Annotated in this window: 59 protein-coding genes and 1 pseudogene (1 of these 60 running past the window's edge); 37 read left to right on the plus strand and 23 right to left on the minus strand. The window is 45.1% G+C overall.

What is annotated here, in order from left to right; genetic code table 11:
* Positions 1-218 precede the first annotated feature (218 nt).
* Entirely contained in the window at positions 219-710 is a 492-nt protein-coding gene (locus QUA58_RS15845; protein WP_333394786.1) for an N-acetyltransferase family protein, read from the minus strand.
* A gap of 102 nt (positions 711-812) precedes the next feature.
* Positions 813-1,886, minus strand: a complete 1,074-nt coding sequence (gene tsaD, locus QUA58_RS15850; protein WP_333394788.1) for a tRNA (adenosine(37)-N6)-threonylcarbamoyltransferase complex transferase subunit TsaD — start codon at positions 1,884-1,886, stop codon at positions 813-815.
* Positions 1,887-2,217: 331 nt separating this feature from the next.
* Here tsaD and QUA58_RS15855 point away from each other — a divergent pair, with 331 nt between their 5' ends.
* The 5 genes from QUA58_RS15855 to QUA58_RS15875 all read left to right on the plus strand — a co-directional run bounded on the left by QUA58_RS15855 (position 2,218) and on the right by QUA58_RS15875 (position 5,479).
* Entirely contained in the window at positions 2,218-2,706 is a 489-nt protein-coding gene (locus tag QUA58_RS15855) for a Photosystem I reaction center subunit III (protein WP_333253170.1), read from the plus strand.
* A 119-nt stretch (positions 2,707-2,825) separates the two neighbouring features.
* Positions 2,826-2,954, plus strand: coding sequence for a photosystem I reaction center subunit IX (gene psaJ, locus QUA58_RS15860; protein WP_333037175.1), 129 nt, complete (start codon positions 2,826-2,828; stop codon positions 2,952-2,954).
* Between the two features lie 293 nt (positions 2,955-3,247).
* Positions 3,248-4,060: a carbon-nitrogen hydrolase family protein gene (locus tag QUA58_RS15865; RefSeq protein WP_333394789.1), complete on the plus strand. Its 813-nt coding sequence runs from the start codon at positions 3,248-3,250 to the stop codon at positions 4,058-4,060.
* 409 nt (positions 4,061-4,469) lie between these two features.
* Entirely contained in the window at positions 4,470-4,988 is a 519-nt protein-coding gene (gene ilvN, locus QUA58_RS15870) for an acetolactate synthase small subunit (RefSeq protein WP_333253232.1), read from the plus strand.
* Positions 4,989-5,113: 125 nt separating this feature from the next.
* Entirely contained in the window at positions 5,114-5,479 is a 366-nt protein-coding gene (locus QUA58_RS15875) for a four helix bundle protein (RefSeq protein WP_333214792.1), read from the plus strand.
* Positions 5,480-5,529: 50 nt separating this feature from the next.
* On the opposite strand, the gene QUA58_RS15880 is transcribed toward QUA58_RS15875, so the two are convergent.
* Positions 5,530-8,931 (minus strand): EAL domain-containing protein, encoded by a 3,402-nt coding sequence (locus QUA58_RS15880; protein WP_333394790.1) that lies wholly within the window; start codon positions 8,929-8,931, stop codon positions 5,530-5,532.
* A 277-nt stretch (positions 8,932-9,208) separates the two neighbouring features.
* On the opposite strand from QUA58_RS15880, the gene QUA58_RS15885 reads away from it, so the two are divergent.
* Complete coding sequence (locus tag QUA58_RS15885) at positions 9,209-10,225, plus strand: zinc-dependent alcohol dehydrogenase family protein (protein WP_333394791.1); 1,017 nt, start codon at positions 9,209-9,211, stop codon at positions 10,223-10,225.
* Between the two features lie 538 nt (positions 10,226-10,763).
* Here the strand turns inward: QUA58_RS15885 and QUA58_RS15890 are convergent.
* From QUA58_RS15890 to QUA58_RS15900, 3 genes are all read right to left on the minus strand, one after another.
* Positions 10,764-12,437 (minus strand): asparagine synthase-related protein, encoded by a 1,674-nt coding sequence (locus QUA58_RS15890; RefSeq protein ID WP_333394792.1) that lies wholly within the window; start codon positions 12,435-12,437, stop codon positions 10,764-10,766.
* Positions 12,438-12,520: 83 nt separating this feature from the next.
* Complete coding sequence (locus QUA58_RS15895; protein ID WP_333394794.1) at positions 12,521-13,981, minus strand: serine/threonine-protein kinase; 1,461 nt, start codon at positions 13,979-13,981, stop codon at positions 12,521-12,523.
* A gap of 153 nt (positions 13,982-14,134) precedes the next feature.
* Positions 14,135-15,139: a LysR family transcriptional regulator gene (locus QUA58_RS15900; RefSeq protein ID WP_333253159.1), complete on the minus strand. Its 1,005-nt coding sequence runs from the start codon at positions 15,137-15,139 to the stop codon at positions 14,135-14,137.
* 236 nt (positions 15,140-15,375) lie between these two features.
* Between QUA58_RS15900 and QUA58_RS15905 the strand changes: the two genes are divergently transcribed.
* Positions 15,376-16,089 carry an NnrU family protein gene (locus tag QUA58_RS15905; RefSeq protein WP_333253157.1) on the plus strand — a complete coding sequence of 238 codons (714 nt, stop codon included), beginning with the start codon at positions 15,376-15,378 and terminating at the stop codon, positions 16,087-16,089.
* Positions 16,090-16,133: 44 nt separating this feature from the next.
* Complete coding sequence (locus QUA58_RS15910) at positions 16,134-16,511, plus strand: thioredoxin family protein (RefSeq protein ID WP_006635621.1); 378 nt, start codon at positions 16,134-16,136, stop codon at positions 16,509-16,511.
* On the opposite strand, the gene QUA58_RS15915 is transcribed toward QUA58_RS15910, so the two are convergent.
* The gene (locus QUA58_RS15915; protein ID WP_333394795.1) at positions 16,490-16,708 is read right to left on the minus strand and encodes a hypothetical protein; all 219 of its coding nucleotides are present in this window, start codon (positions 16,706-16,708) and stop codon (positions 16,490-16,492) included. The two genes, QUA58_RS15910 and QUA58_RS15915, sit on opposite strands and share 22 nt — an antisense overlap.
* A 164-nt stretch (positions 16,709-16,872) precedes the next feature.
* Here QUA58_RS15915 and QUA58_RS15920 point away from each other — a divergent pair, with 164 nt between their 5' ends.
* The 7 genes from QUA58_RS15920 to QUA58_RS15950 all read left to right on the plus strand — a co-directional run bounded on the left by QUA58_RS15920 (position 16,873) and on the right by QUA58_RS15950 (position 23,466).
* Positions 16,873-18,918 (plus strand): NAD(P)H-quinone oxidoreductase subunit 5, encoded by a 2,046-nt coding sequence (locus tag QUA58_RS15920; RefSeq protein WP_333394858.1) that lies wholly within the window; start codon positions 16,873-16,875, stop codon positions 18,916-18,918.
* Positions 18,919-19,437: 519 nt separating this feature from the next.
* On the plus strand, positions 19,438-21,024 hold the full coding sequence (locus tag QUA58_RS15925; protein WP_445301879.1) for an NAD(P)H-quinone oxidoreductase subunit 4: 1,587 nt from the start codon (positions 19,438-19,440) through the stop codon (positions 21,022-21,024).
* Positions 21,025-21,187: 163 nt separating this feature from the next.
* Positions 21,188-21,769 carry a DUF6000 family protein gene (locus QUA58_RS15930; RefSeq protein ID WP_333394797.1) on the plus strand — a complete coding sequence of 194 codons (582 nt, stop codon included), beginning with the start codon at positions 21,188-21,190 and terminating at the stop codon, positions 21,767-21,769.
* 123 nt (positions 21,770-21,892) lie between these two features.
* On the plus strand, positions 21,893-22,156 hold the full coding sequence (locus QUA58_RS15935) for a hypothetical protein (RefSeq protein ID WP_333394799.1): 264 nt from the start codon (positions 21,893-21,895) through the stop codon (positions 22,154-22,156).
* Positions 22,140-22,466 (plus strand): type II toxin-antitoxin system RelE/ParE family toxin, encoded by a 327-nt coding sequence (locus QUA58_RS15940; protein ID WP_333394800.1) that lies wholly within the window; start codon positions 22,140-22,142, stop codon positions 22,464-22,466. Before QUA58_RS15935 ends, QUA58_RS15940 begins: the two co-directional genes overlap by 17 nt.
* Positions 22,467-22,854: 388 nt before the next feature.
* A complete protein-coding gene (locus tag QUA58_RS15945; protein WP_445301880.1) occupies positions 22,855-23,112 on the plus strand; it encodes a hypothetical protein in 258 nt (85 codons plus the stop codon).
* A 39-nt stretch (positions 23,113-23,151) separates the two neighbouring features.
* A complete protein-coding gene (locus QUA58_RS15950) occupies positions 23,152-23,466 on the plus strand; it encodes a clan AA aspartic protease (RefSeq protein ID WP_333394803.1) in 315 nt (104 codons plus the stop codon).
* 268 nt (positions 23,467-23,734) lie between these two features.
* On the opposite strand, the gene QUA58_RS15955 is transcribed toward QUA58_RS15950, so the two are convergent.
* Entirely contained in the window at positions 23,735-24,454 is a 720-nt protein-coding gene (locus QUA58_RS15955; protein WP_333394805.1) for a LuxR C-terminal-related transcriptional regulator, read from the minus strand.
* 105 nt (positions 24,455-24,559) lie between these two features.
* Between QUA58_RS15955 and QUA58_RS15960 the strand changes: the two genes are divergently transcribed.
* The 8 genes and pseudogenes from QUA58_RS15960 to QUA58_RS15995 all read left to right on the plus strand — a co-directional run.
* Positions 24,560-25,393, plus strand: coding sequence for a sulfurtransferase (locus tag QUA58_RS15960; RefSeq protein ID WP_333394807.1), 834 nt, complete (start codon positions 24,560-24,562; stop codon positions 25,391-25,393).
* Positions 25,394-25,428: 35 nt separating this feature from the next.
* Complete coding sequence (locus tag QUA58_RS15965; RefSeq protein ID WP_333394809.1) at positions 25,429-25,863, plus strand: MAPEG family protein; 435 nt, start codon at positions 25,429-25,431, stop codon at positions 25,861-25,863.
* 349 nt (positions 25,864-26,212) lie between these two features.
* Positions 26,213-26,383 carry a hypothetical protein gene (locus tag QUA58_RS15970; protein WP_333394811.1) on the plus strand — a complete coding sequence of 57 codons (171 nt, stop codon included), beginning with the start codon at positions 26,213-26,215 and terminating at the stop codon, positions 26,381-26,383.
* Positions 26,384-26,561: 178 nt separating this feature from the next.
* Positions 26,562-27,740, plus strand: a complete 1,179-nt coding sequence (locus QUA58_RS15975) for a DUF262 domain-containing protein (RefSeq protein WP_333394812.1) — start codon at positions 26,562-26,564, stop codon at positions 27,738-27,740.
* Positions 27,725-28,819: a DUF3696 domain-containing protein gene (locus QUA58_RS15980; protein WP_333394814.1), complete on the plus strand. Its 1,095-nt coding sequence runs from the start codon at positions 27,725-27,727 to the stop codon at positions 28,817-28,819. The genes QUA58_RS15975 and QUA58_RS15980 overlap by 16 nt, the downstream gene beginning before the upstream one ends.
* The gene (locus QUA58_RS15985; RefSeq protein ID WP_333394815.1) at positions 28,820-29,152 is read left to right on the plus strand and encodes a hypothetical protein; all 333 of its coding nucleotides are present in this window, start codon (positions 28,820-28,822) and stop codon (positions 29,150-29,152) included.
* A 116-nt stretch (positions 29,153-29,268) separates the two neighbouring features.
* Positions 29,269-29,637, plus strand: a complete 369-nt coding sequence (locus QUA58_RS15990) for a hypothetical protein (protein WP_333394816.1) — start codon at positions 29,269-29,271, stop codon at positions 29,635-29,637.
* A 10-nt stretch (positions 29,638-29,647) separates the two neighbouring features.
* A pseudogene (locus tag QUA58_RS15995) lies at positions 29,648-29,860 on the plus strand (CHAT domain-containing protein); the annotation flags it as partial.
* Positions 29,861-30,059: 199 nt separating this feature from the next.
* Here the strand turns inward: QUA58_RS15995 and QUA58_RS16000 are convergent.
* From QUA58_RS16000 to QUA58_RS16015, 4 genes are all read right to left on the minus strand, one after another.
* Positions 30,060-30,536, minus strand: a complete 477-nt coding sequence (locus QUA58_RS16000) for a DUF2656 domain-containing protein (RefSeq protein ID WP_333394817.1) — start codon at positions 30,534-30,536, stop codon at positions 30,060-30,062.
* Positions 30,537-30,544: 8 nt separating this feature from the next.
* Positions 30,545-31,426 carry a HEAT repeat domain-containing protein gene (locus QUA58_RS16005; protein ID WP_333255224.1) on the minus strand — a complete coding sequence of 294 codons (882 nt, stop codon included), beginning with the start codon at positions 31,424-31,426 and terminating at the stop codon, positions 30,545-30,547.
* 9 nt (positions 31,427-31,435) lie between these two features.
* A complete protein-coding gene (locus tag QUA58_RS16010; protein WP_333255226.1) occupies positions 31,436-31,699 on the minus strand; it encodes a hypothetical protein in 264 nt (87 codons plus the stop codon).
* Positions 31,700-31,826: 127 nt separating this feature from the next.
* A complete protein-coding gene (locus tag QUA58_RS16015; RefSeq protein WP_333255227.1) occupies positions 31,827-32,411 on the minus strand; it encodes a phycobiliprotein lyase in 585 nt (194 codons plus the stop codon).
* Positions 32,412-32,551: 140 nt separating this feature from the next.
* Here QUA58_RS16015 and QUA58_RS16020 point away from each other — a divergent pair, with 140 nt between their 5' ends.
* Positions 32,552-33,382 carry a pentapeptide repeat-containing protein gene (locus tag QUA58_RS16020; RefSeq protein WP_333255229.1) on the plus strand — a complete coding sequence of 277 codons (831 nt, stop codon included), beginning with the start codon at positions 32,552-32,554 and terminating at the stop codon, positions 33,380-33,382.
* A gap of 2 nt (positions 33,383-33,384) precedes the next feature.
* Here the strand turns inward: QUA58_RS16020 and QUA58_RS16025 are convergent, their stop codons facing one another.
* The gene (locus QUA58_RS16025; protein ID WP_333394819.1) at positions 33,385-34,137 is read right to left on the minus strand and encodes a phycoerythrobilin:ferredoxin oxidoreductase; all 753 of its coding nucleotides are present in this window, start codon (positions 34,135-34,137) and stop codon (positions 33,385-33,387) included.
* Between the two features lie 7 nt (positions 34,138-34,144).
* Entirely contained in the window at positions 34,145-34,879 is a 735-nt protein-coding gene (locus QUA58_RS16030) for a 15,16-dihydrobiliverdin:ferredoxin oxidoreductase (protein ID WP_333394820.1), read from the minus strand.
* Between the two features lie 245 nt (positions 34,880-35,124).
* Between QUA58_RS16030 and QUA58_RS16035 the strand changes: the two genes are divergently transcribed.
* On the plus strand, positions 35,125-35,703 hold the full coding sequence (locus QUA58_RS16035; RefSeq protein ID WP_333394821.1) for a phycobilisome protein: 579 nt from the start codon (positions 35,125-35,127) through the stop codon (positions 35,701-35,703).
* Between the two features lie 31 nt (positions 35,704-35,734).
* Here QUA58_RS16035 and QUA58_RS16040 read toward each other — a convergent pair whose 3' ends face one another.
* The 6 genes from QUA58_RS16040 to QUA58_RS16065 form a co-directional block, all read right to left on the minus strand.
* Complete coding sequence (locus tag QUA58_RS16040; protein WP_333394822.1) at positions 35,735-36,391, minus strand: HEAT repeat domain-containing protein; 657 nt, start codon at positions 36,389-36,391, stop codon at positions 35,735-35,737.
* Between the two features lie 552 nt (positions 36,392-36,943).
* The gene (locus tag QUA58_RS16045) at positions 36,944-37,711 is read right to left on the minus strand and encodes a phycobilisome rod-core linker polypeptide (protein WP_333394824.1); all 768 of its coding nucleotides are present in this window, start codon (positions 37,709-37,711) and stop codon (positions 36,944-36,946) included.
* Between the two features lie 242 nt (positions 37,712-37,953).
* Entirely contained in the window at positions 37,954-38,721 is a 768-nt protein-coding gene (locus tag QUA58_RS16050) for a phycobilisome rod-core linker polypeptide (protein ID WP_333394826.1), read from the minus strand.
* A gap of 111 nt (positions 38,722-38,832) precedes the next feature.
* Positions 38,833-39,717, minus strand: a complete 885-nt coding sequence (locus QUA58_RS16055; protein ID WP_333394827.1) for a phycobilisome linker polypeptide — start codon at positions 39,715-39,717, stop codon at positions 38,833-38,835.
* A gap of 227 nt (positions 39,718-39,944) precedes the next feature.
* Entirely contained in the window at positions 39,945-40,547 is a 603-nt protein-coding gene (locus QUA58_RS16060) for a chromophore lyase CpcT/CpeT (RefSeq protein ID WP_333394829.1), read from the minus strand.
* Between the two features lie 50 nt (positions 40,548-40,597).
* Positions 40,598-41,134 (minus strand): phycobiliprotein lyase, encoded by a 537-nt coding sequence (locus tag QUA58_RS16065; RefSeq protein WP_333255243.1) that lies wholly within the window; start codon positions 41,132-41,134, stop codon positions 40,598-40,600.
* A gap of 236 nt (positions 41,135-41,370) precedes the next feature.
* Here QUA58_RS16065 and cpeB point away from each other — a divergent pair, with 236 nt between their 5' ends.
* The 5 genes from cpeB to QUA58_RS16090 all read left to right on the plus strand — a co-directional run bounded on the left by cpeB (position 41,371) and on the right by QUA58_RS16090 (position 45,636).
* Complete coding sequence (cpeB, locus tag QUA58_RS16070; protein ID WP_333255245.1) at positions 41,371-41,925, plus strand: C-phycoerythrin subunit beta; 555 nt, start codon at positions 41,371-41,373, stop codon at positions 41,923-41,925.
* Positions 41,926-42,001: 76 nt separating this feature from the next.
* Entirely contained in the window at positions 42,002-42,496 is a 495-nt protein-coding gene (locus QUA58_RS16075; RefSeq protein WP_333394831.1) for a bleomycin hydrolase, read from the plus strand.
* 171 nt (positions 42,497-42,667) lie between these two features.
* Positions 42,668-43,957: a HEAT repeat domain-containing protein gene (locus QUA58_RS16080; RefSeq protein WP_333394832.1), complete on the plus strand. Its 1,290-nt coding sequence runs from the start codon at positions 42,668-42,670 to the stop codon at positions 43,955-43,957.
* 271 nt (positions 43,958-44,228) lie between these two features.
* Positions 44,229-44,843, plus strand: coding sequence for a HEAT repeat domain-containing protein (locus QUA58_RS16085; RefSeq protein ID WP_333394834.1), 615 nt, complete (start codon positions 44,229-44,231; stop codon positions 44,841-44,843).
* A gap of 322 nt (positions 44,844-45,165) precedes the next feature.
* Positions 45,166-45,636, plus strand: a complete 471-nt coding sequence (locus QUA58_RS16090; RefSeq protein ID WP_333394836.1) for a hypothetical protein — start codon at positions 45,166-45,168, stop codon at positions 45,634-45,636.
* Between the two features lie 101 nt (positions 45,637-45,737).
* Here QUA58_RS16090 and QUA58_RS16095 read toward each other — a convergent pair whose 3' ends face one another.
* Positions 45,738-46,730: a Rieske 2Fe-2S domain-containing protein gene (locus QUA58_RS16095; protein WP_333394837.1), complete on the minus strand. Its 993-nt coding sequence runs from the start codon at positions 46,728-46,730 to the stop codon at positions 45,738-45,740.
* Between the two features lie 52 nt (positions 46,731-46,782).
* Between QUA58_RS16095 and QUA58_RS16100 the strand changes: the two genes are divergently transcribed.
* From QUA58_RS16100 to QUA58_RS16115, 3 genes are all read left to right on the plus strand, one after another.
* Entirely contained in the window at positions 46,783-47,595 is an 813-nt protein-coding gene (locus QUA58_RS16100) for a TetR family transcriptional regulator (RefSeq protein ID WP_445301881.1), read from the plus strand.
* 137 nt (positions 47,596-47,732) lie between these two features.
* Positions 47,733-48,218 (plus strand): ester cyclase, encoded by a 486-nt coding sequence (locus tag QUA58_RS16110; protein WP_333394839.1) that lies wholly within the window; start codon positions 47,733-47,735, stop codon positions 48,216-48,218.
* A 39-nt stretch (positions 48,219-48,257) separates the two neighbouring features.
* A complete protein-coding gene (locus tag QUA58_RS16115) occupies positions 48,258-48,416 on the plus strand; it encodes a hypothetical protein (protein ID WP_333394840.1) in 159 nt (52 codons plus the stop codon).
* A 232-nt stretch (positions 48,417-48,648) separates the two neighbouring features.
* On the opposite strand, the gene QUA58_RS16120 is transcribed toward QUA58_RS16115, so the two are convergent.
* Positions 48,649-51,159, minus strand: coding sequence for an ATP-binding protein (locus QUA58_RS16120; protein WP_333394842.1), 2,511 nt, complete (start codon positions 51,157-51,159; stop codon positions 48,649-48,651).
* Positions 51,160-51,286: 127 nt separating this feature from the next.
* Between QUA58_RS16120 and QUA58_RS16125 the strand changes: the two genes are divergently transcribed.
* The 4 genes from QUA58_RS16125 (at position 51,287) to QUA58_RS16140 (ending at position 55,766) form a co-directional block, all read left to right on the plus strand.
* Positions 51,287-51,727, plus strand: coding sequence for a hypothetical protein (locus tag QUA58_RS16125; RefSeq protein WP_333394843.1), 441 nt, complete (start codon positions 51,287-51,289; stop codon positions 51,725-51,727).
* Between the two features lie 140 nt (positions 51,728-51,867).
* Complete coding sequence (locus tag QUA58_RS16130; RefSeq protein WP_333394845.1) at positions 51,868-52,248, plus strand: cupin domain-containing protein; 381 nt, start codon at positions 51,868-51,870, stop codon at positions 52,246-52,248.
* A 1,072-nt stretch (positions 52,249-53,320) separates the two neighbouring features.
* Positions 53,321-55,351 (plus strand): bifunctional serine/threonine-protein kinase/formylglycine-generating enzyme family protein, encoded by a 2,031-nt coding sequence (locus QUA58_RS16135; protein ID WP_333394847.1) that lies wholly within the window; start codon positions 53,321-53,323, stop codon positions 55,349-55,351.
* 64 nt (positions 55,352-55,415) lie between these two features.
* Complete coding sequence (locus QUA58_RS16140; RefSeq protein ID WP_333394849.1) at positions 55,416-55,766, plus strand: hypothetical protein; 351 nt, start codon at positions 55,416-55,418, stop codon at positions 55,764-55,766.
* On the opposite strand, the gene QUA58_RS16145 is transcribed toward QUA58_RS16140, so the two are convergent.
* A protein-coding gene (locus QUA58_RS16145; protein WP_333394851.1) for a hypothetical protein crosses the window boundary here: on the minus strand, positions 55,747-56,641 show its 3' portion. 116 nt of this gene lie beyond the right edge of the window; 895 of the gene's 1,011 nt are visible here — the last part of the coding sequence; its start codon lies beyond the right edge, outside the window; its stop codon occupies positions 55,747-55,749. The two genes, QUA58_RS16140 and QUA58_RS16145, sit on opposite strands and share 20 nt — an antisense overlap.

Genomic DNA, 56,641 nt, shown 5'->3' on the forward strand with positions numbered 1-56,641 from the left:
ATAATCTTTTTAGGAACAGGCAAGATGCCTGTTCCACAAGAGGTGAATTTTATTGTGGAACAGGCATCTTGCCTGTTAAGCGAAAATGGTGCAACATCTCATATCGCAGCATTGTCAATAATCTTTTTAGGAACAGGCAAGATGCCTGTTCCACAAGAGGTGAATTTTATTGTGGAACAGGCATCTTGCCTGTTCTTGAGAATGGTGCAACATCTCACCTACAGACAACGCAAACCCAGAATTATCACATCTCTTTCAACGCCGTCAAGTTCGGTGACTTGCGGCAGATATCCCCACTGCTGAAAGCCAAATTTCTCGAACAATCTTAAACTCGGCTGATTGTGTGCAAAAATTATGCCCATGAGTGTTTTAAGCTGCAATTCTGGACTCCGCTTAATTGCCGATTGCAATAATTTTTGTCCGATTCCGCAGCGCTGGCGATCGGGTGCGACGTAGATGCTAACTTCTGCTGTATGCTGATAGGCGGCGCGTCCGTAGAAAAGCTGAAAACTCAGCCAGCCAACGATATTTTCTTCTGATTCCATTACCCAAATCGGCCAGGAATTGGGGGAGTGTTCTCTGTACCACGGGAGGCGGCTTTCGACTGAGACTGGTTTTAAATCTGCGGTGGCCATTCTGCCTGGTATTGCTGCGTTGTATATTTGGACAATTGCGGGTAAATCGCTTTCTACTGCGGATCGGATGTTCATCGTTTGGTTGACTGTTAACTGTTGACTGTTAACTGTTGACTGTTGACTGTTGACTGTTAACTAATGACTAATGACTAATGACTAATGACTAATGACTAATAACTAATGACTATTGTACAGTTCCATAATATCGCTGAGGGCCATTCTTGAATTTGCTCCCAAAGTCAGCGGCGATGTGTGTCCTCGCTGCAAGTGTTCTGCCGCCGCACAGCCGATCATTGCTGCGTTGTCTGTGCAATATTTTAATGGGGGAAACAATACTCGCAAGTTGTGTTTTGCTGCTGCTGCTTGTAAATGTTTTCGGAGTCCACTGTTTGCTGCCACTCCGCCACCGACTACAATAGTGGTAAGCCCGAAATTTACGGCGCAGTCGATCGCTCTTTTTGTTAAACCCTTGGCTACTGTTTCCTGAAAGCTAGCCGCAATATCATTAATTGTAGAGGCAGGCAAGATGCCTTCGGCATCCACATTGTTATTTTGTTTCTTGAGTTTCTGTACTAATTGCAAAACTGCGGTTTTCAAGCCGCTAAAACTACTGTCGTAAGGATGGTAGCCGCCACCAGGCAAGGAAATTCTGCCTTCTGGTAGGGGGTATGCTTGGGGATTGCCAAGGGCGGCCAATTTGTCAATCATCGGCCCGCCGGGATATCCTAGCTGCAACAGTCTCGCGACTTTATCAAAAGCTTCGCCGGCGGCATCGTCGCGTGTGTGTCCTACAGTTTCGTAAACGCCGCAATCTTTGACATAAATAAAGCTAGTGTGTCCCCCGGAAACTAACAAACACAAAAACGGTGGCTGCAAGTCGGGTTCGGTAAGGTAAGAAGCGTAGATGTGCCCTTCGAGGTGGTGGACGCCTAAAAAAGGTTTTTGATGGACTATTGCCAAGCTTTTCGCCGCTGTCAGCCCGACTAACAATGCACCTACTAAACCGGGGGCACAAGTCGCTGCAATGCCGTCAATTTCTGACCAACTCAGGTTTGCTTCACCGAGACACTGGGCAATTACCTGATTGAGCATTTCTAGGTGACTCCGCGAAGCCACTTCCGGTACTACCCCGCCATACTGCTCGTGGATTTTAATTTGTGATGCTACAACATTGCTGCAAACTTGACGATTCTTAACAATTGCTGCTGCTGTTTCGTCACAACTTGTTTCGATTGCGAAAATGGTTGCCATTAACTGGTAATTTTATTTGATAGGTTAGTTATTGCTAGCTTAACTAATTCGGCGCAAGTCCCGCGCTCTACCTGTACTCAGGTTATTGTTAAGGGATTTATTGCCCGATCGACAGGTAAGGTCATCATCTGATGCAAGGAAGGAATATCCTCGCGGTATTGCTAGCTCAGCATTGACCTATGAAAACGGGAATCCCTCATTCTATTGGGCTTTGCCGCATCAATGATGGATACTTTACACTGTCAACAAACACGATCATCTGGATGACCGATCGGCAAGTTGAAATGCTTGTACAAAAACTTATTGTTTTGTAACAAAAGGAAACAATTCCATGCGACGATTGTTTGCTGCAATTTTAGTGTTGAGTGTCTGGATCAGTTTTACTCCAGTTGCTTCGGCTTACAATTTAGTGCCGTGCAAAGACTCTCCCGAATTTAAGGAACTGGCTAAAAATGCACGTTCTACGAATGGCGACCCCGCATCTGCGAAAGCAAGATTCGAGCGCTATTCTCAAGCTATGTGTGGCCCGGAAGGATACCCGCACTTAATCGTAGATGGCAACTTGAGCAAAGCAGGGGACTTTTTGATTCCTAGCATACTGTTCTTGTATATCGCAGGTTGGATTGGCTGGGTCGGCCGCGCTTATCTGCAAATTGCCAAAAAATCAGCAAGTCCAGAGGAACAAGAGATTATTATCAACGTTCCTGTGGCAATCTCGTGTATGCTGACCGGCTTTTTGTGGCCTCTGGCAGCTCTCAAAGAAATCACCAGTGGTGAAATGTTTGCGAAGGACGACGAAATTACTGTTTCCCCCCGCTAAAATTGGGAAATGGAGAAGAGCTAATAGCTAACAGTTAAGTAATTAACTGACAATTAGCAATTAGCGCGCTAGACCGATCGGCAATTACCAACTGTCTCGAATTTTCAGGAGCAGAATTCATGCAATACTTTGTCAAGTTTCTTTCGACAGCACCAGTATTGGCTATCCTTTGGATATCTATTCAAGCTGCGGCTTTAATTGAATTTAACCGCTTTTTCCCCGACCTGCTTTTCCATCCGATGCCTTAAGATTTGAGGGAAATTAGGTTGCAAAATCTATGACGGTTGACGGTTGACGGTTGACGGTTGACTGTTGACGGTGGAGGTAAAAGTTGAGAGTTTTGATTTTTGAATTATGAGTTACAGGTTAATTTAAAGCTCAAATATCAAAACTCTCAAACCCTACCAGTTCGTGCCAGACAGCGCATAAATGGGTAAAATCCAAGGATATCAACTATTTAGTTATCAAATTAGTTACCAATGACTAATGACTAATGACTAATGACTAATGACTAATGACTAATGACTAATATTGTGAATCGATGAAGTCTTATCTCGCCGCAGCAATTCAAATGACTAGCTTGCCTGACCTGCAAAAAAATTTGGTTCAGGCAGAGGAATTAATCGACCTGGCAGTGCGTCGGGGTGCGGAGTTAGTTTCCTTACCAGAAAATTTCTCGTTTATGGGAGAAGAGGAGGAAAAGATGGCTCTTGCAGAGGCGATCGGACTCCAAAGCGAAAAATTCCTCAAAACGATGGCCCAACGGTTCCAGGTAACGATTCTGGGCGGCGGATTTCCAGTGCCGACGACCGGGGGGAAGGTATACAATACTTGTTTGCTGGTAGACCCAAACGGCACTGAAGTGGCAAGGTACAGAAAAGTACATTTGTTCGATGTGGATGTTCCCGACGGCATTACTTACAGGGAATCGAACACTGTGAAAGCTGGTGAAGATTTGCCGTCGGTTTATGTGTCACCGGAGTTGGGGACGCTGGGACTTTCGGTGTGCTATGACGTGCGGTTCCCGGAAGTGTACAGGCATTTGTCGTACAAGGGGGCTGATATTTTGTTCGTGCCGGCGGCGTTTACTGCTTACACTGGCAAGGATCACTGGAAGGTTTTGTTGCAAGCTAGGGCGATCGAGAATACTTGTTATATGATTGCCCCTGCACAAACTGGCCGCCACTACGGCCGCCGTCAAACACACGGTCACGCGATGATTATAGATCCTTGGGGCGCGGTTTTGGCGGATGCTGGAGAGGAACCGGGTGTGGCGATCGCAGAAATTAATCCCGATCGACTAGAACAAGTCCGCCGCCAGATGCCGTCGCTGCAACACCGGGTTTTTCTGTGAAGGAAGTTTGAGACCCAATGGGTCTCAAAATTTCAGTCCCCCTCAGCGACAAGACCTGGAAACTTTTTATTCGGCCGCGTAATTGTGTACGTTCGTACACAAAAAAACTTGGATCGGGTGCGCCCAGAACCTGGTTGGGGCGGGTTTAGGGTTGAGATCAAGCCGATCCCCCCCTAACCCCCCTTAACAAGGTGGAGACAGGAGTGCTATCAAAGTCCCCCTTCTTAAGGGGGATTTAAGGGGATCGAGACTGCGGTAAAAGCGAAATTTATCCAGAGGTTTTTTTCGCGGGAGATGAACGGCCAATAACTCGCGATAAAATGTCTAATGCAGGTTCAATGGGCGTGCACTTCTGCTAAAAGGCGAATTGGCGAAAGTAGAATTGCACGAAATGCGTCTTTTTGGAGAAATGAAACACACTCTTTCGGTTTTAGTTGAAGATGAAGCGGGTGTCCTCACTCGAATTGCTGGTTTGTTTGCCCGTCGGGGTTTTAATATTGAAAGTCTCGCCGTTGGCCCGGCGGAGCAAGTGGGAGTGTCTCGGATTACGATGGTTGTACCCGGAGATGACCAGATTATCGAGCAGTTGACCAAGCAACTGTACAAGTTGATTAACGTGCTTAAAGTTCAGGATATAACGGAAATTCCCTGTGTGGAACGGGAGTTGATGTTGCTGAAAGTTAATGCTGCTACCGGGACGCGATCGGAGATCATTGAGTTAGCTCAAATTTTTAGAGCCCGAGTTGTGGATATTGGTGATGATACGCTGACATTGGAAGTTGTGGGTGATCCGGGTAAAATGGTGGCGATCGTCCAGGTTCTGAATAGATTTGGGATTAAGGAAATTGCTCGTACTGGGAAAATTGCCCTGACGCGGGAGTCGGGGGTAAATACTGAGTTTCTCAAGTCTTTGGAAGCGAAAGTTTAAGGAAGTTGACGGTTGACTGTTGACTGTTGACTGTTCACGGTTCACGGTTGACGGTTGACTGTTCACGGTTAACTTGTATGGGTTATTAATTAATTGTTGGCTATTAATTATTTAAAGAAGCTAATATGGAAAGCTTTCAACAGCTACAAGTTTATCAATTAGCTGAAAAAATATCAAACGAAATATGGTTTATTGTTAAAAAATGGGACGAGTTTACGAAGGATACGATGGGCAAACAAATAGTGCGATCGGCTGATAGTGTTGGTGCTAATATTGCAGAAGGACATGGACGCTATAGCTGCCAAGATAATCAGCGTTTTGTTAAAATTGCCAGAGGCTCATTAAACGAAACAAGACACTGGTTAAGACTTGCCTACGCTCGAAATCTTTTAACTCAAGAACAGAGCGATCGCCTGCATCCCTTATTAAATGAACTTTCCCCAAAACTGAATGCCTATCTTAATTCACTCAAACAAAAAGCCAAAGGTTAACAGTCAACCGTCAACAGTCAACCGTCAACAGTCAACCGTCAACAATCCAATTACCATTCAGGTTGACTTTCTATTAAAAGTGTGGCTGCGATGCTGTCTATCGGCTTTGAGAAAAAGTATCCTTGTCCGTATTCGCATTGCAGCGCCCTGAGTAAATTAAGCTGTTCGATGGTTTCGATTCCTTCAGCAATTACATCCATGCCTAAATGACTGGCTAAAATTAAAATAGTCTGTACAATCGCTTCGTTGCCTTCATCTTCAGTCATGCGGCTAACAAAAGCTCGATCAATTTTTAAAGCATCAGTTGGAAAAGTGTGCAGGCGGCTCAAAGAAGAATAGCCAGTTCCGAAATCGTCAATATATAATTGAATTTCTAAATTTTTCAATTCCGCGAGGATAGCGACTGCTGATTCGGCATTCTCCATGATGACGCCTTCAGTAATTTCTACCTTTAAAGTGCGGGGGTCAAGCTGAGTTTCTTGTAAAATTTCGCGAATGCGATCGATTAAATCCGGTTGTTTAAATTGCTGGTTAGAAAGGTTGACGCTGACAGTCAACGGCGGATTTGCTGGGAATTTTTGGTGCCACTCGTGGATCTGATGACAAGCCGATCGCATCATCCACCAGCCCATAGGTATAATCAATCTAGTTTCTTCAGCTACTAAAATAAACTCGCCCGGAGATACGACACCCCGCTGCGGGTGATACCACCGCAGCAGCGCTTCAAAACCGCTGATTTTACCGGTAATTAGAGAGACAATGGGCTGATAGTAAAGCTGAAATTCCTGGCAGTCTAAAGCGCGTCGCAGGTCGTTTTCCAGTTGCAAAAGGGCGACGGCGCGAGTGTGCATACTTAAGTCAAAAACTTCGTGGCGAGCTTTGCCCAATCCCTTAGCATGATACATGGCAGCATCTGCATCTCGGAGCAGTTCTTCCGGTCGATCGTACAACATGGGGAACGGGACATTGGGAACAGGAGAGTCGGAACATAAACAAGACAAAGAAGTTTCCCGATCGATATTTCCCAGATTTCCCGCGCTCGACAGTTTGCTGGTTTCCCTTGGATACTGAGGTAAACCAGAACAAACAATCCCAATGCTAGCACTGGTAAAAACTTGATACTCGTTAAGGTAAAAAGGCTCTGCCAGTTCCGCCTGCACTCGTTCGGCAATCTGGATCGCATCCTCGGTGCTTTTGATATTTTCCAGCAAAATAGCGAATTCGTCACCGCCGAGACGGGCAACGGTATCTCCAGCGCGCAAACAGATTCCCAGACGCTGCGCGATCGCGATCAGCAACCGATCGCCAACTAAATGCCCCAAACTGTCGTTAACAACCTTAAAGCGATCCAGATCGATAAACAGCACCGCAAACAAAATCTCGGGGCGGCGTTTTGAAAGATCGATCGCGTGCCCCAAGCGATCCATAAATAAAGATCGGTTGGGCAAACCGGTTAGCATATCGTGCAAAGCATCGTGTACTAACTTATCTTCTGCTATTTTGCGGAGGGTAATATCTTCGACAGTGCCTTCGTAGTAAAGTAAATTTCCGTCAGGGTTGCGAACTGCCCGGCCGTTCTCGGAAACCCAGATAGTAGTGCCGTCAGCGCGGTAAACTTGGGACTCGAACTCAGACACAAAACCGTGTTTTTCGATCGCGCGCAAAAACTCGACGCGGCGCTTGGGATCGAGGTAAAGTTGGCGGTCTATGTCTTGGATATTTGCGATCAATTCGGCGGCAGAGTCGTAGCCGTAAATTCTCGCCAAAGCAGGGTTAGCGCTGAGGTAGCGTCCGTCGGGCGTTGCCTGGAAAATGCCTTCGATCGCATTTTCAAAGATACTGCGGTATTTCTCTTCCGCCTGTTGCAGCGCGAATTCTGCCTGCTTGCGATCGGTGATATCGGTCAACGTGCCGAGATAGCCTAGAACTTCCCCGCTTTTGGTCATTTCTGGCACTGCTTGCCAAAATACCCAGGTTGTAAAGTCACCGTTGCAAAAGCGATACTCTAACTTACAGGGCAACTTGTCTGTGACAGCGCGATACCACTGGCTCAAAACACGATCGCGGTCTTCGGAATGCAAACTTTGCGCCCAACCTTCGCCTAGTGCCTTTGGCGCCGTCAGTCCCGCCATCTCCAAAAATCGCTGGTTGACGTACAAGCAATCTCCAGTAGCGTCGGCGCGGAAAATCCCGACCGGCAGTATTTTTGCCAAGGTGTAATAGCGGTATTCGCTTTCTAGCAGCGCGCTGGCAGCTACTTTCGTCTCTGTGATGTCAAACATTGCTCCTTGAAGGATGACAGACTTGCTTGCTTCATCGCGAACTGCAGTCGCTTGATCGCGGAACCAGACGACTCGACCGTTGCGGGCGATCGCACGGTATTCTGAAACCAGCGACCCCTCGCAGAAGATATCTTCTCCATCGCTGAATTTCTGTGTAGCGTTTTCAACTAACACGCGGTCACGGTCTTCTGGGTGAACGAGTTTCAGCCACAGGTCGGGATCTGCTCTCCATTCAGCTACAGAATAACCTAGAAAAGTCTCGATTTGCGGGCTGATGTAAAGTTTGGCAGCCTTGCGGTTGAGGGGAGAAATGTAGGTGACAGCGGGCATTTGTTCTACCAGGGCGCAGTATTTCGCTTCTACAGTGGACAGTGCTGCTTCAAGGCGCTGCCGCTCTAATTCGGCGGCGGCCCGTCCGGCAAAGATGCTGAGAATTAATCGGAATTTGGCAAGATGTGCTTCCACCAGGGGTCGATCGTGAAAAATACAAATAATGCCTAAAGGTTCGCCGTAAGAGTTTTTCAGCAAGACTCCCAGGAAACTGCGCGCACCTGTAACTACGGATCTGCGGTCTTCTGGAAAGGTTTCCCAGAGGTTGTCGGGACAGGAATACATTCCCTCCTCCAGCACCCGCGCTTCGGGAGTATTGGCGATGTCGCACTCAAAGTTTGGCTGCTGCTGTCCGTCGCTCCAAAAACTGATAACTTGCAATCTATCGGCAGCAGCATCAGTGCGTGCCTTCGACTTAATCGATTTGGCCGCGACGGCGGTGCGAACTCCGAGTGCTGAGGCTAAGTGGCAAACTAAGGCATCAAAGAATTCTGCCCCCCCCGGCGAATCAGTACCTGCTAGGATTTCGCCCAGCAAATCTTCCTCTAATTGCGCGAAACCATTAACTTTGGGAGAATTATCGGCATTCGGGCGATCGGGATTGTCTCCCATCGAACCCGAAATGCTCAGATTTAGGGTTTTGCTAGTTCCAGGCCCCAAAAGAGGGGAAGAATTCACACTTAGGCGCTCTTGCTTGGCCAAGAATACAGCCCGGCCCATACCTAAAACTTTACCCAAGAAGCTGTCAGTTGCCAGCCACTGATTTGAGTTGGGAAAAATCAAAAAGTTTTTCCGTTTTTTCAATCCCGCAGATAAATCGTCGGGCTTTAATTCTGCCAACGGCCGTTGCTCTTGGGCTAGCGGTAGACTGGAAGGCCTTCGGTGCCACTTGAGATAAATCGCGGACACCAAGGCTAAAGTCGCCGATAATCCCAGAAGATATACAAGAATCTCAAAGTAAAAAAATAAATCTAGCTCGAACATCGATTAGCACCGCTCGACAATTATTGTAGTTATCTGAAGCCAATCTATTTAAAAATAACTAAGTATCGTCACGGATGGGTAACGAATACAAGGTAGGATCACAGTGAAGGCGACAAGAGAGTTAATAACCCTGATGAAAGCGATCGTTTTTGAAACGCCCGGAAGCCCGTCCGTATTGAAACTGCAAGATATCCCAGCCCCTACTATACAAACAGAAACTGAAGTTTTGGTGCGGTTGCGAGCGGCGGGTATCAATCCGATAGATACTAAGTTGCGATCGCGCGGCACTTTTTACCCCGAAAAAACTCCTCATGTTTTGGGGTGCGACGGTGCTGGAGTCGTAGAGGCTGTCGGTGATGGTGTGCAAAGTTTCAAAGTGGGAGACGAGGTTTTTTTCTGCAATGGCGGTTTGGGTGGGTCGATCGGTACTTATGCTGAGTTTGCGGTTGTAGACCAACGCTTTCTCGCCATCAAGCCTGCTGCTTTAAGTTTTACTGAGGCGGCGGCGGCACCGTTAGTTTTAATTACAGCTTGGGAATCGCTGTACGATCGAGGGCGCTTGCAAGCCGGCCAGGTGTTATCAAAGAAGGTGCTGATTCAAGCTGGTGCCGGCGGTGTCGGCCACGTCGCGGTACAGTTGGCGAAGTTGCAGGGGGCAGAGGTTTGCACGACTGTTAGTTCTGAGGAAAAAGCCAATTTTGTCAAGCACTTAGGTGCAGATTCAGTTATTTTATACAAAAATACCAATGTTGTCGATGAGGTTTTGACTTGGACTCAAGGACAAGGAGTTGATTTGGCTTTCGATACAGTCGGGGGAGAAACTTTTTACCAAACTATTCCGGCTGTGAAGATTTATGGAGATTTGGTAACAATTTTGGAACCCGATCCAGCTTTGGGCAATTTGAAAACAGCGAGAATGCGGAATCTGAGAATTAGTCTGGAATTAATGTTAACACCGATGCTGGAAGGTTTGGTGGATGAACAGGAACAGCAGGCTCATATTTTGCAGAAGTGTGCTCGTTTGTGCGATCGCAACTTACTAAAAATTCACGTCAGCAAAACTTTCCCTCTCGAAGAAGCGCAAGCCGCTCACGAACTGTTAGAAACAGGATCAGTAACCGGTAAAATAGTGATTGAAATTGGGGGTTAAAAATGCGGATGGTTAAAATTGCGGGTTGAAGAATCGCTGGCGATTGGATAATTGCTGGCAATTTCAAGAGACTATGGGCGAATTTAAAAAGGGTGAAACCAAACATCCCATAATCATCGCAGGAGAGTTATAGCAATCCTTGCAGGAGTCGTAAAATTTTTACCCCACCCCAACCCTCCCCTTACCAAGGGGAGGGAGTAAGAAATTGACAAATGATTTAGGATTGCTATATACAGCGTATTCCAGGTTTATGAAATACACTGTATATCAAATCCGTTGGCATCGGAATGATTCATCTGTCTCTTCCGTTTCTCTGTATCCTCTGCGCCCTCTGCGGTTTAATCATTCCCATACAACCATAATTCATATTATTAGGCTGATGATTAAAAAGCTGGCAGCCTAAAAGATGTCAAATCGGTTCTATAAACAAGAGCGAAAACCGCATAGGAAAAATGCCACTGTCGATCGAGAAATTTGGGCGTCTACTGCTGAAGTTGACACGACGAAAGCCACGGCGCCGTGTCCTAATTTTGGATAACTAACGGCGATTCACTTGTAACCAAATTTCCAGCGTCACCAGCAGCCAAAGCTTCAGCCCATAGCGGGGAAAAACTTCCCCACGATAGTTTAGCCACTCGCGGATTAGTGTTCGATCGAGGTAAGGCGCGATCGCCGCATGACGATTCAGCAGCAACGATCGCGCTTGCCGCTGCCAATCCCTCAAAAACCACTGCTGCATTGACATTACCATCCCGCTTTTCGGACGATTGACAATGACATCGGGTAGCAAATCCGCCACAGCAGCCTTGAGAACCGCTTTTTCCTGCGCGCCCGAAAGCTTGTACTCTGGCGGAATTTGCAAACTCAGCGCCACCATCCGCTGATCGAATAGGGGCGATCGAGCTTTTAGTCCCGCCGCAGCCGTGAGATTATTCACCTTGGTCAAAATGTAATCGGCTCCTTTAAACTCAATGTTGAGTCGCATCAGCCGATTCAAAAACGTCGTTTCTGTCTGTTGCAATTCCTCAGCAAAGACGGAAGGCGCATTCTTCACCTTTTCCCAAACCTCCGGCTTCAGCAAACGTGGTAAATCCACATAGCATTTTTGAAACGAAGTCAAGTAAGCTGCGATCGGCTCTGGTTTACCCTGAACCGAACCGTACAAACTATTCAGCAGCATCGGCTTATTTTTCGGCCCGCCAAAGCACGGATCGCCACCTTCCCCATTGAGTACCACGTCTGCGAATTGCTTTGCCGATCGCCCCAGCAGCAAATTGGGAACCGTCAAGCCTTCCCCCACTGGATCATCCATCGCCGCCAGCGTTTCCGGTAGCAACTCCCAAATTTGCTTTGGCGAAACTTCCAAAACGTGGTGCTCAGTGCCACAATGTGCTGCGACGATGTTGGCAAATTCAATCTCGCTGGGATATTGAGCACCAAAGTGCATCGAAAAAGTGTGCACCGGACGATCGTGCAGCCTTGTGGCGATCGCCACGACGCAACTTGAATCAATACCACCCGAAAGGTATGCTGCGACAGGTTCCCCGGCTGGTAGTCCTTCTTGCACCAGTTGTTCCAAAAGCGCTCGCACTTGTTGACTATGCCATTCCAAAGGGCGATCGGCGTTAGTAATTTGCTCCTGTGGCTGCCAGTATCTCTGCGCCTCAATATCCGGTAAGTACAGGTAGCTACCGGGTCGCAACTCTCGCACGGCTTCCCACAGCGTTTGTGCTCCGGGTACAAACGCACAGCACAAATAGTCGCGCAAAGCAACTAAATCAAGTTCTCGATCGTGATACGGATTGAGCGATCGCAGTCGAGGCGCGATCCAGCGAGTCGTTCCTGTACGGGTGTAATAGAGGGTTTTGGCTCCGACGCGATCGCGCCCCAGACACAAGGTTTCCTCGTCTCTATCCCACACGGCAAGGGCAAATTGTCCTGACAGCAAGCTCAGTGTTTTAGTACCGTACTGCTCCCACAGCCGCGCGACGATCGCCAAATCGGTCAATCCATCGGTATCAATCTGTTGTTTGAGCATTGGAGTGCGATCGAAGCAGCAGTCACCTACCAGCACAAATCGCTGATTGGGGCTGAAGGTGGGTTCAGTTCCGATTATGGCAAAACCGGGGGTTTCCCAAGTTGCAGCGTGCGATCGGGCTTCTGGCCCCCAAGCAATCACCCAATTCGGGTAGATAGACTTCTGAGTCTGCATTTTAAATTAGACATCTCCCATAATTATTGTGGAACAGGCATCTTGCCTGTTCAAAACAGGCTTTTCTGGAGATGACTATTACATTAAAAAACGTTTGAAAGGAGCTTATAAATCAGGCGAAAAATAGCTGTTCCCGCGATCGCACCCAAAGCACCCAACCATCCCACAAACAACACACCAGTGATCGGAGAATTTGGATAAATCGCAAGTGCCGCCGTCTGCAAAGCCGGGAAAAACCACAGCAAAGCCAGAGTACCTGCGCCAATAATCAACATTTCAGTTTGTTCGATCGCCCTGCGGTACTGGCCGTAAATCAGACCCGCCACAATCATCCCCAACAATCCGATACTCAAGCCTGGAGACGGCAGCAAACTCGTCAGGGCGATCGCCAGCAACCCCCCCTCAAAACCCGTAAACGCAGCCCCTCCCAAAACCTCCCAAATCGAAAAAGCCCCTCTCTGCGAAGGTTGCAGATTTCCCCGAGGAGTCACAGGAACAGGCACAGGAGGCGGCAAAGGAGGTGGTAGCTGCACAGGAGGTAGGGGGGGCGGAGTCAGCACAGCAGGCGGCTGCACGACCACCATAGGCTGTTGAGAATTGTATTTCAGAGCCGCTTCCACCTCCGCAGCAGATTGATAGCGCTGGCTGGGAGCCGGCAACAACATTCGATCGAGAACCTGAGTCAAACGCGAACTTACCTGCACCCGCGACTGCCAATTCCACTCATTTCTATAACTATCAAACAACTCCGTCGGCTGCAAACCGCTCAGCAAAGTAATGCAAGTCACAGCCAAAGCATAAAAATCCGTTGCCGGATAAACTTCTTGCCCGCTCATCTGTTCTGGCGGAGCGTAACCCAAAGAATAAATACCAGTCGAAGCTTTTGCACTCCCAACACTTTGTGTTACTTGTTTAACAGCCCCAAAATCTAATAAATAAAGCCGACCGTTTTTCCCCCGCATAATATTAGCAGGTTTAATATCCCGGTGAATCGAACCGCGAGAGTGCACAAAATCGAGAACCTTCAAAATTTCCCGCAGCACCTCCAACGTTTCCGCCTCCGAAAACCTGCCTTTTACAGCTAGTTCATCCTCCAAGTTTTTACCGTCAATAAATTCTTGAACCAGATAGAAAAACTGATCGTTTTTTCCTGGCTGCAAACTCGCAACAGTCAGCTCAAAAAAAGCCAGCAAACTCGGAATTTGGGAATGTTCGTTTCCCAGTTCTTCCAGCACCGCCGCTTCCCGTTCAAACAGAGTTTGAGCGATTTTTAGCTGGGGCGGAGTCAGACTTACCGACGGCTGCAAAAGTTTAGCAACGCACTGCCGCATCGCGGGAGTATAGCGGTCTCTGGCCAAAAATGCCGCCCCAAAACCGCCTTGACCCAACAACCTTACGGGCAAATAGCGACCGCTCAAAATCAGGGGCATCCCGCAAGTCGTGCAAAACTTTTGCTGCACGGTTTTCAGCAGCGAACTGTCATCGAGGTCGGGAAAATAGTTTTGAGGGCGCGGGCAGCCCGGTCGGGTGCAGTAAACTTCCATTTTTGTTTGCTAAGAAGAAGGAAGAGGGAAGAAGGAAGAGGGAAGAAGGAAAAGGGAAGAAGGAAAAGGGAAGAAGGAAGAAAAAGTGATGGTTAAACCAGATTTCGATTTTTCAACTAACCGCGAACTGCTAACTGCCAGCGACCTAAGAGATTAACTTCCCGCCGAGTTGGGAGTTCCTATTTCTATAAATCCCAAATCGAGGGCCGGAGGTTCTTTCTTCTCCGGGATGGTCGAATAAGTAGCAAACTGGGGCAAAATTTCATTGCTGAAAGCCTCTGCAGCTTTAGAACGGTAGCGGTTGGGGTTGCAAATCAGGGACAAAATGCGAGTTACCAAAACTTCATCCATTTGAGATTTGTGCAAAACGCCCATAAGCAGCTCTTTTTCGATCGCCGAAACCGACACAAAAGCAGCACCCAGCCCTGACTGAACGGCATTTTTAATAGCTTCGATCGAATTTAGTTCCATCTCGATTTTCAAGCGGCGCGTGTCAATGCCGCAGCGAGTCAGTACCTGATCGATTACTTTGCGGATAGTAGACTGCGAATCGAGGGATATAAACTGCAATTTGTAAAGGTCTTCTTTTTGGATACTTTCTTGTTGTACCATCGGGTGAGATGGAGGGAGAATCAGAGCCAGTTCGTCCTCAGCGTAAGGAACAATTTCTAAAGCTTCTACAAGTTCGGTAGGAATTTCTCCGCCAACAATTGCCAAATCGATTTGCCCGTTGGCCACACTCCACGCCGTGCGGCGAGTCGAGTGAACGTGAAGCTGTACTGCTACATCCGGGTACTTCTGCCGAAACATTCCGATCATCCGGGGCAGCAAATAGGTTCCTGTTGTTTGAGAAGCGCCGACGATCAAAGTACCGCCTTGGAGATTTTGCAAGTCTTCCAGAGCTCGACAAGTTTCCTGGCAAAGCGATAAAATTTTCTCGCCGTAACTCAGCAGCAGGTGTCCGGCTTCGGTCAGTTGCGCCCGCCGCCCCCCCCGGTCAAACAGCGGCACGTCCAACTGTCTCTCTAAGTTTTGCACCTGCAAGCTAACTGCTGGCTGGGATACATAGAGGCTGTCCGCGGCGCGTTTGAAGCTTCCTTCAGAGGCGATCGCCTTGAGAATGCGTAACTGGTCTAAAGTGAAAGGAAGGTCAGACATATATCTAAATTGTCAGTTGTCAGTTGTCAGTTGTCAGTTGACGGTTGACGGTTGACTGTAGGCAGCGAACAGCAAACAGCGAACAGTCAACAGCGAACAGTCAACAGCGAACAGCGAACAGTCAACAGTCAACAGCGAACAGTGAACAGTTAACTGACTGATAACCGCTGAATGCTCCCATAGATACTTTGTGACACAAATTGGCCGAGAATCAATAACTTTTCTTAATATTTGCAATGACGATCGACTTGGCGCTCGACTCCCACTTAGTTATTCTGGGCCTGTTACTGGTTTTTGCGATCGCCCACAGCGGTTTAGCAGCCCTCCGGCCCAAAGGTGAAAAGCTGATCGGGCCGAGACTTTACCGCGTTTTGTTTGCCCTTGTCAGTTTGCCGCTAGCCGTCATTCTGGTTGTCTACTTTTTCAACCACCGCTACGACGGCGTACAACTTTGGCAAGTACAGGGAGTACCCGGAGTTAAACCCGCCGTTTGGATACTTTCGGCAATTTCCTTTCTGTTTCTGTACCCAGCAACTTTCAACCTCCTAGAAATTGCCGCCGTCCAAAAGCCCCAAGTTCACCTCTACGAAACGGGCATCATTCGCATCACCCGTCACCCGCAAATGGTGGGACAGGTGATTTGGTGCGTGGCCCACACCCTGTGGATTGGCACTAGCTTTACCCTCGTCACTTCCATCGGTTTGGTACTTCACCACCTGTTTGGAGTGTGGCACGGCGACAGGCGACTTCAGGCTCGCTTTGGACAATCCTTTGAAATCATCAAATCTCGAACCTCAATAATTCCATTTTTGGCAATCCTACAAAAGCGTCAAACCCTTGATTTGCTTGAGTTCCTCCGCCCTTCCTACGTAGGTGTAGTCATTTTTACTGGTTTGCTTTGGGAAATTCATCCTTTTTTGATGCGTGTCACTAGGAACATATACTGGTAGCATGATCCCTAGGATAGAAAAAAATTATTAAATTTTGAGGGCTCATGGTGTTGTCGGTTAGCGAACGCACTTTTGCACAAGAGGTGTTTCAAGCCTCTACCCCCGTTTTAGTTCACTTTTCGGCTCCTTGGTGCGGTTTGTGCCGCGCGATCGACCCCACGCTTAAGACTTTTGAAGCACAGTGGGCAGAAAAAGTCAAGCTCGTAGGGGTGAATGCTGATCAATGTTTCAAGTTAGCCCACACTTATCGGCTGACAAGTCTGCCCACGCTGATTTTGTTTGAGGGCGATAAAGTTCGATTTAGATTGGAAGACTACCAAGGACGCGAGGAACTGCGGCGGACTCTGGATTCCTGGATGCTCGCGGCTCACGTAGCTTCCCCATCTCAACGGCTGCAACTTCAGGAAGTAGCTAACAGGTAACGGTTCCAAGGCATTCGGCTCTTGTTGACAAGGCCTTCGGCTTTTATGTCGGAAGCAGAAGGCATTCCCCATTTGTCCATCAACCATCCCACACAAAAATAAATCTCGCCGTCTTGAAGGTACAGGACTGTGAGATTTGTCGTAGAGTTTCCGTTTGCACCGGAATAATTTTCCGCGTGCAAGTGCGATCGTCTCACTCGTGATGAAAAAAGTAGTGCGATCGTCTCGCTCGCGATCGCACTCGGCTATAGCAATACTTAAAGAATTGGATCAAGTATTTTGGCCCAGTCGCGCAGGCGTGTGTCACAATTGTTTACAGTTTTGGCAATATCTAGTAGAAACTTTAAACTACCTATCAGTCATGGAACTGCTTTATCAATACGCTTGGCTGATTCCAGTCCTGCCACTGGCAGGCGCAATGCTAGTAGGTCTAGGCTTAATCACCTTTAACCAGGCAACCAACAAACTCCGACAAGCGAATGCGATATTAATCGTCTCCGCACTCGGAGGGTCAATGGTACTCTCTTTCGCATTGCTGTGGAGTCAACTACAGGGCCACGCACCCTACACCCGCACTATTCAGTGGGCTTCTGCAGGCGACTTCTCGCTGAACATGGGCTATATCATCGACCCCCTCACGTCGGTAATGCTGGCGATCGTCACTACGGTCGCCTTTTTGGTGATGATTTACACCGACGGCTACATGGCTCACGATGACGGGTACGTGCGCTTTTACGCCTACCTGAGCATCTTCAGCGCGTCAATGTTGGGTCTGGTAATCAGCCCGAACATCGTTCAGATTTACATTTTTTGGGAACTCGTAGGTATGTGTTCGTACCTGCTAGTCGGATTTTGGTACGATCGCAAACCCGCAGCAGACGCTTGCCAAAAAGCCTTCGTCACCAACCGCGTCGGCGACTTCGGCCTACTGCTGGGCATCCTCGGCATTTACTGGGCCACCGGCAGCTTTGAATTTGAGGTGATGGGCGAACGCCTGCACTCCTTAGTCGAATCCGGGGCCCTTAGCGCGACTCTGGCGACAATCTTCGGCGTCCTCATATTTTTGGGGCCAGCAGCCAAATCTGCTCAATTCCCCCTCCACGTCTGGCTCCCAGACGCAATGGAAGGCCCGACACCGATTTCGGCCTTAATCCACGCCGCGACAATGGTAGCCGCCGGCGTATTCCTGATCGCTCGGATGTACCCGGTGTTTGAAGGACTGCCGGCCGTCATGAATTTGATTGCCTGTACTGGATGTTTTACGGCATTTATGGGTGCTTCGATCGCGATTACCCAAAATGACATCAAAAAAGGCTTAGCCTACTCCACCATCTCCCAACTCGGCTACATGGTGATGGCAATGGGCGTCGGCGCTTACAGTGCCGGACTTTTCCACTTGATGACACACGCTTACTTCAAAGCAATGCTGTTCCTGTGCTCGGGTTCAGTCATTCACGGTATGGAAGATGTCGTCGGCCACAACCCGGCTCTGGCTCAAGATATGCGAGTCATGGGCGGTTTGCGGAAATATATGCCGATTACCGCTTCTTGCTTTTTGATCGGCAATTTAGCAATCTGCGGAATTCCGCCGTTTGCTGGTTTTTGGTCAAAAGACGAAATCCTCGCCAGCGCCTTCGCAGCAAATCCCGCTCTGTGGGCTGTTAGCTGGTTGACGGCCGGGATGACCGCGTTTTATATGTTCCGGATGTATTTCAGCACCTTTGAGGGCGAATTCCGGGGCAATGACAGCGCCATCAAACAACAACTTCTGCAACCCGGTCTCGTTTTTGGCCCCGGAGCGATGAACGTTAAGGAATTGGCATCAACTGGCGACAGTCACGATGAGCACGACCATTTCCCTCACGAATCTCCTCTGACAATGGCTCTGCCGCTAGTGTTGTTGGCAGTACCTTCTGTGTTTATCGGTTTTCTCGGTACGCCGTTTGCCAATTATTTTGAGCAGTTTGTTCGCGCTCCTGGCGAGTCTCTCGAAGAAGTTTTGGAACACGCTGCTGAGTTCAATTTGACGGAATTTTTGATTATGGGTGGAAGCTCTGTAGGTATTGCTTTGCTGGGCATTACTTTGGCTTCTCTGATGTATTTGAGCCGGAAAATTGACGCAAGTGCGATCGCCCAAAAAATCAAACCGCTTTACGAGTTCTCCCTCAACAAGTGGTATCTCGACGATATCAACGAATTTCTCTTTGTCAAAGGCAGCCGCCGTTTAGCGCGGCAAGTCATGGAAGTGGATTTGCGAGTCGTCGATGGTGTGGTTAATTTGACAGGTTTTCTCGCCCTGGTTAGCGGCGAAGGATTGAAATACATTGAGAACGGTCGCGCTCAATTTTATGCCCTGATTGTGTTTGTCGCAGTTCTGGGTTTTGCGATCGTTTCGGGAGTCAGTTAAATCTGTAGGGAAACGGCATTGTCTATTAGTGTCAACCCACAGGTAAAACCGATAGTCCGACAGTCCGACAGGGAATGAATTCCCTGTCTCAAAGCTAAAGTCCTCTTAAGAGGACTGAAGAAGTCCTTAAACCTCTTATTGTGGAACAGGCATCTTGCCTGTTCAAGGCTGGCTTTTTTGGAGATATCTATTAGTCCTATTCAGAGGACTTTCGCTATTAGCCAGGGGTTTCAACCCCTGGCGGACTCGCCCAATTGCAGATCGTCGGCTTAAGTTGACACCAATGGGCAATGCCATTTCCCACCAGAAGATATTTTAAGAACGGGTATTAGCTCAAGAACTCACAATTGACAATTAGCAAATAGAAATAAATCTTTGATTAAACTTAACTGTTGCGATCGCATAAATTGTCCAAATAAGAGCAAAAAAAAATGTTCCGTCTAAAGAAAGTATAAAATTTAGGCTAAAATAGCCAAAATGTGTTTAAACCTAATAACTGACGGCTTATTTTAAAACGCAATGGATACAGCTAACTTTCCCTGGTTAACAACAACAATTCTGTTTCCCATTGCTGCGTCCTTGCTGATTCCTTTAATTCCCGATAAGGATGGCAAGACGGTGCGGTGGTATGCCCTAATTGTGGGTTTAATCGATTTTGCCCTACTTGTTTACGCTTTTTACACTCAGTACGACTTCAGCAATCCAGATTTGCAACTGGTAGAAAGCTATACTTGGGTGCAGCAACTCGATTTGAATTGGTCGGTGGGTGCTGACGGTTTATCGATGCCGCTGATTTTGCTGACTGGTTTTATTACTACTCTGGCTACTTTAGCTGCTTGGCCGGTCACATTTAAACCGAAGCTATTTTACTTTTTGATGCTGACAATGTACGGCGGCCAAATCGCAGTTTTTGCCGTGCAGGATATGTTGCTGTTTTTCCTAGTTTGGGAACTGGAATTAGTCCCGATTTACCTGATTTTGTCAATCTGGGGCGGCAAGAAGCGCCTCTACGCAGCAACTAAGTTTATCCTTTACACCGCAGGCGGTTCGCTATTTATTTTGCTGGGCGCGCTGACGATGGCGTTTTACGGCGATACGGTGACTTTCGATATGCGGGCGATCGCAGCTAAAGATTATGCCCCCACTGTAGAATTGCTCCTGTATACAGGTTTCTTAATAGCTTACGGCGTCAAACTGCCGATTTTTCCGCTGCACACTTGGCTCCCTGACGCTCACGGCGAAGCAACCGCACCCGCCCATATGTTGCTAGCAGGAATTCTGCTAAAAATGGGCGGCTATGCTTTACTGCGGATGAATGCGGGAATGCTCCCCGATGCTCACGCTACCTTCGCACCCATCTTGGTAATTTTGGGTGTGGTTAACATTGTTTACGCGGCCTTAACTTCTTTTGCTCAGCGCAATCTGAAGCGGAAAATTGCTTATTCTTCGATTTCGCACATGGGGTTTGTGCTGATTGGGATAGCTTCGTTTACGGATTTGGGAACTAGCGGTGCAATGCTGCAAATGGTTTCCCACGGTTTAATCGGGGCGAGTTTGTTCTTTATGGTGGGTTGCACTTACGATCGCACTCACACGCTCATGCTCGACGAAATGGGCGGTGTAGGGCAGAAAATGCGTAAGGTTTTTGCCATGTGGACTGCTTGTTCTATGGCTTCTTTGGCTTTGCCGGGAATGAGCGGTTTTGTAGCAGAATTGATGGTGTTTGTGGGTTTTGCAACCAGCGATGCTTACAATCCTGTGTTTAAGGTTTGCGTGGTATTTCTAGCAGCAGTTGGGGTGATTTTGACTCCGATTTACCTGCTGTCGATGCTGCGCGAAATCTTCTACGGGCCTGAAAATAAGGAATTGTCCGATCACGAGGAATTGGTGGATGCGGAACCGCGAGAAGTGTTTATTATTGCGGCTCTGTTAGTGCCGATTATTGGCATTGGTTTGTATCCGAAGATGCTGACTCAGGTTTACGATGCGACTACTGTACAGTTGACTGCAAAGTTGCGCGATTCTGTGCCGTCGCTTGTGGCTAAGGCTGCTGCGGATAAAACTCTGTCTCTGCGTGCTCCGGCGATCGAGCCGAGTAAGTTGTGATTTGAACGAGATTTAGGAATAAAACCCCCAAAGCTGATTTTTAAGAGGGCTTGGGGGTTTTCTATTTTTTTAGGGCTGGAGCTTGTCTATTAGAGGTTCGCATCCATTTGCGATGATGTTATCTTTGAGATGTTTAGTCTTAACAATTTGATACTCAAACACAATGACAGACTATAGTAGAGAGCATTATGTCAAGCCACTTTATCTCAAGGTTTTACACGGTAACTTTTTAGGGATTGGTAAAGATATAGATGCGTTTGTGGACTCGACAAGAGTTGCTCTAGATGAAGTAACTGACAAAGAAATGATCCAGATGTATAATGGTTGTTGGAGACATACAATTACTGCAAGTTGGCTTTGTGGAATTGGGCGCTTTTCCCAACATCTCAATAAAATTGAAAATTTGCTGATTCCAAGCCGAACTTGTTATGCAGGACAATTTCATTGTTTTGCGTTAGCTCGTCTTGACAATACTGAGTCGGTAAGAATTTTGCGATCTTATCTCGACACATACTTACCCGTTGGCGATCGAAAGTATGACCAAGAATGGGCTATTGGAGCTCTGCGGTGGTTAGATCGCAGGCATGGAACAGATTATGCACAGGTTTATCTAAAAAACTTCGATAATTGGAAAATGAGATATCGAGACCAAGATTTGGGGACATTAAGGCCAGAGGAAGGAATTTTCCACTTTCAAAAGGTTATGGAGTTTGTAGACCAGTATTTCCCAGAATTTGCGACGTAGATAGCTCGCCTTCCTAGATATCGATTTGCCTAGAATAAGCGATAATAGATAAGATGCCATCTAAGAGTAGTTAGCTATCATAATTTGCTAGAATAGAAGCGAATACTAACCGGACTGTAACTCATGCTAAAAACCATCGAAGGCATTTATCAGAATGGGCAGATTCAGCTAGTGGAGCTACCACAAGATATTAGCGATCGCTCTCAAGTTCTCGTCACCTTTCTCGATCCTAGCAAAATCGATCCAATTAAACTGCGCCAACTGATCGATCAGTTAGAAACAATTGCAGGTATTCAGCAAGGTTTCGAGGAACTCAACGCCGGACTTACTCGCCCTATCGAAAATTTTGTCCAAGAAATGCAGCAGAAATATGACATTTCAGGTTGAAATTACCCCGATCGCCTCTTCTGAAATTGAGCAAGCCTACCGCTGGTATCGAGAGCGGAATCCCGATTTTGCAGATCGCTGGTTTCGAGGCTTGATGAATGAAATCGCCACACTCCAAGAAAAACCTCGGCGCTGTGCTTTAGCAGTTGAAAGTGAGATTTTTCCTGAAGAAGTTCGGCAGTTGCTTTATGGGAAGTCCAAAAACATTTATCGAGTCTTGTTTGCGATTCGAGCTACTACGGTTTATGTATTGTATGTCCGCCATAGCGCTCGATCGCCCTTAACTGCAGATGATTTGGATGAAGTATAGCAATCCTAAGTGATTTTCTAGATAGGGAAAATCTGAAAGTCTTGCTATACAAGAAGTCTAGGAAGACAAGATGGCGTTGTGCTGTGAGACTCAGATCGGATTGCTATAGAAGGTGGAGTTTAGAATAGAATTTTCAGAAACTCATCTTAGCCCTTATACTTCGCTCCCCTCAATGATTCTGGAAGAACTTCAAGACGATCTAAGATGCGATCGAGCATTTGCGAGTTCTCCCGATGTTCTTGGCGTTAGTTGCAGCCTCCGCAATGGCTGAGTATCACGCAGGTAAAACCCAAGAACTCGATCCAGAAATATTGTAAAGTAGTGAGGTATCATATCCATAACAGGATCAATAGTTACAAAAAAGGGCAAATGTATGCAAACAATCCTTTTGAGTCGTGAAGAAGTCGCTCGTCGTGCAAAACATTTGTATGAGAGCACCATCCGCGAAAAAATTGAATTAGAAGAGAATATTGGCAAGATGGTCATCATTGATATTGAAACAGGTGACTGCGAAGTTGATAAAACTGGGCTAAAAGCCGCACGTAGTCTGATGGCAAAGCATCCGTATGCTCGACTTTTTGGCATTCGTATTGGTTACAATGTGGCTGCTTCGTTGGGTGGTGTAATGGAGCGTGTCAACAAGTGATTTCTGGTATTGTGACCGATCGGCACGCGATCGTCCTTGTTGACGTTTCTCCTCCCAAGCGGCTCTACTTTCCCGATCGAGTTTGTCATAGATACGGGCTTCACTGACTACCTATGTTTGCCCCCGGAGGCAGTTACCTTACTGGGGTTGCCGTTCCTGTACGATCTGCCTGTAAACTTAGCAGATAACAGTGAAGTCCTAGTAGCAGTTCACGAAGCAATCATCCTTTGGGACGGGGAAGAACGAGAAGTTCGTGTATTTGCTACAGGGCGAAGACCTCTGATTGGAACTGCTTTGCTGGACGAGCAAGAACTTGTGATTCAGTTCACTGAGGGGGGGGTTAGTGACGATTGATGAGTTGTAGTTTCAACGCTCGATCGCAATACCCAATACTTAGGAATGAGAATTAAATAACTTACAATTTTGATGGTTCTTGTGGGATGGGCGTCCCGCCCGTCCAGAAAGGGCGGGCGGGACGCCCAACCCCTACTCCCCACAAAGTTGTGTAAATTATTTAATTCGCGATCCTTAAAAATTACCATTTGGTCGATCGCCCTTCAATTCGGTATTGCGTTAGCGAAGCCCTCGAAGAGGATCGCTCTCTGAGTTTCTAGCCTTAAGTTTATTGGTGAGTGTTCTGCATCAAGTTGGATGGAGACATTTTTACACTTGGCAAATTATATTTTGTCGCCGAAAGCTGTGCAACCATTTCTGCACGAGACGAAACCTCAAGCTTACGGAACATTCGCTTCAAAGCTTGCTTCACTGAATTCTCAGTAATCCAAAGTTCCCTCCCGATTGCTGCGTTGGTTCGCCCCAAAGCAACCAATTCGGCAATTTGCAATTCACGAGGCGTTAGGCGTGAAGTCTTGAAAGGTTGGTGTTGAAATCGCACTGTTGCAGCCCAAACAGACAAATGCAAACATATCGCACTCAAATCCGCTAGATTTTCTGTATCGAAAGCGGGCATTGACCGATCGCGCGTACAACCCACTACACCCATTAATTGACCGCGATTGACAATCGGTCCCGCCATCACGTGCCAATGATCGGGTCGGGGACAAATTATTGTCCAAACCTTGGGAGATGCCACCAATGCTTCATGGACAGGGGCGTGACGTTCCACTAGATAACGCACAACAGGATTATGTTCGATTGATAGTCCAATTTGCAGTGTTTTCTGAAGATTGCTATCTAGCAACGGCAGTCGATCGAAGAAAAAGATTCCCGATCGTTTAGCTGCAAAATACTCACCGATTTTGGGCACGACTTGCGATCGCAAATCTTGTTCGTCCTTTACCCGGTCGATCGCTTCAAATAAAAGCTGTAAGGGACTTTTCATGGTCATGATTGCTTGATTGTCAAAAAGAGTACCCGATCGAGGACTGGGCAAGCCAATCTACCTATCCTAATCTTAGCTAAGCGTGCCAAAGATCGGAGAAAACCAATGTCCCAATATGCTCATCCTGAAGTTTTGGTCGATACGCAATGGCTCATGGATCATCTTAACGATCCAACCGTGCGGGTGATTGAAGTGGATATGAGTCCAGAACCGTACAAAAACGCTCATATTCCCGGTGCTGTGTTCTGGAATATCTTTACAGATTTGCTAATACCAGATTTCAGCATGAATCTCGATCCAAATGCGATCGAAAAATTGCTTTCGCGATCGGGAATTTCCTCTGAAACAACTGCGATCGCCTATGGCAGCTATCCTAACACAGGAGCCTGGATTTTCTGGCTTTTGAAAACCTTTGGACATGACAAAGTGTATGTTCTCAACGGTGGATATCAGAAATGGGTTGCAGAAAGTCGCCCACTGGTATCGGAGTTATCCAACTTCGCACCCGCACAGTATCATGCGAAATCCCCCAATGCTAATTTGCGGGTGTTACAACCAGAGGTTCACGCATCTTTGAATCGGACGGATTGCGTGTTGCTAGATGTTCGCACCCCTGAAGAATATCGTGGCGAATTATTCATGATGAAGCCGCCAGAAGGAACGGAACGCGCGGGTCATATTCCAGGGGCAGTAAATCTCGAACACATCCTAGCTCTGAATGAAGATGGAACTTTTAAGTCACCAGAATTGTTACATACCCTCTATGGCAGCCAGGGCATTACGGCTGATAAAGAAGTGTTTACTTACTGTGCCATTGGAGGAAGATCGGCGTGTACCTGGTTTGTTTTAAAGTATTTACTAGGTTATCCCAATGTGCGAAATTACGACGGCTCGTGGAATGAGTGGAGCCGTCTAGCAAATGTATCGATCGAGCATTAACTACAATGTTCTACTAAGTTAAGCTTGAGGTAAAAATGACGCAAAATACAATTTTCAGTCCCTTCTTTGCAACAGTGTTTCTCACATTCCTCGTCTGGGTGTATATGTACATCCGCCGTATCAGTTTTATCACCAGTAGAAAGCTCACCCCGGAGGAACTTGCTGTACCGGGCGCACTGGCACAAATTTCGCCACCAAGCGTATCCAATCCATCGGATAACCTAAAAAACCTGTTCGAGATTCCGGTAATTTTCTATGCGCTTGTCCTATACCTGTTCATCACAAAGCAGGTGGATACAGTGTATGTGAACGCCGCGTGGGTCTTCGTTGTATTTCGCACCTTGCATAGCGCTGTCCATTGCACATTCAATCTCATCATACTTCGGTTCTACCTCTACCTATTTGCCACCCTCGCCGTGTGGTTCATCGCGATCCGCGCAGCACTTATCCACTTTGGCACAATTGATTAACCTCGCTCAAATGAGCTAGAAGTTATTAACAGTCAGCGAACAATGAGCGTGCAGCCGAAAGCCCGCCCTGTTTCTGCGTCTGTGTTCGGGGTCTTGCGGCGCAGTCTGCCACTGAACCGATTCGTTAGATGGCGATCGCAATACCCAATACTTTAAAAATACCAGAAGCGGGAGTGCAGTAGCTCCCGTTTTCCAAACAGGGCTGGAACCGGGAAAGGGTCATTAATCCGCCCTGTCGTCTAGTCGTTGATGTAAGCCACAATTGACATCCTTGCCAGCCCACGTTACTTTAAATGTATGTCGTGATTGATATCATATCCGGTCGATTCACCCTCCTATCAGTGACGGGGTGGGTTTACTCCTTGCCGCTACCCGCCTGAAACCCCAAGGAATTTCCCCGCAAATCAGGGAACGCTACGACAGTTTATATCAACAGTGGTGGAACCTCCAGCAGCAGTGCGACAGTAGCGCCTCCCCCCCCCAGACAACCGTTCAGCAAACGACGACAGCCGCAGAATAGCTGTTTCCTCCCCCACCACCTCCACCCCCCACGACCCAAAATTCCGCTTCGAGCAAAAAGTCCAACCCATCCGCTACCAGGAGATTCAGGCATTAGTCAATCAACAAACCGCACTTATCGAGCGGTACTTTACCTCTAAAGGTATCCAACACAAGCTAAATATTGAGGAATAATAATTATGACAATCAATGAGATTGAAGATGGAGAAAAAGAGATGCTTGCTCAAGAAACCGATGGGGAGGATGAGATTGATGATGAGAATTCAGAAATTGATGAAGATGAAGATGAAGAAGAAATACAACCTTTTGATCCCACAAAAATTAGAGTTAAGACAAAACCGCTGACAATGGATCTTCTTATCAAAAGAATTAAGCATAATGAAATTAATTTAGCTCCTGATTTTCAACGTAATGCAAATATTTGGAGTTCTAAAGCCCAAAGTCGTCTAATTGAATCTTTGTTAATTCGTATTCCCCTTCCCGCATTTTATATAGATGCAACGGATGATACTAAATGGTTGATTATAGATGGATTACAAAGAATTAGTACCTTTAAAAGTTTTATTTTAGATCAGGAACTTAAATTAACTGGATTAGAATTTCTGAATAATGAACTAAATAATAAAACTTACAACCAATTATCGCGTGATTATCAACGGAGAATAGATGAAACAGAATTAACCCTTTATTTAATTGAACCCGGAACACCTGATGAAGTTAAATATAAAATTTTTCAAAGAATTAATACGGGTGGATTGCCATTAAACAATCAAGAGCTTCGTCAAGCAATGAATTCCGGTCCCGCTACTAACTTTTTGAAAAAGTTAGCTAGTCTTTCTGAATTTGAAAGAGTAACTAATCTGAGTGAAAATAGAAAAAAGCGTCTAGACGATCATGAATTTGTCCTCGGTTTCATTGCTTTTAGACTAACTAAATATCAAGATTATCCAACAAAGAAAGGTCGAAATTATTTTTTACATGAAGCAATGAAAAAACTCAATAAAATTGATAAAAATTTAGAAAAAGAAATTGAACATAAGTTCAGTATAGCAATGAAAGCAGCTTATAATATTTTTGGAGAAGATACGTTTCGTAAAATTTTAAATAATTCTTCTAAAAAATCTCCCGTTAATAAAGCTTTATTTGAGTGTTGGTCTGTTGCATTAAGCCAATTAACTGAACAAAAAATTGGGATATTAATTAACCAAAAAGAAAAATTAAAAGAACTTTTTATCCAAAATATGGAAAGTGATCCTGATTTTCTCCAATCTATTTCTCAAGCAGCTAATAAAGTCCAATACCGCTTTTCTAAAATTAACGAAATGATCGAGGAAGTTTTATCATGCTCAAATCCTTAACCTTAAAAAACTTTAAACCTTTTGAAAATCAATCTTTTGAGTTAAGAGCATTAACGTTGCTTTCTGGTTTAAATAGTAGCGGGAAATCTAGCTTATTACAATCATTATTATTACTTCGTCAATCTTATCAACAAAAATTATTACCTGATATTGGATTGGCCTTAAACGGTGATTTAGTATGTATTGGAACGGCTCAAGATGCTTTATTTCAAGGAGCAGAAGAAGACATTATAACTTTTGAAATAGACCATGATAACACCTTAAATAAATGGGTGTTTAAGTATGATTCTGATGCTGATGTTATTGAAAAATCTTCCGATCCTGAAGTTTCTGATAATATTTATCAATCAAGTCTTTTTAATGATAATTTTTGCTATCTTCAAGCCGAAAGAATCTCTCCTAAACCCTACTTTGAAACCTCAGATTTTCAAGTTAAACAGAATAAAAAAATAGGTAATAAGGGAGAGTTTGCTCCTCATTTTCTTTCTATTAATGAATCTAAAGAAATTGCCAATAAAAATCTAGCACATCCTGAACAAAATTTACTTACTTTAAAACTTCAAGTTGAAGCTTGGATCGGAGAAATTAGCCCAGGAACACGAATTGAGATAGAATCTTATCCAAAAGTGGATATTGTTAGTTTACAATATTTTTATGGACTCAGTAAACGCTATCGTTCAACCAATGTAGGTTTCGGAATTACTTATACTTTGCCCATTTTGATTGCTTTGCTATCCGCGACCCCTGACACGCTAATTTTACTCGAAAATCCTGAAGCGCATTTACATCCAAAAGGACAATCAAAAATGGGTGAATTGTTAGCATTAGCGGCAAGTTGTGGTGTTCAAATTATTGTTGAAACTCATAGCGATCACATTTTGAATGGGATTCGTCTAGCGGTTCGTCGTAGGGGCGTTAAACCTGAAGATATTCAATTACATTACTTTGATCGATATTTACAAAAAGGACAAGCCATTACTAAAATAATATCACCTCGTATTTATCAAGATGGAGGAATTGATAAATGGCCAGATGGATTTTTTGATCAAGCTGAAAAAGATTTAATGGAGTTACTCTAAATGCAGTTTTTGATTAATGAATGTTCTTTTATTGGTCAAGCTAAAGATTCTGTTGAAGCTGATGAATTGATCGGACACTTATACGACATTATTAAAGAAATAGAACCCATTAAAGGGGATAATCCTATACAAACTTATAGTAACTTTTCAAATCAAAAACTGGCTCAAAATTTAACTATTCATGAATGGTTATTTCAAACGCTTAACTCTAATGATGAAAATAGAAGAAAAGTTGCTAAGGTTTTTTTACAAATTATTAGGAAGGGGCCGTTTATAGATTTACAAGATGATTTTAAAAAAATTATTTTATTGCATCTCATAAATGTTACTTAAACAAGCAAGATTTATCCACAAGTTCCTTATTATGCGTTGCTTATTTACAAGAAAAATTAAAATTAATTAGTTTACAAAAGGCTCCTGATTTTGCGTCAGAGTATCTTCATGTTGAATTGGGTATTTATGGACAATCTTTAGAACTTATTAACATTCATAACTTAACAACCGTTGAACAAGCGAAAAAAATACGATCTATTTATAAATTTAATCCGAAACATCATCACCAAGCTAAAGGAAATTTACAAAAACCCCATACTCCGATGGATTTAACGGATAAAGAAGCTCAAAAAGTTTTAGATAATTCTATCGAATCTAGTAGTGAAAATAGCAATAAACGTTATGGATATCATCGAGAAAAAAATCGGTATTATATATTTCATCCAGACAACGCCTCTAATCAAGAGGGTTATTTCACTTATCATGGATTTCCAGTTGAGGAAACGCAAGTTACCGATTGCATTAGAAATCAACTATTAAGATGAATGTCTCACATTACCAGAAATCTTTAACCTGCGCTTCCGGCCATGTCGCCTAGTTACCCTATTTGCCTGTGAAACGGGTATCACCGATATTAGCACTACCAGCGATGAGTATCTCAGCATTCTAACCGGGTTTTCCTTTGCAGTTGCTCGCAATGTCTTAGGCACATTCTGGGCGGTGAATGATGCCTCGACGGCTATTTTTATGATTCATTTTTACGAATAGTTCATCAATAGATAAATCTAATGAAGATATTGCTAAACTGATTCAAAACAGTTAATATCATGATTGTTACCAACAGACTAATAAACGTTATCAATAAAACTCAGAAGTTTCGAGAAATGGGGGTTGAGTTATATCCTCACGGAAAAATGCCAGACATTGTAGTTCACTAGGAACAAATCGTAGCACGTTAACTCACCCTTTACCCCTTTCTCCTTTCAACCTTAAAAACATCCTCAATACTTTTCCCCGCCGTTTTCTCGTCCCAGCCCATCGCCATCAAAAAACTCTCAGCAGACTGAGTTTCCACCACATCCACCCCCCATTCTCCCGTTTGCAACGCCTCAGCATCGCTACTCAAAGGAGGCGTCTTCTTCAATCCTGCTAAAATCAAAATATCAGGAAAAAAATCATCAGTTTTCCCCTGACTCATCCGCTTATCCACCAAACTTTGAGCACAAAATTCTCCCACTTGAGGCGGAGAAAAAGCATCAGTAGAAAATAAAACCTCTACCATCCAATGACCGTGATTTAATTGACGACACTTAATCTCAGGATATTGACTTAAACCCTCCGCAAATACCCGAGTAAATTCTTCCCTACTTAAGGTGGGAAAAACACCCTCGGGCATATCAAAATTATGAGAAAGCAACATCCGCCCCGTTCCCGATTCAGTCATACTTTTAGTTACTTAATTTGAGAAATTGCCAACTTAATCACACCTTGAATCGCCGCTTCAGACTCCTTTTCCAATGCAGCTTGTAGCGGTTCAATCGCAGCCCGATCGCCCACTTTCATCAAAGACAAAGCCGCCGCCCTACGAGTTTCCCCATCACCACGATCCAGCAACTCAATCAGATTAGGAATTGCAGGTTTATAAGCCAGATTTCCTAAAGCCGCCGCCGCCTCACAACGCACATCAACATCAACATCCGTCAGAGACTTAACCAAAATCTCGAATAATTCATCCTTCGGTTCTTCCTGTGCAACCTTCGCGATCGCACCCACCACCGCACCACGCACCACAGGAGAATCAGAGGCGATCGCCCGATACAAATACTCCTTCGCCCCCGCCCCAATAAAAGCCAACGCCCAAGCCGCATGACCGATCGTACTCTCAGGCAAATCAGTTGACCCTAAAATATCCAACAAAGCCTGCACAGACGGCTCCCCAATCCTCGCCAACGCCCCAATTGATGAACCCTTAACCACCGTATCCTCATCATTTAAAAGAGAGTGAATTAAATTAGGAACCGCAGTTGGATCGGCAATCAAAGTTATAGTTTTAGCCGCAGCCCGCCTAACTACTACATTAGCATGATTAGCCAAAGCATCTAATAAAAAAGGAGTCGCCGCTTCCCCAATTTCAGCCAAAGTTTCAGCGAAACGCAGTCGAGTCATCCCCCGCGTATCTCCCAAACATTCAACCAACCGCTTCAACAGATTGGAATCATTAGCATCGAAAGTATCTAAATCTATTTTTTCAGTAACTTCCCGAAGAAAAGCATCTGTTTCAGCGTGAGCCAATAAAATTGGATCTGCCTCAGCTTGAGCATTAGAATTGACCATAATCATCACCTAATTATTAGTAGTTAGAGCCGCCAATTGAGCGCGAAGAGTCTCCAATCCAGCATCAATCTTAGCAAGTTCCGGCTCAATTTTAGCCATCGCCGGCTTCTGAGGTAATTTTGCCTTTTGTGCCGCAGTCATCGTTTCATTAACCAAACGTTCGCGATATTTCTCAAATTCAGCAATTACTTCTGCCAATTCTTCAACATTAGTCGTTGAATTTTCTACAGTTTCATCATTACCAGATGGCATCAATTCTTCATTCTCAGACATAGTTTTAATAGTTTAATAATTAGTCCGCGTAGGCGGACTTTGCGTGTGTAGCCGCGATTTCAATCGCCGGGATATTGGGGACTTTGTGTGTGTAGCCGCGATTGCAAGAGACTGGATATTTGGGACTTTAAGGTGACAGCACACCCACCCCAGAAAACCTCAAGCGATTGTGTTCCAACATCTCTTCTAAAGCAGAATGAGAAACACAACGACGCTCAGAACAGTATGCCATTTGTTTAACCCCATTAATCATCTGCACAGTCATCACCCGTACCCGAAAATGATCGTTAATAAACCAACAGCGTTCCTGTCCTTGATTAGTCTCATATTCCGTCTCAATAGTCAACACCCCATCATCCGCAAAATGGTAAACACCGATGACCGGAATACCTTCAACATAGCCTCGATTTCGCAGAAAATTGCCCGTTCTCGGATTACTAGGATTAGGCACATCTACAAGAATAGCAGCATAGTTTTCGTTCGGGACAGTATCATCTAAATTATCCTGCCACATAAAACTGCATCCCCCACTAACTAAAGCGGGATCGACATTCTGCTGTTGACAAACGTCTAAAATTCTGGGATCGTCTATTGACAAAACGTCAACGATCACATTAGATTCTCCCGATTCATCAGCCGCAGCAGTATCAAAATTATGGACTGTTCGCTGAGTAAACCAAACGCCCTCACTCTTGCGAAAAAAATCCATCATAGTCCTTGGCGGTGTTAATAGCATTTCTGATTTTGGTTAAGAAAAATAAACAAACGTCTGTCTGGAATCCATCAAATTCTAGGATAAATGACACAGGACAATTTTAACCAACTCGCTCAATAAATTTTCAGAAAAACATAATGTCACCTCGTCAACACTCGTCTTTCCTCTCCGAACCCCTTTCTGCAATAGAAATCTTACCAGCCATTCAGCAAGGCAAAAGTCTAGCTCAAACCAACCTCGCGGGAATCAACCTCAGCCAGATGGATTTATCTGGTATTGATTTCAGTGGAGCAAACTTGATTGGGGCAAACCTTAGTCAAACCAATTTGCAAGGGGCCAATCTCAAAGGAGTTGATTTACGAAGGGCCAATCTCAGAGATGCCAATTTGAGTGGAGCGAATTTACAAGAAAGCTATCTTTTTCGTGCAGATTTACAGGGCTGTAATTTAGTCGATGCCAAGCTACAAGAGGCAAAATTAAAATTAGCTCAATATGATGCTCACACCCTGTGGCCAGAAGGATTCAATTACAAAAATGCGGGAGCTATTGGTCCCCAAGCCAATCTCAGTGGATCTTTTCTAAATACAGCTTACCTCAGAGGCGCAGATTTACACGGCTGTAATCTGCGAGGTGCCTATCTCAGTGGAGCCGATTTAACTGGGGCAAATTTAGAGGGAGCCGCCTTAAGTGGGGCGAGTCTTCAGAATGCCTTTCTGACTGGTGCTTATTTACGGAATGCTATCTTAATTGGAGTCGAATTACAAGGAGCAGATTTACGAGGGGCTGACTTAACCGGGGCCAATTTAGAGCAATTAAAGAGTATTGCTGGCGCAGATTTTACCCTAGCACAAGGACTCACCCAAGAGATGAAAGCCATGCTTTGTAGTCGCGACCCCAAAGAATTAGGAACGTGGAATGCTTTTACTCGTAACAATACGGCTCAGAGTCTTCGCTCTCATGTAGGATAAATTTACACTGATTGTTGAACTTCTGGAATGTGGCGTTCTAAATCGAACAGAAAACCGTGAATATATTCCTCAGTCCACTCCTCACCATAGAAGCGCGTAAACATTCCTCTAGCCGGATCTTTTGCAGCACGATAATTAATATAACGTCGCTGTGCCTCAAGAATCTCTCCAAGTCGCTGACTATCTGTGACAGGTTGCGATCGCTCAACCAAATCGAGATAAGCTTGAAGATAATCCTTAAAAGCTTCAAAGACCGTAGTTTGCACAGCCTCGGTTTCCTTGGGACGAGTCCAAAGAAAAGCAGGAGAAAAGAAAGGTTTTGCCTCGTCAGGAAAATCTCCTCCCCAAGGCAAGTCCTTTTGATAAGTGTTGAAAATCGGTAAAATCGGCTCTGAGTATTTCTTCTGGTAAGCCGCATCGTGAAAAAGAGGCTGCATATCTAAAGCAATTAAATGTCCCCCCGGCAAGGTTACTAAGTCCGCCCCAAAAAAGGGCAAGTCATAATTTAACTGGGGGAAAATCACAAAATTAAGTACCTGGAGAGCATCACCACCCTCAACATGAGCCGCCCGAATTTGCCGTAATTTTGAGGACTTAAAAGCATGACTTGTCGTCACAACCAACTGCTCTTTTTTTCCCTTCCCAGTTAGAGCTTCTTTCCGTTCAAAACCTGCGGGAATGGGATAGGGCGCCAAGTCAAGTCGTTCTTTTAGAAGTGGGATAGCGTAATCTAAGAAAGGCTGATAAAGAGTCATTTTTAACTTATCTTACTCCCGCTGGAACTGCTAAGGGAACAGCATCTTCAAACAAAAATTCGTACAGAAACCTATCTGACCATTCATGCCCAAAATAGCTGCCGAATAGCCCTGATGCTGGATCACGTTCCGCACTATACTGATCGTAATCTTTCTGTGCCTTCACAATCCGCTGCATCTCTTCGGGAGAGTTAAGCGGGGAGGCTTGCTCTACCATTTGCCAATACAACTGGACATATTCTTGATAGGCTGGAAACAAACGACTTACAACCGTTTCTGCATCTGTTTTAGCAAATAGCAAGTTCTTAGAAAAATACTGATTCGCATCGTAAAACTTCATTTCTAAGTCTTGCGTTAAATCTTTGTATTTATCCTTAATTGCGCTCATTGGCCCGATATATTTGTCTATGTAGGCGCGATCGCGGAATAAAGGTTGAAAATCCAAGACCACCAAGATTTTCTTCTGCCCAAAGGCTAAAAAATCAATTCCTAGCAAAGGCAGATCGTAATTATAATTCGGATAAATGACACTATTGAAAATTTGTGCCGTTTCTCCAGCATCAATGTAGGTGTAACGAATTTTTCGCAATTCGGGACATTGATAGCACCAACTTTGAATCGTGGCGGGATTTTTGCCTCTTTCACTCACCACCGATTCCAACCCAGAGGGAATGGGACGACTCTCTAGAGCAAAACGTCCAAACAGTTCTTTTTCTAAGAATTCCTGAAACGGCTTAAACATAGATTAAAATCTAGCTCCTTCAATCTTTCCCTCAAAACAAGATCATAAGGGATTACCTTAAATCTTGTCTCTGTTTTTGACAAACAAAGTAATATTTCGTTACAAAAATCTGCGGTGCGATCGGGATTCCGCACAAATAACCTGTACCAACCATCATCCAACGGCTGCATTTGTAATAAATCTTAACCAACCCGCTCATAATTTTAGTCTATCCTAGTAAATTAAGTGAGTGTAATTTAATAAATATGCAATTAAGTGAAAGAGCCAAGCAATTAATTCCCCAAGCGAGAATTGTCAGTTTTGCCACTTGGAAAAACTTATATTCAGATGAAGTAATTGCCATTTTTCAAGATGCTGACAATCAAAGTCGATATCTCACAGATGAGGATTTAGAACGCATTAAAAATCTTCATCCTCATCTCTCTTTAATGCTAGAAAAAGCCAGATTATTGCGAGAGCAAGCTCCTAATATTGTTGCTGATGCGAGGAAAAAGGTATTAGCGGACTTTCCCGATATCACTGAGCCTGTTAATGATCTTTATCCTCCCGAACGTGCTGAAGCCTGTTGGCGAGATTTTTGGCAGTTCCTACGCTGTATCACCTATGGAATTGCAGGTAACAATCCTCAATTTACTAGCCAAGAAGGACTAAAAAACATGGAGCTACTGTATCAAGAATTGCGGGTTCCTGTTTCGGCGATGCTCTGTGGACTAGAACAGTTGAAAAAAGTTAGTTTGCAGCATTTTAATTCTGAAGACCAGGATTTATTGAGTCTCTCTTTTGACCATTTAATCAGTGGGTTAAAAACTTTTAGTCAAGCTTAATCTACTAAACAGTATCAGAACTATTTATTGTCTATAGCAGATTTTCTAAAGCAGCAGCAACGACTCGATGATTGAAGTCTTGCCGAAGTTGACTCAAGATTTCCTTAGCCTGCGGATCATCAAAACGTTGCAAAGCAGAGGCGACGTGCTGACGCATACCTTCATACTCCGAATTAGCCAGCATTAATAACTGAGAAAGTGCAGCCGGTTCCTGAGTAGTTCCGGCTAATGTACCAAGTGCATCCACAGCGGCTTCCTGAGTGGTCATATCTTCGCCAGCTAAGGCTTCCATACAGACCTCAAAGAGTTCACTTTCGCACTCCATATCAACCAAAACAGCCAGAATACTACGACGAACTAACCAGTGGTCATCCTGAAAAAAAGTCAAGACTAAATGAGATGCAGCACATCGGCCAAAAAGCGAAAGAGAATTAGCAGCCTCAGCTCGCACATTTGGCGTATTATCAAATTTCATGATTTGGAGCAATGCGGCGAAGGATTCAGCGGTTTGTTGTGTCCCAAATGCCCTGCTGACAAAGGAACGTACTAAGAATTCCGGGTCATCGAGTTTGCCCTTGAGCAAGGGAACAGCAATCTCTGGTTGATAATCCTTGAGAGCCGCGACTGCCTTGAGTCGATACTGAAAATCAGGATTGCTGAGAGACGTTTCGATTTCATGAATATCCATAACCACAACAAAGCATAATTTTTGTCTATTTTAACCAAAAAGTTCCTAATTATGCAAATAACCAAAGATATTTTAATAATTAATAACCTGGGCGGTTGTTATAGCTAAGCTCTTTGATCAAATCGAGTCTGAAAACAGCCGTACTTGAACCAATATTGTCGCAGTTCATGATGGGGTGTATGCAAACTAGCTTTAGCCTGATAGAGAATCACTTGTCGATGATTTCCCATCCAAAGTCGTTTGCCTGGTTCAACAGAAATTAAGCACCCTCCTAGAATATTAACACATTCCTCAAATCGCTCAACTGCTGGATAGTCTAAAGTTTCAAAAATTAGCAATTGACCGGAAAAAATTAGGTGACGACTTCTGATCCAAGCCTGCATTTTTTTACAAGCTATAGGGGGTAGCATCTTTAAGATACTCAGCTTGAAAACCGAGTGATTAATTTTTATTTTCAATTTTTAAAGAGAAACAGAGCGAATAATAAACTCGCTCTAGAGAAAGTAGGAGATACCTAACTTAAAGGAAGACAAAGGCGAAGTCTAGGTAAATTTAGCCAACTTCAGTAATACTGAGAATTTTGCCTCCCATTTTCTGAATATTTTTAATTTGCTTAGACATTTGAGCATAGCTGACTTCATAGCTGATATTGCTCACTCTGACCTTAGCACCACCAGACTTAGCAGCAGTAATCCGAAAACGTTTATTAGTTGTGCTAGAGGCTCCACTGGTACCAACGCTAAAAAGTTTTATTTTCTGAGGCACATTGCTTGCAACCGTAGCAATTAATTGAGCTTGATTACTGCTATCGCTAGTAGCTGAGCCTCCGAGCAAAGAAAGCATCCGATTAAACCCGACATTCTTGATACCAGTTTGGCTGCGAATGTTCCGAGGATAAGGCACAATATTCTCGCCAAAGTTCTGGGTGTAATCGTCACTATCGATATAAGAATCAATTTCTGCTTCATAGCCTTGACTGTTACAAATTTGGACGTGCTCAGAAATCTCGGTCTGTTCTAAAGGAGCGCGACCAAGCAAATGTTTGCAGTTTAACTCGATGAAGCGATAGGCAGAATTGGTGTTGAAAAATAGAGACTGATACAGGTCTGATTTTGCCAGTTGTCTGACAAACTCACGTACTGTAATATCACCATTGCGAAGCAAAGATTCGGCACTGGTGAGACGCTGACTTTCCATCAGGTGAGCATTTCCTAACACCTGTCGGTAAGCAGCACGAATGACAACTTGTAAATCGTCTTCCGTTGCATTGGATCGCAGTTCTACTGGGTCACTGACAAAAGTGGCTGTTAAACTCGACATTGTTTTTTCCTAACGTTAATTAAAGTTAATTAAAGTTTGATTGAGACTGTCAAAAGATGTTACTGTTGCTTGAAATAGCTAGACATACGCGAACGAATCTGTTATCTAGACAGAGAAACACTATCTGTTTCTATCGTTATCGCTTTTATAATTGCAATGGAGATAAGATAAAAATCGCGATTGTTTCCGAGAAGGGTAGAGAAGCAAATCTTTACTTCTCTACCCGCGAATCAGTCTATGCCTCAAGCAACTTCTGTGATGCTGACAATTTGGCCACCTGCACGATGAATGCGCTGAATTTGCGGAGTCATCTTCGCACCGGATACAAGATATTCAGTGTTACTTAGTCGGCGAGGACTATCAAATTTAGACCCCTTGACTAAAATCTTGAAGGTCTTTTCGGTGGCATCTTTGTAAGCACTGATCCGACCGCCTGTTGTTGGTAAAGTAATCTTGTTACCGCTATTGCCAGCCACAAAATCTACTAAGCGAGAAGCGGTAAAAGCACTATCAACTCCTGCATAACCTTGATACAGGGAAAGGGTGCGATTATAGCCGACTTGCTTTTGTCCGACTTGACTTTTTGCCCCTTTATAATAAGGGACTGTATTCTCGCCAAATTTTTCCTGATATTCTGGACTATCGAGATAAGAATCAATTTCTGCCTCGTAGCCTTCTTGGGTACACCGACAAATATGCTCAGAAAGTTCTTCTTGAGCTAAAGGAGCGCGACCCAACAAATGTTTGAAGTTTAGCTCGACAAAGCGGTAAGGAGCGCAGGATTCAAAATACCGACTGCGATAAAAGTCAGATTTAGCCACAGCGCGGACAAATTCTCGTACCGTTATCGTGCCATCGCACAACTTGGATTCTGCAATCGTCAAGCGTTCACTTTCCATGACATGGGGATTGCCCAATACTTGCTTGTAAACAGCGCGAATTACCGCCTGTTTATCATCGGAGCTGCTCGTAGCCCAAAGTTCTACTGGCGCATCTAAAACGACACTCATTGAGTTTCTCCTAAGAATAAATAACGCTTCAAAACAGAGAATTAGGGATTGTGAAAAACACGCTCAGGGAGATAATTCCCCAAGCCGTTAAGGCAGAAGTTTGAGCGGTTGTTAGTTGACAGCAGTGATGCTGGAAATTACGCCGCCTTGTTTGTGGATGCGTTGATATTCTTGCGAGAGCCTATCAAATGGTACGAGATAGGCTTGATTGCTAGAGCGAAATTTAGAGACTCGGTTCATCACAGTCGTTGCTGAAGAACGATATCCAGTCACAGTAATGCGATAAACTTTGCCTTCTGCTGAGGCGCCTAATCCAGCACGAGTACGTGAATTGATACCAGACTCTTGGAATGCCCAACCATCTCCAACTGCACCACCTGAAGGGGGAACTATGGGTAGAGGGGTTTGCTGAATCACGAATTTATTCAGAACAGGGGTTTTTCCAGAGATACTGCCCTTGAGGTCGCTACTGGAAGCTCCCCGCAACAGAGCAAACATATGAGTAAACCCAACCATATTTTGTCCTGGCTGGGTTTTGTAGCCTCGGTAATAGGGAACGATATTTTCCCCGTAGGCAGTTTGGTATTCATCACTGTCGAGGTAAGAATCAATTTCTGCCTCGAAGCCTTCCGTATCTAGAATGGTGCTATGTTCTCTCATTTCTTCTAAGCCATCAGGAGCCCGACCTAGAAGATGTTTGAAATTGAGTTCAATAAACCGATAGCGAGGACAAGTATCAAAAAAGCGAGAGCGGTAAGCGTCTGATTTTGCCAGAGCGCGGACAAATTCGCGCACACTGAATTCACCACTTTTGAATTGGGATTCAGGAATCGTCGCTCGTTCACTTTCCATGACGTAAGCATTTCCCAAAACTTGCCGATAAACGGCACGAATAATGGTTTCTACTTCTTCTTCTGAACGTCCTGGCATCAGTTCTAAACGGGGTGTTTCTTCAAATAAACTGACTCCAAGTCGAGATGCAGGTCCAAAAACCATTGAAAAAATCTCCACAATTGTATTACATGAAAAACTACCATACTTAGACGTTCTATTAGAAAACTTAACATAAGTTAACATCAGGTCTAATCTGGGAGCTTATTTGTACTACAGAAAGAGGTTGAGATATTGGCTCGGAGTCTCTGAATTGCAAAAATTTTGCTGTAGTACGAAATCAAGGATTGTAATATATGGCGAATGTGAGTTGAAATTATTAAGCCGATAAGTTATAATATGTGAGGTAACTCATTGGCAAAACTTTGACGCTTTTCAAAATGTAGAGAGCCAAAAGCCGACCCCCAAACCTGTTGATGGGTATTCACATCCAGACCTTGATCGAGGCTACTCCAAGTTGTTTCTGTAATCTCGACATCACTAACTAGGTAGGTTGAACAACCTCTTTTTTCAATGAGACAAAGGTTTCCAGGTTCCACACTGCCTCGAAACATTTTGCCGTCTCTTTTAAAAATCATGGAACAGTGATAGCGTCGTTGCAGACTATCTGGTTTAATAGTTTTGAGAATGCTTAATTCTCGTGCGGCTCCGGCGTACTGTATTGGGTCTTCGAGGCTATAATTTTCAATATAAATCTGATCTCCCTGGTCAATTAAGCGATGAACTCCCTGACGATAGGGAGTCCACAGATCGTGATCGTAAACCTGTTCAGAGTAAAAGCCAATGGCATTGAAAAATTCAAAGGGTAAGGGACGAAAAAATATCCGAATATGGGCAAATTTTTGTGGGTGTTCAAAGGATTGTTGATAGTTACTAAAATCCCCAGCCATCCACTGAGCTAAAGTGATTAAATCATTGCTTTTAACTGAATTCATATGCTAAAAAGAAGGTAGAAGAAAGTTTATGAATAGCAATTGGTAATTCACTAATTTCCTGACAGCGAACGAATCTCTGAGGAAAATGATGCCGTTACTACCCCACTTCCGGCACTGGTTTTAATTAGGGAAACACGAAACCGTAAATTAGGATTAGCAAACCAGATTTTTTCTTCTGCTGCGGCGTGTTCGTAGCTAGTCAACAGGACAAATGTTCCATCCTCTGTGATGTGATAGTCACTTGCTGCGGCGATAGTTTCAGCATAACCTTGATCTCGTAATAACTTACCACGATTAGGCACATTTGGATCGGGGATTGGTACAAGAATACAACTCCCCTTAACCTCAGAATTCTCATCCCAATCTGACTCACCCTCCCAACTCATTTGAAAAGGGATTACGGCTTGGGATGGGTCAACCTTATACAATTGGCAGAGCTCAATTACGGCCCGATCGCCCGGCGAGATAGCAACGATATCAATAACTGACTGCACAGCTTCAAAGTGTCTGAAAGTCAAATGATGGGCGCTGCGCTGCGATCGCCACCGTCCTAGAGAATTTTCAACAAACTGCTTAATATTGTTCATGGAAAACATTGTACAGGGGCAAGAGCCAAAATATTCTTGTCTTCAGAACTCCACTTTTTGCGCGCCTGTCCACGAAAAAAAGTGCTTTTAGCCACAAAAGTAACAAATTGTTACTTTGTTTCTCAGGAATGAGACAGAGGCAACACCCCAGAGATATATTCAAAACCATTAAGTTAGTCACCAAGTTGACCAACTGAGATCAGAAATAATTTTTCGTCTAAGTTAAGGAGAACTCAATGCTTGACGCTTTTTCAAGAGCTGTAGTTTCAGCCGATGCCAGCACCTCCACCGTCGGTGATATTAGTGCCCTCAGAGCTTTCGTTGCCAGCGGCAACAGACGCTTGGATGCTGTAAACGCGATCGCCAGCAACGCTAGCTGCATGGTTTCTGATGCTGTTGCCGGTATGATCTGCGAAAACCAAGGCTTGATTCAAGCTGGTGGTAACTGCTATCCTAACCGCCGCATGGCTGCTTGCTTGCGCGATGCAGAAATCATTCTGCGCTATGTCACCTACGCTTTGTTGGCCGGTGATGCTTCAGTTCTTGATGACCGTTGCTTGAATGGTTTGAAAGAAACCTACGCAGCTTTGGGCGTGCCCACCACCTCCACCGTGCGTGCCGTTCAAATCATGAAGGCTCAAGCCGCTGCTCACATCCAAGACAACCCCAGCGAAAAATTTGCTGGTGCTAAGCTCCGCAAAATGGGTAGTCCTGTAGTAGAAGATCGTTGCGCTAGCCTAGTTGCCGAATCTTCCAGCTACTTCGATCGCATCATTTCGGCACTGAGCTAGTCCGTTGCTAATCGCAATTCGCTCAGCAAAATTGAAACTACGCTCGCTGTCAAAATCACTTTAGGAGATTTAAGAAATGAAATCAGTTCTCACCACCGCTATCGCCTCTGCTGATGCAGCAGGCCGCTTCCCTAGCACCTCAGATTTAGAATCAGTTCAAGGTTCTATCCAACGCTCTGCTGCTCGTTTAGAAGCTGCAGAAAAACTAGGCAACAACCTCGACGCAGTTGCTAAAGAAGCTTATGATGCTTGCATCAAAAAGTATCCTTACTTGAACGAATCCGGTCAAGCTAATTCCACCGATACTTTCAAAGCAAAATGCCATCGCGACATCAAGCACTACCTGCGCTTGATCCAATACAGCTTAGTTGTTGGTGGCACAGGCCCTCTGGACGAATGGGGTATTGCCGGTCAACGCGAAGTTTATCGCGCTTTGGGCTTGCCTACTGCTCCTTACGTTGAAGCATTGAGCTTTGCTCGTAACCGCGGTTGCGCTCCTCGCGATATGTCTCCTCAAGCTTTGACTGAGTACAATGCTCTTCTTGACTACACGATCAACTCCATGTCCTAATTAACTGACAGGTTTGTAATGTCGTGACTGGGTAGTTTGTACCCGACAAGTCTAGGAACTCTTGGCTCGTTGCTTTACCGATTTTGGTGAGGTAAGGGTAAAGAATTCCTAGGCTTGTTATTGTGTTTTAATAGGCAGATCATATTATAGTTATTGCAGACTGCTAATTTTATGGATAAACGCTTTTTTAGTTTTTTTAATTTAACGGAAGACCAGGCGATCGCCCTTTTAGATACGCCCCAAGCTGAAATCGGCGAAGAGGATTCCCGCTACATAGCTGCTTCCCACTTGATCAATTTCTCAAGTGATCGATCGATCGCAGCATTGATGCGAGCAGTACAACAAACTGATCCGGTGCTGGAAAACCGGATTGTGCGCCGCAAATCGGTGGAAACCTTGGGAAGACTGCAAGCTATGCAAGCATTGCCGGTGATTCGCACTTGTCTGGCGGATGATGACTGCTACACGGTGGAAAATGCGGTTTGGGCGATCGGCGAAATTGGCACTCAAGATGCCGATATATTAGCAGAAGTTGCTCAATTGCTGGATAAACCGGGACAAACCTACCGGGTAATTATCCACACCTTAACTAAATTAGATTATCAGCCGGCCGTAGCCAGAATTAGCCGATTTGTCGATGATATTGACCCGCCGACTGCTAGTGCCGCGATCGCCGCAATTTGTCGCTTAACCAGAGACTTTTCTCAAATGGGAAAAGTTGTCGCGATGTTGCAACACAAAAATGTCCTTGGGCGCAGATTATCTATTCAGGATTTGATAGATGCGCGTTACTACGATGCAATTGGCAATATTGCCAGATGTCCGGTATCTTTAGTCTTTCGGCTCAGAGCAATTAGGATGTTAGCAGAGGCAGGAATTGCTGACAAAACCCTTACCTTTGCCCGCATTCAACCGCATTTGGAACAAACCTTAAGAGACTATCCAGCGGATTTAGATTTAGTGCATAGTTATGAAAAATTACCAGATTTACCGTTTGTGATTCACCAGTTATATGAAACGGATTTTGGACGTTGCTATTTAGCGGCTAAAACGATACTGGAAAATTACTCAGAGGAGGCACCAGCCGCCCTATTTGCGGCTTTTGCTGAAGAAGCAAATAATGACTATGGAGCGCATTTTCATGTGGTAAAATTGTTTGGTTGGTTAAAACATTCTCCAGCCTACGATTTGTTATTGGAAGCTTTGCATCACTCCCAACCCCAGTTTCAGAAATCCCGTGCAGCGGCGGCGATCGCCCTGGGGGAACTGGGAGAACAACGTGCTATTCCAGAATTGAAAGCCTGTCTGGAAACTAAAATCTGGGATTTGAAGTATGCTGCATTAATGGCACTAGAAAAACTTGGTGATGTCAGCGGTTATGAAATTGCGGAGGCAGACCAAGATTGGTTGGTTAGAGCTAAAGTAGATGCTCATACTTCTGTAACATCCGAAATATCTTAATAGGGCATAGGGCATAGGGCCTAAAAGCATCGGGCATACCTCACCACACTTGAGAACCGCCATACAACTGTCAACTATAGCAATCCTAAATCATTCAGATAAATTTGTAGGGGTAGTGCCCCCGTGCCTACCCCCTATCTATCGGGGCAACCACGGGGGGATTGCCCCTACAATAATTACGCAAATCATTTAGGATTGCTATATCAACTGTCAACGGTCAACTGTCAACTGTCAATTGTCAACAGTCAACTGCTATAAAACCACCAAAACCATGACAACAGATGCTTTGTTTGAACAACTAAAACACCCGAATCCTCATCTGCGCGATCGGGCAATGTTTGAAATTGCCGATTCCCGCGATGAAAATACAATTTCTCGACTGGTGGGCATTTTAGATCAAGAAGATGTCACCTATCGTCGGGCGGCGGTAAAAGCCTTGGGCGTGATTGGTGAAGATGCCGTGCCATCGGTGGTTGAGGCATTGTTAAACAGTGATAATGTGACTGTGCGAGGAAGTGCGGCGAAGGTATTGGCACAAATTGCGATTAATTATCCAGAGTTGCCGTTTCCTGAAGCGGGCTTGCAGGGATTAAAAAAGGCGATCGACGATCCGAATCCTGTGGTTAATATTGCTTCAGTGATGGCTTTGGGGCAGATGGGTTCTTCTGCTTTTGAGATTTTGGTGGAGTCGCTGAATACAACGGATAATGTGGCGGTACAAGTGGCGATCGTGAATGCTCTTGCTTCTGTGGGCGATCGACGTTGTGTAGAAGTTCTCACCACATTTGCGAATGATGAAGCGGTGGATTCTTATGTGCGGGAATCAGCGACAAGTTCTTTATCGCGGTTGGATTTGGTGATGAATTATAAGCGTGCAGATAGTTAGATTTAGTGACATTTTTAGCATTACTCTTGAGCGCACACAGCACTTGCAGCCAATGCGAGTTCTGATAAAACTTTGGGCGGGCGTTGCTGATTCACGGTATGAATTAACTTTTCGCTTGGAGTTACAAAACTCACCATACTTGGCTTATAGCAATTGGGAAATCTTGAATTCATACCTGTATTCAGCAACGCGATCGATCTTTTAGTCTTTACCCTTAATTCTTCTAGTTTCTATAGTTGCTAGAATAGCAGCCAATACTAACCGGACTGCAACTCATGCTAAAAACCATCGAAGGTATTTGCATCACTTGCTAAACAATCCTATGATGGTTCATCATGATCTTGATGATTGTTTCATTCTTCATTCCTCAGCTAATATGCGATCGCTCCTCTTGACTCTTGCTCTCATGTGTTTAGCCACCCCCGCTGTTGCCACAACCTGCGAAGAAAGCTTTCAAAAAAAAGGGGACTTTTTGAATGGTGCCGCCTTTTCTGCCCGTGTTCAGGTTGAGGGGTTATCGATAGAAAGAGCATTTTCCCAATTACGACCAATTTTAGCGCGCGAGAGCATCAAGACTATTAGCACCGATGTAAGTACAGGTGTCATGAAAGCTGAAAATCCTGCAACAGCATTTCAGCGTGCTTTGCCAATTGATGTGTTTGCCTCAATGGACGGCAACCTATTAACTGTTGAAATGATCTTTACCATTCCAAGTGGTGTGGGTGCAAGTAGGGACACCGTGAAAAGATACTTGTGTGGTGCGTTAAATCAATTGTTACCCAAAACTCAGTAGGTAGGTACAAAAAGAAGTGCTGGAATGGCTTTATGGAAAATCTAAGAACATTTACCGATTAAGCTATCGGCGCGGCATGACGCTCAAGGCATCTTCAGTATCTACCTTGAAAGATTAGGTTCCCTAACATTAGGAAAGCTTTCAAAATTGCGCCGTACCCAATCCATCCCCACTTCATTATTGAGTTTAATTTTCTGAGGCGTGTCGGGATAAATTTTCCCTAAAATATCCGCATCTTGATCCACGACAACTTTACCAAAATTGAGATACGCCCCCCCCAACACCTTAAATATAGGATGCTTCGCTTGACCGAACAGCAAAATATAAGTCCGCGTCCGATTCTCGGCTTCTGGTACGAATATATGACACTGTGCAGCTTTGCCGAAAGGCATTTCTCCATGAAAAATTACTAGGGATGGGAAATGATTTTCTAAGTGAGCTTTAATGGTGCTGGGCAGCAGCCACAAATCAGGCTTTCTGAGCTTTTCTACCAAACTGTAAGGTGCAGTCGGCATATCGTAAAACGCATGGGATTGATGTCCTTCATCGATGAATTGATGAAATTCCACATCGGTAATCCTAAACAAGTCTCGGTGGGTGCCGTTTTGATGATTGTAGTCGTGCATATTTAGCAGCATCGTCAGCAAATCTGTCTCGATACTGCGATCGGCGGTATGCCCGATGAAGTAGTAAGTTTCTGCGATTTCCTTGAGCACATTGGGAATAGGGACTTGCGCTTCGTATCCCCCATAAGACCAAATCAAGTCATCTTGAATAATCAAATCTAACGGTTTCAGTAAGGGCAATGTTTTTTTATTCGAGCCGGGCAATACGGTGCAGCCGCCCGCATCAAACTTCAGGGCATGGAACGGGCAGACGACACCGCTTGTGCGATCGCTTTCGGCTTCGCACCATCCTTCCGACAGCATTGCTCCCATGTGCGGACAGGCGTTGGGCAAGGCATGGATGCTTCCGGCAATATCTTTCCACATCACATAGTCGGTGCCGTGCAGGGAAATTTTGCGAGGCTGGTTCACTGCTAGCATTGACTTATGTGTCAACAGCCAAGGTGCACCGGGAAGCATAGACTGCATGGTGTTCTCCTTTAGACATAAAATTGTGAGAGATTTGTCGCTTTTCCAGAATATGACAGAATACTCGCGTTCGTCAAGCAATTTGCGCCGCCAACCGAAACAGCAGCGTGGTAAAGAAAGAGTCGAAAAAATCTTGGATGCAGCAGCAGCAGTGTTTGACGAGGTGGGCTATCAAGCGGCGACTACTCATCTAATTGCAGCAAAAGCAGGGACAGCCATCGGTTCTCTGTATCAGTTTTTTCCTGATAAAGCTGCCATTTTTAATGCAATGGAGCTGCGTCATGCCGATCGCGTTAAGGCTATGTGGGTGCAGACGAACACAGCGGAAATCATTCAGTCACCGCTGCGTGAAATGATCCATACCCTTGTCACTGCTGTTGCAGAGATGTTTGAACAGCCTGTATCGCGGGTGGTGTTCGTGCAGTTTTATATAGCGCGCGAGATTTTCCAGTCGATCGATGAAAGTATGACTCAGGAAGCGATTGACTTTATGGCGAGTCTTTTGAAGCAAAGAAATCCCAGCTTGAGGGAGGCGCAATGTAGCCTGTTAGCGGAGGTTTGCGTTCACAGCAGTAATGCTGTCATTCTGTCGGCACTTCGCAACCGGGATCGACAGCATCGCCAACAACTAATACAGCAGATTGAGGATTTGTTGGTGTCGTATTTAGAGTCGTATGTGGGGGAAGGTCGGTCGAGTAATGTAATGAAAGTAATGAAATGTCCTCATTGTCAATCTGAGCAGTTGTCCAAAAACGGTTATCGACGGGGGAAGCAGTGCTATCGCTGTAAGGAATGTGGCAAACAGTTTGTAGAGAATTCCCAGCGATCGGTTATTTTGAAGATGAATTTGGTCGATCGAACGTGAGTAAAGGCGATCGATTATTGCGTGAAGTGAGTTTATGTTAAAGATAAGTGTCGAGGCAGCGTGTTGAAGTCGGCTCGATATTTCGATCGAGTTCTCGCAATCATTGCGTTACAATTTAGTTCAAAACAAAATTCTGTATGCTGAGCGACCAAAACAAAGCAATCGTTCTCCAGTTCTACAAAGCGTTCGACGATCGTAAAATGGCACAAGCTTTAGAACTTCTAGCGCCGAATTTTATTGCTCGCATGGCCGGAATGCCAAAGCCATTGGACGCGGAGGGATTCAAGCAGTTCGGGATGTCGTTTTATCTAGCTTTCAGTCAGGGTGAACACGTTTTTGATGAGGTCATAGTTGCAGGTGATAAAGTGGTGACGTGCGGAACGTTCACAGCAACACACCTCGGAGAATTTCAAGGTTTGCCACCAACGGGCAAACAAATCAGCTTGGCGGTTATGCACATCGATCGAGTCGAAAACGGCAAAATCGCGGAGCATTGGGGTCAGGGCGATGCACTTGGATTAATGCAGCAGTTAGGGATTGTATTCTTGCCGGGCCCAAAGCTAATACCGCACATTTTGAGAGGTGCTGTGTCCAAACTGTTTAAAAAATCCGCCCATAAATAAGATTGTCAGAGCTTGTAGTTGACAGTGGCAGAACAAGTCATGGTAAGAGTTAGGTCGCGATCGCAATACTCAATACCCCATACTTCAAAATTACCTGCGGGCGATCGCTCTTCAATTCAATGCGATCGCACTTGCGGGTTTCTATCCTTATTGTTATGCCAAGAGTGCGATCTTTGTCAAGGGCGATCGAGCTTCTAAGATGCTTACCAGAAAAAATTGGTTTAAAGCCTCTCCCTTAAAGGCGAGAAATTAAAATAAAACTATTCATTACTCCAATCCTCTTCCTTCTAGGTAGAGGTCGCACTCATCTGTCAACTGTCAACTGTCAACTGAATGAAGGCTTCAGATCGAGCAGTTGGGGGTAATTGACACCCCGATTGATTATTGTACTGCCTCAGATTGTTCAAGGGCTGCACTGAACGCGAAGTGGTTAAGATTCAACAGCGATCGGGAATGCTGAAATTGTCTGTTGCCGAATGGGTATCTGAATCACAAACTCAGTACCTGAGCCAGGTGTAGAAAAACACTTGATTTTACCGCGATGCTTTTCAGTAATGATTTGATAACTAATCGACATTCCCAAACCCGTACCTTTACCGATCGCTTTGGTGGTAAAAAAGGGGTCAAAAATGCGCTGCTTCACTGGTTCTGGCATACCGATTCCGTTGTCAGCGATCGCCACCTCCACCCATTGATTGTCGATCGCAGAAGTCCGAATCCTAATCTGGTTCGGGGTGTCTTTAAGCTCCTGATAGGAGCGTTTGGTATTCATCTCATCTAGGGCATCCAGGGCATTGACCAAAATATTCATGAATACCTGATTTAGTTGTCCGGGGAAACATTCCACCTTCGGCAAAGTGCCATAGTCTTTGATTACTACCACACCTGGACACTCTGGTTTATCTTTGAGCCGGTGTTGCAAAATCAGCAATGTACTTTCAATTCCCTCATGAATATCAACATCTTTGAAGTCTGCTTCATCCATGCGAGAAAAATTTCGCAACGAGAGGACAATACCGCGAATTCGCTCGGTTCCTACCCTGATAGATGAAATTATCTTTTGGATATCTTCAGTGAGGAATTCCAAATCGATTTCCTCTGCCATTGCTTGCACGTCTGGATCGTTGCTGGGATGGCGCTGTTGATAGAGTTCTATCATCTGCAGCAGATTTTGGGTATATTCGTCCAGGTGGGTGAGATTACCGTGGATGAAGTTGACCGGGTTATTGATTTCATGGGCAATTCCCGCAACCAACTGCCCCAAGCTAGACATTTTTTCGCTTTGGATAACTTGCATCTGGGCTTTTTTCAGTTCGTTTAGGGTTGTCTCCAGTTCTTTAGCTTGCGCGATCGAGGAAATTGCTAGTTCTTCGATCGCAGCAACCTGGGGCAGACTTGTCCAGCAAGCAATTGCCACTCCCACAAATGCCAGCGTCATCAACACAATAATCAGCAGATAGGGATTGTTGGTTCCGGCTTCTACCCGCAGCCAGGAGCGAATCAGCCAACTGATCGTCGCTGTACCACAAATCAGCGCCATCAAAATTGCGACCTGAAACACTATAAAATCTTCGTTTTTAGGAGGAGTAACTGGCTGGGTATGGAGTCGATCCCACCACGGTAAGTGTAAAGGTGCCCAAGGAATCCGCCGAATTGCGGCGTCGATCGCGATCACTACTAACGGCAACAGCAATCCGAGACCAAAATCCATCCATCCCCAGGCAGCACCACCCACCACCAGGGAAATGAACTCCACCACCAGTAATGCTAAGGATAGTCGGCCCCAACGCACGACTGGATCGTTGCGCTGCATCCACAGCCCCAAGTGCAACCCCATGATAGAAATGAAAAAACTCACCCCTGACACCACAACAATTCGAGTGGTGTTGCCCCAGACTAAAAATCCTAAACTACAGATAAAGGTTAGCAGCAGCGCGGGTTCTAGGGAACCTCGACGGGACACTGCGCCAAACACTGGAGACAACAGCCCATCCTGCGCGAGTTGGAAAAGGATGCGGGGCGTATTACAAACGCTAGTCGCAGATCCCAACAAACAGCTAGCCGCAACCAGCAAAGTGACTATGACAGGGGCAGCGTCTCCCCAGAAAGGCTTGGCAGCCACCAAGAAATTGCCGTACAAATTGCCTTCTAAACCGGAAGCGGTTGCCAACTGCACCAACACTAAAGTGCCACCGACAAACACCAGAGGCATGAACCAGGCAACCCAAGACAGGGCCTTGAGGGTGTCTTTTGGGTGGAGACTGTCTGCTACAAAGGATGAAGCTGTGTCACAGCCATAGAAGCTATAAGCGGCAAACAAATACCATTTCAGCCAGTCCTGGACACTGATGGCATCAATGCTGCTGGGCAACAGTCCGGGGCTTTGGGGCGAAAAGGCAAGCCAGCCTAAACCCTGAACGCAGAAGAGGAGTAAAAAGCCGATCGAAGGAAAGACAAAAAAGAGGTGCAGAATGGCGACGGCGCGGGTGCCACTGAATGCTAAAAAGTAAGCGATCGCAGTAAAACCGATCTCAAACACTTTTTCTGGAATATTCAGCCCCATCGGTTCTAAATGAAATTGGATCAAATCTGTGATGACGATCGCATTAATGGGCGGAAAGGAAACCCAGCCCAAGAAGTAGGCAATCCCCAAGTAACGGGAAAGGGCAGGGTAACGATGGAGCAATCGCGTGATGTAATTTGGTGTTCCTCCAGATACATCGGGATATTTCTCACCCAAACTCTTAACTTGAAGGTTAAACAGAATTCCGACCATAACACCAGGAATCCAAACCAACAGCGATGCGGAGCCAATATCTGCTTGCATCGACGGCGCTAAGTTAAACCACATCAGATATCCAACCACACTAAACCCCCAAGCTTCCGCAGAGGACATGGTGCGCCGGAGGCGATTCAGAAATGGCACACGATCTATTTCCATAACAAGCAGATAAGGGTAATCCTATTGTGATACAATTGCAATTTTTACACTCAATAAAAAAACAAATACCTAGTTTTTACTTCTAGGGATGAAAATTTTCAGATCGAGCTGATGTAGCGGTGAAAGATTGAGGCAATCAGTTGAGGTTGCTAGCGATCGCACTCTTGATCACAACAACTCATTGGAACTGATATTTTGCACCAGTTGCAATAAGTCTTTCACGGGCGGGCTAGAAGAGCAACTGCCCACAAAAAAAGTCACTTTTTGTGGAAGAGGCCGAAAAGCCTGTGCGAGCGAGAATGGTACAATAATATCTCAGTTGAAACGGACTCTATTGAGTCTTTTCACTTTGTTTAATGTGCCGTCAGCGATCGCAACACTCAATACCAAATACTTCAAAATTACCTGCGGGCGATCGCCCTTTAATTCAATGCGATCGCTCTCTGAGTTTCTATCCTTATTGTTCTGCCAAGAGTGGGATATTTGTCAAGGGCGATCGGGCTGCTTGCAAGTTGTGATTCGAGCGGGTTTTAGGAAGAAAACCCCCAAACCACGATTTTTAAATTAGTTTGAGGGTTTTTTATTTTTTTGGGGTGATCGAGACAAATCAGGGAAACTTTTTTCCGTAAAGTTATCTGTGAGACAGTTCTTTGTAGGCGATCGGTGAGACGATCGCTCTTGAGAAGTTTTTCAAAGAGTGATGCAAAGATGAGTATAACTAGGATATTCAGCAGTTCTAAATTTTTTCAACCGACTGAGGTCGAGCCTGTTCGTTCGATCGTTACCGAATCTAAGGATGCTGTCGTTGTCGCCTGGTATATCAAGCCAGGTCAGGCAATCCCCGCGCACACCCATCCCAACGGGCAAGACACTTGGACTGTTTTAACCGGGAAGGGAGACTACTATTTGGATAAAGCAGGCACTACGAAGTCGATCGCTGCTGGGGATGTTGTAGTCGCTCATACCGGATGTGTACATGGAGTATTCAACAACGGTGATGAGCCATTGGTTTTTATCTCAGTTGTGTCACCAGCCGATGCGGGGTATCAACTTGTCTCGTTAGAAAACTCTTTTGCTCTCCATCCCTAATTATTCAATCCACCGGGTTGTATTCATCAAAAAAATTAAAAAGGTAAAAGCCTTTTTAGACCTATGAAAGGGTTGATTAAATATCTTTACGAAATCAAATTAGATAAAGCTATTCTCTGGTGCTATCTAATTTGGTATGTTGTAGTAGTTTGTTTTCATTTCGATCCTTCGGTTAAGATCTGGATTAATTCAATTGGTATAAGTGCTGTAATCGGTACGGGTCTGATGCTAAGTGTTTCTTCTAGTAAAGGCGAAAGAGATCATTGGCAGGTATTCAGGTTATATCTCATGCCATTTTGTGTCTCAAGCTTCTCTGCCTTGATTAAAGAGCAGGGATTTATTGTATTCATATCACCAAATTTCACCGAAACAATAGTGTCAGTATCATGCTGTGGTCTATTTTTATTACTTATTTTAGCAGTCAAAGCATTAAAAAATAAAGTTATTTAGCGGTACTACAAAATTGGTGATAGCAGCAGAAATATGACATTTTAGGTTGAAATTACCCCGCTCGCCTTTAAGGGCGATCGAGCTTGTAGAACTCTTACGCCCCGATGAAGCGATGGAATTGCTGATTGAAAGCGCTTTTTTAGTTTCCAGTCTGATAGTTCTTTGAGTGCGATCGCTTTTTGGTTGGGCGATCGCCAAGTTGTACTATACTAGCCTCTTTCATTCAGTTGACAGTTGACAGTTGACAGATGAGTGCGACCTCTACCTAGAAGGAAGAGGATTGGAGTAATGAATAGTTTTCTTTTAATTTCTCGCCTAAAAGGGAGAGGCTTTAAACCAATTCTTTGTGGTAAGCAATTACCAAGATCCCCAGACGAATATCAGCGGTAAGCGGGTTGCTAAAATCGGTCTATCGGGCTGGCATTTTTTGCCCTCAAATCGCTTTCTTTGGATTAATTGGCGTTTTAAATTCTGCCTTCTACTTTCCCCCTTGGGGCGACACAAGCGGCGGGTAATGCCCTCCCTAGGGTCAATTGTCAATAACCAATTATTAATTGTTAATCTTCCATGAGGAAGCCGAAAAGATATATCATAACCTTAACCAGATCATTTCTTCCCAGATATGTTCTACTGTTCTAATCCCAGATGTTCTAATCCTTTCAATCCCGACAACTCTAAATTTTGTCAAAGTTGCGGCGAACCCGACCTCACGCCTCTATTCAGAAACCGCTACCGCGTGATTCGACTGTTGGGCGAAGGGGGATTTGGCAGAACTTATGAAGCGGTAGATACCGATCGCATGGACGATCCCTGCGTAATCAAGCAGTTTGTACCCCAATTTCAAGGAACCTCAGCACTTGAAAAAGCCGCACAATTGTTTAAGGAAGAAGCGAAACGACTTTACGAACTTGGTGAACATCCCCAAATTCCTCGATTAATTGCTTATTTTGAGCAAGACAAGCGACTTTATTTAGTACAAGAGTTGATTGAGGGGCAAACTTTACTGGCTGAATTAACTCAGCAGGGCGTTTTTAGCGAAGAAAAAATTTGGCAGTTACTCGCAGATGTACTGCCGATTTTGAAATTTGTGCACGATCGCCATGTCATTCACCGAGACATCAAACTTGAGAATATCATGCGGCGTCGCACCTATGTTAGCTCCTCCCTGCCAAAGGCGGGAAATTTTCGGAATTCAGCTTTCCGAAGGGGAGGGCGGGGAGAGTTAGTTTTGATAGATTTCGGCATTTCCAAACAAGTGACGGGCTCCCTGATGAGCAAAGTAGGCACGACGGTAGGAACGCCCGGATATTCGCCTGTAGAACAAATGCGCGGTCAAGTTTTTCCCGGAAGCGATTTGTACAGTTTGGGAATAACTTGCCTGAGACTGCTAACTCAATGTTTGCCAAAAGTTGACGGTTCCGATGACCTTTATGACCCGATAAACGGCGGCTGGATTTGGAGAGAACGGTTGCCAGCCGGCACAAAAGTCAGCAGCGAGTTGACAAAAATTTTAGATAAGTTAATTGAAGATTATCTCAAAAATAGATATCAATCTGCTGATGAAGTAATCAAAGCTTTAAATCTCTATTCTTTACCGCCCCAACCTCCTTTTGTCAAGGGAGGACAACTTGCTTTAAATTCTTCTGTGACAAAGGGAGGGCCACTTGCTTTAAATTCTTCTGCGACAAAGGGAGGGCCACTTGCTATCCATAGTCCGGTAAATCAAAGCGGGCAAATTAATAGCAATATCTCTGTCAATCCGAGGGAAAAATCTAACACCAATCCGCCTCCGAACAAGGCAGCGCAGAGAATGACCGCTGTCAAAAGCACGTTTGAATTTCAGGTGGTGACAGTAGACAAGCGCGGGAAGCCAACTAATGTTAACAGCCACCAAGCGCGTTTCTTTGAAGAACATCTTGGTAGCAGTACACTGCTGGAAATGGTATCTATTCCTGGCGGGACTTTCCTCATGGGTTCTCCAAAAGATCGGGGTGACAGCGACGAAAAACCGCAGCACCCAGTAACTTTAGGATCTTTCTATATTAGCAAATTTCCAGTCACTCAGACCCAGTGGACAGCAGTTGCGGCGCTGCCGGAAATTAAAATATTTCTCAATCCCGATGCAGCCCGTTTTAAAGGTGCCAATCGACCTGTAGAAAATGTATCTTGGTACGAGGCTGTGGAGTTTTGCGATCGACTTTCTCGAAAAACTGGTAAGCGTTATCGCTTGCCTAGCGAAGCCGAATGGGAATATGCTTGCCGGGGGAAAACTACGGGGCCGTTTCACTTTGGGGAAACGATTACCAGCGAGTTAGCCAATTACAACGGAAATTCTAATTACGCTGACGCGCCGAAGGGAGTTTATCGGTTTCAAACTACAGATGTTGGCAGTTTTAAACCCAATGCTTTCGGATTGTACGATTTCCACGGAAATGTTTGGGAATGGTGCGCGGATTCTTGGCACAATAATTATAACGGTGCGCCTGCTGATGGTAGCGTTTGGGAGTCTGACGGGGACTCTTCGCTGAGGTTGTTGCGGGGGGGTTCTTGGAACGATCATCCTCCGAATTGTCGCAGCGCGTGTCGCCTCAGATATCAGCCGGATTGTAAGGCTAGTATTGTGGGTTTTCGAGTGGTTGTTTGTTTTGAGTGATCAGAGTCCAAGCGCAATTATTTATCGCCTTCAAAAATCGCCCACCTTTGTAACTCTAGAAGAAATGACCCAAAATTTAGCACTATTAATTTCGCTAGCAATTGAAGTTCCAACTGTTCTGCTGTTAGCACAGCTTATGGAACCAATATCTGACAAAAAGCTGCTCTTGCTGCTAATCTGCGCTGGCATTGCTACTCTTGTAACTCATCCCCTAGCTTGGATCGGCTCCCAAATGCTGATTCCCTATTTGAGATTTCCAGAACGAGCAGGATCGATCGAAATCATTGTGACGATCGCGGAAGGGGCTTTCTACGCGCTAGTAGGTAAAATAGGCTGGCGGCAAGGACTTTTTCTGTCAGCAATTGCTAATGCCACCTCTTTCTTCGGCGGCTTGGCTATCTACCAACTGCTTTAACTTCGATGAACCCTGTTTCCGCAGGACAAACTATAGCCAGCAACAAAATGGGAATTTCTAACCAAGCATGAATAGCAGCTACCAACGAGTAAACGCTGCGAGTAACTGTAAAAGATTGAGTAAAAGCCACAAATAAAAGTGTTCCCAAGATAGCAACTGTCCCGCGAAACAGCCAGCCCCTTTGCCAAGGAAAGAAAGTACGAGCTTTTGCCCAACTCGCAGCATCATCCCAGTGAGGCAGTACGCCGAGAACAACCGCATAGTGCATACACTGAAGGAACACGGCTGCAGAGAAAGCTCGGTCGCCCATAGCTTCCCCGTGCAGCTCTGGAGGTACAAATACGCCCAAGTGAGAGGAAAGTGACCCTGCTTTCAGCAGCGAAACTGAGGGAGATAGCAGATGAAGTTGAGCTAAGGCGGCGTGTGGCAAGCCGGAAAGAATTAGCAGCGGTATGGTAACAAAAACTACCAAACAGCAGCATAAAGCGCGCTGTCGCCGTTCGCCTCGTAGTCTTTCGGCGATGAAACCAACTGGTGTTAGGTTGTGCAAGATACTAAAAACCAACAGCAACATAGCAGGCGCGATCGCAATGCCTGCCGTCACTCCCGCCACCACTGCTATGCCAAAAGCACCCCACAGCCAACTACGCAAGGCGAGTTTAGGAACGACTAATCCTGCTAGGCACGCAACGCAAGTTAATTCTAAAGGTGCGATCTGCAAGCTAGAAATCAAGCCCAGCATAAAGCAGGTGCGGAAGCTAACAATTAGCAGCAGGAGCCAAATCATCCCCAAACGTAAGTTGTTTCCCAGGCGAGAATTAAAACGACCATCAACATAGCGCAATTCGGTGATGACGTGAGCTAGTCCAAACATT

Origin of the sequence: Microcoleus sp. N9_A1, from assembly GCF_036701795.1 — a bacterium.
In the GTDB taxonomy this organism is placed as follows: domain Bacteria; phylum Cyanobacteriota; class Cyanobacteriia; order Cyanobacteriales; family Microcoleaceae; genus Microcoleus.

Excerpts from the sequence above, each read along its gene's own strand:
- QUA58_RS15845 (WP_333394786.1), bottom strand. The coding sequence starts at position 710 with ATGAACATCCGATCCGCAGTAGAAAGCGATTTACCCGCAATTGTCCAA.
- tsaD (WP_333394788.1), bottom strand. The coding sequence starts at position 1,886 with ATGGCAACCATTTTCGCAATCGAAACAAGTTGTGACGAAACAGCAGCA.
- QUA58_RS15855 (WP_333253170.1), top strand. The coding sequence starts at position 2,218 with ATGCGACGATTGTTTGCTGCAATTTTAGTGTTGAGTGTCTGGATCAGT.
- psaJ (WP_333037175.1), top strand. The coding sequence starts at position 2,826 with ATGCAATACTTTGTCAAGTTTCTTTCGACAGCACCAGTATTGGCTATC.
- QUA58_RS15865 (WP_333394789.1), top strand. The coding sequence starts at position 3,248 with ATGAAGTCTTATCTCGCCGCAGCAATTCAAATGACTAGCTTGCCTGAC.
- ilvN (WP_333253232.1), top strand. The coding sequence starts at position 4,470 with ATGAAACACACTCTTTCGGTTTTAGTTGAAGATGAAGCGGGTGTCCTC.
- QUA58_RS15875 (WP_333214792.1), top strand. The coding sequence starts at position 5,114 with ATGGAAAGCTTTCAACAGCTACAAGTTTATCAATTAGCTGAAAAAATA.
- QUA58_RS15885 (WP_333394791.1), top strand. The coding sequence starts at position 9,209 with ATGAAAGCGATCGTTTTTGAAACGCCCGGAAGCCCGTCCGTATTGAAA.
- QUA58_RS15890 (WP_333394792.1), bottom strand. The coding sequence starts at position 12,437 with ATGCAGACTCAGAAGTCTATCTACCCGAATTGGGTGATTGCTTGGGGG.
- QUA58_RS15895 (WP_333394794.1), bottom strand. The coding sequence starts at position 13,981 with ATGGAAGTTTACTGCACCCGACCGGGCTGCCCGCGCCCTCAAAACTAT.
- QUA58_RS15900 (WP_333253159.1), bottom strand. The coding sequence starts at position 15,139 with ATGTCTGACCTTCCTTTCACTTTAGACCAGTTACGCATTCTCAAGGCG.
- QUA58_RS15905 (WP_333253157.1), top strand. The coding sequence starts at position 15,376 with ATGACGATCGACTTGGCGCTCGACTCCCACTTAGTTATTCTGGGCCTG.
- QUA58_RS15910 (WP_006635621.1), top strand. The coding sequence starts at position 16,134 with ATGGTGTTGTCGGTTAGCGAACGCACTTTTGCACAAGAGGTGTTTCAA.
- QUA58_RS15920 (WP_333394858.1), top strand. The coding sequence starts at position 16,873 with ATGGAACTGCTTTATCAATACGCTTGGCTGATTCCAGTCCTGCCACTG.
- QUA58_RS15925 (WP_445301879.1), top strand. The coding sequence starts at position 19,438 with ATGGATACAGCTAACTTTCCCTGGTTAACAACAACAATTCTGTTTCCC.
- QUA58_RS15930 (WP_333394797.1), top strand. The coding sequence starts at position 21,188 with ATGACAGACTATAGTAGAGAGCATTATGTCAAGCCACTTTATCTCAAG.
- QUA58_RS15935 (WP_333394799.1), top strand. The coding sequence starts at position 21,893 with ATGCTAAAAACCATCGAAGGCATTTATCAGAATGGGCAGATTCAGCTA.
- QUA58_RS15940 (WP_333394800.1), top strand. The coding sequence starts at position 22,140 with ATGACATTTCAGGTTGAAATTACCCCGATCGCCTCTTCTGAAATTGAG.
- QUA58_RS15955 (WP_333394805.1), bottom strand. The coding sequence starts at position 24,454 with ATGAAAAGTCCCTTACAGCTTTTATTTGAAGCGATCGACCGGGTAAAG.
- QUA58_RS15960 (WP_333394807.1), top strand. The coding sequence starts at position 24,560 with ATGTCCCAATATGCTCATCCTGAAGTTTTGGTCGATACGCAATGGCTC.
- QUA58_RS15965 (WP_333394809.1), top strand. The coding sequence starts at position 25,429 with ATGACGCAAAATACAATTTTCAGTCCCTTCTTTGCAACAGTGTTTCTC.
- QUA58_RS15975 (WP_333394812.1), top strand. The coding sequence starts at position 26,562 with ATGACAATCAATGAGATTGAAGATGGAGAAAAAGAGATGCTTGCTCAA.
- QUA58_RS15980 (WP_333394814.1), top strand. The coding sequence starts at position 27,725 with ATGCTCAAATCCTTAACCTTAAAAAACTTTAAACCTTTTGAAAATCAA.
- QUA58_RS15985 (WP_333394815.1), top strand. The coding sequence starts at position 28,820 with ATGCAGTTTTTGATTAATGAATGTTCTTTTATTGGTCAAGCTAAAGAT.
- QUA58_RS16000 (WP_333394817.1), bottom strand. The coding sequence starts at position 30,536 with ATGACTGAATCGGGAACGGGGCGGATGTTGCTTTCTCATAATTTTGAT.
- QUA58_RS16005 (WP_333255224.1), bottom strand. The coding sequence starts at position 31,426 with ATGGTCAATTCTAATGCTCAAGCTGAGGCAGATCCAATTTTATTGGCT.
- QUA58_RS16010 (WP_333255226.1), bottom strand. The coding sequence starts at position 31,699 with ATGTCTGAGAATGAAGAATTGATGCCATCTGGTAATGATGAAACTGTA.
- QUA58_RS16015 (WP_333255227.1), bottom strand. The coding sequence starts at position 32,411 with ATGATGGATTTTTTTCGCAAGAGTGAGGGCGTTTGGTTTACTCAGCGA.
- QUA58_RS16020 (WP_333255229.1), top strand. The coding sequence starts at position 32,552 with ATGTCACCTCGTCAACACTCGTCTTTCCTCTCCGAACCCCTTTCTGCA.
- QUA58_RS16025 (WP_333394819.1), bottom strand. The coding sequence starts at position 34,137 with ATGACTCTTTATCAGCCTTTCTTAGATTACGCTATCCCACTTCTAAAA.
- QUA58_RS16030 (WP_333394820.1), bottom strand. The coding sequence starts at position 34,879 with ATGTTTAAGCCGTTTCAGGAATTCTTAGAAAAAGAACTGTTTGGACGT.
- QUA58_RS16035 (WP_333394821.1), top strand. The coding sequence starts at position 35,125 with ATGCAATTAAGTGAAAGAGCCAAGCAATTAATTCCCCAAGCGAGAATT.
- QUA58_RS16040 (WP_333394822.1), bottom strand. The coding sequence starts at position 36,391 with ATGGATATTCATGAAATCGAAACGTCTCTCAGCAATCCTGATTTTCAG.
- QUA58_RS16045 (WP_333394824.1), bottom strand. The coding sequence starts at position 37,711 with ATGTCGAGTTTAACAGCCACTTTTGTCAGTGACCCAGTAGAACTGCGA.
- QUA58_RS16050 (WP_333394826.1), bottom strand. The coding sequence starts at position 38,721 with ATGAGTGTCGTTTTAGATGCGCCAGTAGAACTTTGGGCTACGAGCAGC.
- QUA58_RS16055 (WP_333394827.1), bottom strand. The coding sequence starts at position 39,717 with ATGGTTTTTGGACCTGCATCTCGACTTGGAGTCAGTTTATTTGAAGAA.
- QUA58_RS16060 (WP_333394829.1), bottom strand. The coding sequence starts at position 40,547 with ATGAATTCAGTTAAAAGCAATGATTTAATCACTTTAGCTCAGTGGATG.
- QUA58_RS16065 (WP_333255243.1), bottom strand. The coding sequence starts at position 41,134 with ATGAACAATATTAAGCAGTTTGTTGAAAATTCTCTAGGACGGTGGCGA.
- cpeB (WP_333255245.1), top strand. The coding sequence starts at position 41,371 with ATGCTTGACGCTTTTTCAAGAGCTGTAGTTTCAGCCGATGCCAGCACC.
- QUA58_RS16075 (WP_333394831.1), top strand. The coding sequence starts at position 42,002 with ATGAAATCAGTTCTCACCACCGCTATCGCCTCTGCTGATGCAGCAGGC.
- QUA58_RS16080 (WP_333394832.1), top strand. The coding sequence starts at position 42,668 with ATGGATAAACGCTTTTTTAGTTTTTTTAATTTAACGGAAGACCAGGCG.
- QUA58_RS16085 (WP_333394834.1), top strand. The coding sequence starts at position 44,229 with ATGACAACAGATGCTTTGTTTGAACAACTAAAACACCCGAATCCTCAT.
- QUA58_RS16090 (WP_333394836.1), top strand. The coding sequence starts at position 45,166 with ATGATGGTTCATCATGATCTTGATGATTGTTTCATTCTTCATTCCTCA.
- QUA58_RS16095 (WP_333394837.1), bottom strand. The coding sequence starts at position 46,730 with ATGCAGTCTATGCTTCCCGGTGCACCTTGGCTGTTGACACATAAGTCA.
- QUA58_RS16100 (WP_445301881.1), top strand. The coding sequence starts at position 46,783 with ATGACAGAATACTCGCGTTCGTCAAGCAATTTGCGCCGCCAACCGAAA.
- QUA58_RS16110 (WP_333394839.1), top strand. The coding sequence starts at position 47,733 with ATGCTGAGCGACCAAAACAAAGCAATCGTTCTCCAGTTCTACAAAGCG.
- QUA58_RS16115 (WP_333394840.1), top strand. The coding sequence starts at position 48,258 with ATGGTAAGAGTTAGGTCGCGATCGCAATACTCAATACCCCATACTTCA.
- QUA58_RS16120 (WP_333394842.1), bottom strand. The coding sequence starts at position 51,159 with ATGGAAATAGATCGTGTGCCATTTCTGAATCGCCTCCGGCGCACCATG.
- QUA58_RS16130 (WP_333394845.1), top strand. The coding sequence starts at position 51,868 with ATGAGTATAACTAGGATATTCAGCAGTTCTAAATTTTTTCAACCGACT.
- QUA58_RS16135 (WP_333394847.1), top strand. The coding sequence starts at position 53,321 with ATGTTCTACTGTTCTAATCCCAGATGTTCTAATCCTTTCAATCCCGAC.
- QUA58_RS16140 (WP_333394849.1), top strand. The coding sequence starts at position 55,416 with ATGACCCAAAATTTAGCACTATTAATTTCGCTAGCAATTGAAGTTCCA.